At 68.1% G+C, this 56628-nt stretch carries 51 protein-coding genes (2 of these 51 only partly in view); 22 read left to right on the top strand and 29 right to left on the bottom strand.

Annotated elements, in window-relative coordinates:
• A protein-coding gene (locus C560_RS0105725; protein ID WP_026537474.1) for a nitrite/sulfite reductase crosses the window boundary here: on the bottom strand, window positions 1-777 show its 5' portion. 969 nt of this gene lie to the left of the window's left edge; the window shows 777 of its 1746 coding nt (coding positions 1-777); its start codon is at window positions 775-777; its stop codon lies beyond the left edge, outside the window.
• 131 nt (window positions 778-908) lie between these two features.
• Window positions 909-1655, bottom strand: a complete 747-nt coding sequence (locus C560_RS21335) for a sirohydrochlorin chelatase (protein ID WP_043422649.1) — start codon at window positions 1653-1655, stop codon at window positions 909-911.
• A 61-nt stretch (window positions 1656-1716) separates the two neighbouring features.
• Here C560_RS21335 and C560_RS0105715 point away from each other — a divergent pair, with 61 nt between their 5' ends.
• A complete protein-coding gene (locus C560_RS0105715; protein WP_026537473.1) occupies window positions 1717-2382 on the top strand; it encodes a trimeric intracellular cation channel family protein in 666 nt (221 codons plus the stop codon).
• Window positions 2383-2402: 20 nt separating this feature from the next.
• Window positions 2403-2831 carry a hypothetical protein gene (locus tag C560_RS0105710; RefSeq protein WP_026537472.1) on the top strand — a complete coding sequence of 143 codons (429 nt, stop codon included), beginning with the start codon at window positions 2403-2405 and terminating at the stop codon, window positions 2829-2831.
• A gap of 175 nt (window positions 2832-3006) precedes the next feature.
• Here C560_RS0105710 and C560_RS23795 read toward each other — a convergent pair whose 3' ends face one another.
• From C560_RS23795 to C560_RS0105690, 4 genes are all read right to left on the bottom strand, one after another.
• Window positions 3007-3243, bottom strand: a complete 237-nt coding sequence (locus C560_RS23795) for an endonuclease domain-containing protein (protein ID WP_026537471.1) — start codon at window positions 3241-3243, stop codon at window positions 3007-3009.
• A 768-nt stretch (window positions 3244-4011) separates the two neighbouring features.
• Entirely contained in the window at window positions 4012-5112 is a 1101-nt protein-coding gene (locus tag C560_RS0105700; protein WP_026537470.1) for a polyprenyl synthetase family protein, read from the bottom strand.
• Window positions 5113-5121: 9 nt separating this feature from the next.
• Complete coding sequence (locus C560_RS0105695; RefSeq protein WP_026537469.1) at window positions 5122-6516, bottom strand: geranylgeranyl reductase family protein; 1395 nt, start codon at window positions 6514-6516, stop codon at window positions 5122-5124.
• Between the two features lie 12 nt (window positions 6517-6528).
• Window positions 6529-7320: a demethylmenaquinone methyltransferase gene (locus C560_RS0105690; RefSeq protein WP_081801635.1), complete on the bottom strand. Its 792-nt coding sequence runs from the start codon at window positions 7318-7320 to the stop codon at window positions 6529-6531.
• 153 nt (window positions 7321-7473) lie between these two features.
• Here C560_RS0105690 and C560_RS0105685 point away from each other — a divergent pair, with 153 nt between their 5' ends.
• From C560_RS0105685 to C560_RS0105670, 4 genes are all read left to right on the top strand, one after another.
• On the top strand, window positions 7474-8922 hold the full coding sequence (locus tag C560_RS0105685) for an isochorismate synthase (protein ID WP_026537467.1): 1449 nt from the start codon (window positions 7474-7476) through the stop codon (window positions 8920-8922).
• A 273-nt stretch (window positions 8923-9195) separates the two neighbouring features.
• Window positions 9196-10149, top strand: coding sequence for an ABC transporter substrate-binding protein (locus C560_RS0105680; protein ID WP_026537466.1), 954 nt, complete (start codon window positions 9196-9198; stop codon window positions 10147-10149).
• A gap of 35 nt (window positions 10150-10184) precedes the next feature.
• Window positions 10185-11156, top strand: coding sequence for an amino acid ABC transporter permease (locus tag C560_RS0105675; RefSeq protein ID WP_026537465.1), 972 nt, complete (start codon window positions 10185-10187; stop codon window positions 11154-11156).
• Complete coding sequence (locus tag C560_RS0105670; protein WP_026537464.1) at window positions 11153-11929, top strand: amino acid ABC transporter ATP-binding protein; 777 nt, start codon at window positions 11153-11155, stop codon at window positions 11927-11929. The genes C560_RS0105675 and C560_RS0105670 overlap by 4 nt, the downstream gene beginning before the upstream one ends.
• Window positions 11930-12010: 81 nt before the next feature.
• Here C560_RS0105670 and menD read toward each other — a convergent pair whose 3' ends face one another.
• The 4 genes from menD to C560_RS0105650 form a co-directional block, all read right to left on the bottom strand.
• The gene (gene menD / locus C560_RS0105665) at window positions 12011-13744 is read right to left on the bottom strand and encodes a 2-succinyl-5-enolpyruvyl-6-hydroxy-3-cyclohexene-1-carboxylic-acid synthase (protein ID WP_051533028.1); all 1734 of its coding nucleotides are present in this window, start codon (window positions 13742-13744) and stop codon (window positions 12011-12013) included.
• On the bottom strand, window positions 13741-15552 hold the full coding sequence (argS, locus tag C560_RS0105660) for an arginine--tRNA ligase (RefSeq protein WP_026537462.1): 1812 nt from the start codon (window positions 15550-15552) through the stop codon (window positions 13741-13743). The genes menD and argS overlap by 4 nt, the downstream gene beginning before the upstream one ends.
• Window positions 15553-15699: 147 nt before the next feature.
• The gene (locus tag C560_RS0105655) at window positions 15700-17796 is read right to left on the bottom strand and encodes a PhoX family protein (RefSeq protein ID WP_026537461.1); all 2097 of its coding nucleotides are present in this window, start codon (window positions 17794-17796) and stop codon (window positions 15700-15702) included.
• A gap of 158 nt (window positions 17797-17954) precedes the next feature.
• Window positions 17955-18992: an o-succinylbenzoate synthase gene (locus tag C560_RS0105650; RefSeq protein WP_231494278.1), complete on the bottom strand. Its 1038-nt coding sequence runs from the start codon at window positions 18990-18992 to the stop codon at window positions 17955-17957.
• Between the two features lie 373 nt (window positions 18993-19365).
• Here C560_RS0105650 and C560_RS0105645 point away from each other — a divergent pair, with 373 nt between their 5' ends.
• Entirely contained in the window at window positions 19366-20439 is a 1074-nt protein-coding gene (locus C560_RS0105645) for a phosphatase PAP2 family protein (protein WP_026537459.1), read from the top strand.
• A gap of 60 nt (window positions 20440-20499) precedes the next feature.
• Here C560_RS0105645 and C560_RS0105640 read toward each other — a convergent pair whose 3' ends face one another.
• The 5 genes from C560_RS0105640 to C560_RS0105620 form a co-directional block, all read right to left on the bottom strand.
• On the bottom strand, window positions 20500-21012 hold the full coding sequence (locus C560_RS0105640; protein WP_026537458.1) for a hypothetical protein: 513 nt from the start codon (window positions 21010-21012) through the stop codon (window positions 20500-20502).
• 216 nt (window positions 21013-21228) lie between these two features.
• The gene (locus C560_RS0105635; RefSeq protein ID WP_026537457.1) at window positions 21229-22443 is read right to left on the bottom strand and encodes an MFS transporter; all 1215 of its coding nucleotides are present in this window, start codon (window positions 22441-22443) and stop codon (window positions 21229-21231) included.
• A 38-nt stretch (window positions 22444-22481) separates the two neighbouring features.
• Complete coding sequence (locus C560_RS0105630) at window positions 22482-23219, bottom strand: GAF and ANTAR domain-containing protein (protein WP_018775133.1); 738 nt, start codon at window positions 23217-23219, stop codon at window positions 22482-22484.
• Between the two features lie 36 nt (window positions 23220-23255).
• A complete protein-coding gene (locus C560_RS0105625; RefSeq protein ID WP_018775132.1) occupies window positions 23256-24542 on the bottom strand; it encodes a MinD/ParA family ATP-binding protein in 1287 nt (428 codons plus the stop codon).
• A 117-nt stretch (window positions 24543-24659) separates the two neighbouring features.
• A complete protein-coding gene (locus C560_RS0105620; protein WP_026537456.1) occupies window positions 24660-25475 on the bottom strand; it encodes an MBL fold metallo-hydrolase in 816 nt (271 codons plus the stop codon).
• A 231-nt stretch (window positions 25476-25706) separates the two neighbouring features.
• On the opposite strand from C560_RS0105620, the gene C560_RS0105615 reads away from it, so the two are divergent.
• On the top strand, window positions 25707-26333 hold the full coding sequence (locus C560_RS0105615; RefSeq protein WP_026537455.1) for a TMEM175 family protein: 627 nt from the start codon (window positions 25707-25709) through the stop codon (window positions 26331-26333).
• Window positions 26334-26381: 48 nt separating this feature from the next.
• Here the strand turns inward: C560_RS0105615 and C560_RS0105610 are convergent, their stop codons facing one another.
• Genes C560_RS0105610 through pdhA form a run of 3 tightly spaced genes read right to left on the bottom strand, consistent with a single transcriptional unit; the run spans window position 26382 to window position 30366 of the window.
• On the bottom strand, window positions 26382-28016 hold the full coding sequence (locus C560_RS0105610) for a dihydrolipoamide acetyltransferase family protein (protein ID WP_026537454.1): 1635 nt from the start codon (window positions 28014-28016) through the stop codon (window positions 26382-26384).
• Between the two features lie 2 nt (window positions 28017-28018).
• Window positions 28019-29131: an alpha-ketoacid dehydrogenase subunit beta gene (locus C560_RS0105605; protein ID WP_026537453.1), complete on the bottom strand. Its 1113-nt coding sequence runs from the start codon at window positions 29129-29131 to the stop codon at window positions 28019-28021.
• Window positions 29128-30366, bottom strand: coding sequence for a pyruvate dehydrogenase (acetyl-transferring) E1 component subunit alpha (gene pdhA / locus C560_RS0105600; RefSeq protein ID WP_018775127.1), 1239 nt, complete (start codon window positions 30364-30366; stop codon window positions 29128-29130). Before pdhA ends, C560_RS0105605 begins: the two co-directional genes overlap by 4 nt.
• Before the next feature lie 159 nt (window positions 30367-30525).
• Between pdhA and C560_RS0105595 the strand changes: the two genes are divergently transcribed.
• Window positions 30526-30990: an Lrp/AsnC family transcriptional regulator gene (locus tag C560_RS0105595; protein WP_026537452.1), complete on the top strand. Its 465-nt coding sequence runs from the start codon at window positions 30526-30528 to the stop codon at window positions 30988-30990.
• On the opposite strand, the gene galU is transcribed toward C560_RS0105595, so the two are convergent.
• The 7 genes from galU to paaA all read right to left on the bottom strand — a co-directional run bounded on the left by galU (window position 30987) and on the right by paaA (window position 36969).
• Window positions 30987-31877: a UTP--glucose-1-phosphate uridylyltransferase GalU gene (gene galU / locus C560_RS0105590; RefSeq protein WP_026537451.1), complete on the bottom strand. Its 891-nt coding sequence runs from the start codon at window positions 31875-31877 to the stop codon at window positions 30987-30989. The genes C560_RS0105595 and galU overlap by 4 nt on opposite strands.
• A 98-nt stretch (window positions 31878-31975) precedes the next feature.
• On the bottom strand, window positions 31976-32755 hold the full coding sequence (locus C560_RS0105585; RefSeq protein ID WP_026537450.1) for an enoyl-CoA hydratase/isomerase family protein: 780 nt from the start codon (window positions 32753-32755) through the stop codon (window positions 31976-31978).
• A gap of 50 nt (window positions 32756-32805) precedes the next feature.
• The gene (gene paaE / locus C560_RS0105580; protein ID WP_026537449.1) at window positions 32806-34044 is read right to left on the bottom strand and encodes a 1,2-phenylacetyl-CoA epoxidase subunit PaaE; all 1239 of its coding nucleotides are present in this window, start codon (window positions 34042-34044) and stop codon (window positions 32806-32808) included.
• 15 nt (window positions 34045-34059) lie between these two features.
• A complete protein-coding gene (gene paaD / locus C560_RS0105575; RefSeq protein WP_026537448.1) occupies window positions 34060-34644 on the bottom strand; it encodes a 1,2-phenylacetyl-CoA epoxidase subunit PaaD in 585 nt (194 codons plus the stop codon).
• Between the two features lie 11 nt (window positions 34645-34655).
• Window positions 34656-35585, bottom strand: a complete 930-nt coding sequence (paaC, locus tag C560_RS0105570) for a 1,2-phenylacetyl-CoA epoxidase subunit PaaC (protein WP_018775121.1) — start codon at window positions 35583-35585, stop codon at window positions 34656-34658.
• A complete protein-coding gene (paaB, locus tag C560_RS0105565; RefSeq protein WP_026537447.1) occupies window positions 35582-35941 on the bottom strand; it encodes a 1,2-phenylacetyl-CoA epoxidase subunit PaaB in 360 nt (119 codons plus the stop codon). Before paaB ends, paaC begins: the two co-directional genes overlap by 4 nt.
• A complete protein-coding gene (gene paaA / locus C560_RS0105560) occupies window positions 35938-36969 on the bottom strand; it encodes a 1,2-phenylacetyl-CoA epoxidase subunit PaaA (RefSeq protein ID WP_026537446.1) in 1032 nt (343 codons plus the stop codon). The genes paaB and paaA overlap by 4 nt, the downstream gene beginning before the upstream one ends.
• Before the next feature lie 104 nt (window positions 36970-37073).
• On the opposite strand from paaA, the gene arfB reads away from it, so the two are divergent.
• Both arfB and C560_RS0105550 read left to right on the top strand, forming a co-directional pair.
• Window positions 37074-37496, top strand: coding sequence for an alternative ribosome rescue aminoacyl-tRNA hydrolase ArfB (gene arfB / locus C560_RS0105555; RefSeq protein ID WP_026537445.1), 423 nt, complete (start codon window positions 37074-37076; stop codon window positions 37494-37496).
• A 107-nt stretch (window positions 37497-37603) separates the two neighbouring features.
• Window positions 37604-38227 (top strand): arsenate reductase/protein-tyrosine-phosphatase family protein, encoded by a 624-nt coding sequence (locus tag C560_RS0105550; protein WP_026537444.1) that lies wholly within the window; start codon window positions 37604-37606, stop codon window positions 38225-38227.
• Between the two features lie 82 nt (window positions 38228-38309).
• Here the strand turns inward: C560_RS0105550 and C560_RS0105545 are convergent, their stop codons facing one another.
• Window positions 38310-38561 carry a hypothetical protein gene (locus C560_RS0105545; RefSeq protein WP_018775116.1) on the bottom strand — a complete coding sequence of 84 codons (252 nt, stop codon included), beginning with the start codon at window positions 38559-38561 and terminating at the stop codon, window positions 38310-38312.
• 373 nt (window positions 38562-38934) lie between these two features.
• On the opposite strand from C560_RS0105545, the gene C560_RS0105540 reads away from it, so the two are divergent.
• The 5 genes from C560_RS0105540 to C560_RS21320 all read left to right on the top strand — a co-directional run bounded on the left by C560_RS0105540 (window position 38935) and on the right by C560_RS21320 (window position 47055).
• On the top strand, window positions 38935-39993 hold the full coding sequence (locus C560_RS0105540; protein WP_026537443.1) for an LCP family protein: 1059 nt from the start codon (window positions 38935-38937) through the stop codon (window positions 39991-39993).
• 75 nt (window positions 39994-40068) lie between these two features.
• Window positions 40069-41184 carry an LCP family protein gene (locus C560_RS21325; protein ID WP_231494277.1) on the top strand — a complete coding sequence of 372 codons (1116 nt, stop codon included), beginning with the start codon at window positions 40069-40071 and terminating at the stop codon, window positions 41182-41184.
• A 27-nt stretch (window positions 41185-41211) separates the two neighbouring features.
• On the top strand, window positions 41212-43428 hold the full coding sequence (locus tag C560_RS0105530; protein ID WP_026537442.1) for a S9 family peptidase: 2217 nt from the start codon (window positions 41212-41214) through the stop codon (window positions 43426-43428).
• A gap of 245 nt (window positions 43429-43673) precedes the next feature.
• The gene (locus tag C560_RS0105525) at window positions 43674-44447 is read left to right on the top strand and encodes a hypothetical protein (protein WP_026537441.1); all 774 of its coding nucleotides are present in this window, start codon (window positions 43674-43676) and stop codon (window positions 44445-44447) included.
• Window positions 44448-44454: 7 nt separating this feature from the next.
• A complete protein-coding gene (locus C560_RS21320) occupies window positions 44455-47055 on the top strand; it encodes a hypothetical protein (protein WP_026537440.1) in 2601 nt (866 codons plus the stop codon).
• A gap of 148 nt (window positions 47056-47203) precedes the next feature.
• Here the strand turns inward: C560_RS21320 and C560_RS0105515 are convergent, their stop codons facing one another.
• The gene (locus C560_RS0105515) at window positions 47204-47785 is read right to left on the bottom strand and encodes a GNAT family N-acetyltransferase (protein WP_026537439.1); all 582 of its coding nucleotides are present in this window, start codon (window positions 47783-47785) and stop codon (window positions 47204-47206) included.
• Between the two features lie 61 nt (window positions 47786-47846).
• Window positions 47847-49016, bottom strand: a complete 1170-nt coding sequence (locus tag C560_RS0105510) for an acetate kinase (RefSeq protein ID WP_026537438.1) — start codon at window positions 49014-49016, stop codon at window positions 47847-47849.
• 218 nt (window positions 49017-49234) lie between these two features.
• Here C560_RS0105510 and C560_RS0105505 point away from each other — a divergent pair, with 218 nt between their 5' ends.
• A complete protein-coding gene (locus tag C560_RS0105505) occupies window positions 49235-49513 on the top strand; it encodes a hypothetical protein (protein WP_026537437.1) in 279 nt (92 codons plus the stop codon).
• Window positions 49514-49559: 46 nt separating this feature from the next.
• On the opposite strand, the gene pta is transcribed toward C560_RS0105505, so the two are convergent.
• Window positions 49560-51671, bottom strand: coding sequence for a phosphate acetyltransferase (gene pta, locus C560_RS0105500; RefSeq protein WP_043422711.1), 2112 nt, complete (start codon window positions 51669-51671; stop codon window positions 49560-49562).
• A 91-nt stretch (window positions 51672-51762) separates the two neighbouring features.
• On the opposite strand from pta, the gene C560_RS0105495 reads away from it, so the two are divergent.
• From C560_RS0105495 to C560_RS0105475, 5 genes are all read left to right on the top strand, one after another.
• On the top strand, window positions 51763-52305 hold the full coding sequence (locus C560_RS0105495) for a hotdog fold thioesterase (RefSeq protein ID WP_026537435.1): 543 nt from the start codon (window positions 51763-51765) through the stop codon (window positions 52303-52305).
• 16 nt (window positions 52306-52321) lie between these two features.
• The gene (gene paaK / locus C560_RS0105490; protein ID WP_026537434.1) at window positions 52322-53650 is read left to right on the top strand and encodes a phenylacetate--CoA ligase PaaK; all 1329 of its coding nucleotides are present in this window, start codon (window positions 52322-52324) and stop codon (window positions 53648-53650) included.
• A gap of 31 nt (window positions 53651-53681) precedes the next feature.
• Window positions 53682-54290 carry a TetR/AcrR family transcriptional regulator gene (locus C560_RS0105485; protein ID WP_026537433.1) on the top strand — a complete coding sequence of 203 codons (609 nt, stop codon included), beginning with the start codon at window positions 53682-53684 and terminating at the stop codon, window positions 54288-54290.
• Between the two features lie 69 nt (window positions 54291-54359).
• Entirely contained in the window at window positions 54360-55220 is an 861-nt protein-coding gene (locus C560_RS0105480) for a DUF427 domain-containing protein (RefSeq protein ID WP_026537432.1), read from the top strand.
• A 269-nt stretch (window positions 55221-55489) separates the two neighbouring features.
• A protein-coding gene (locus C560_RS0105475) for a chloride channel protein (RefSeq protein ID WP_051533027.1) crosses the window boundary here: on the top strand, window positions 55490-56628 show its 5' portion. The gene runs 238 nt beyond the window's last position; only the first 1139 of its 1377 coding nucleotides appear in the window; it begins with the start codon at window positions 55490-55492; its stop codon lies beyond the right edge, outside the window.

Below are 56628 nucleotides of genomic sequence, written 5' to 3'. Positions count from 1 at the left end.
GTAGCCGATACCGAGTTCGGGGTGGACCAGGCCCACCAGGGCGACGTCGTTGATCTCGTGCACCACGTCCTGGCTGGGGTGTCCGGTGATGGCGGTCTTGAATTTGCGCGGCAGGTTGGCCAGTTCCGGATCGCCGATGAACCGCTCGGCGAGTTCCTGGATCAGCGGCGTGGGGTCGATGATCTCGTCCTTGGCGATGCCCGCCACCGGGGAGCCGAGGATCACGCGGGGAACGTCGCCGCAGGCTTCCGTGGTGGACAGCCCCACGCCCTCGAGCCGGCGCCAGATCTCGGGCATGTCTTCGACCCGGATCCAGTGCAGCTGGATGTTCTGGCGGTCCGTGAGGTCGGCCGAGTCGCGGGCGAAGTCCACGGAGATCTGGCCGATGACGCGCAACTGCTCGGTGCTGAGCGCACCGCCGTCGATCCTGACTCGGAGCATGAAGTATTTGTCTTCGAGCTCGTGCGGTTCAAGCGTGGCAGTCTTGCCGCCATCGATCCCGGGTTTGCGCTGGGTGTAAAGCCCCCACCAGCGGAAGCGGCCGTGCAGGTCCGTGCCGTCGATCGAGTCGAAGCCGTGTTTGGAGTAGACGGACTCGATACGCTCGCGGACGTTGAGGCCGTTGTCTTCCTGTTTCCAGGTCTCGTTGGCGTTCAGCGGCGTGGTGCCGTCCACTTTCCACTGCCCGTGCGGCTTTGCGGCCGGGCGGGAAGGGCGCTTGGTGCGGCCGGCGGCAGCCTCGTCCGTGGACGCTCCGGCTAGAGCTGTATCAGTCATGCATCGACTGTAGGGGCGGCCGTAATCCCGTCACAAAGGGTCAGAAACGGGGAGTCACCTAGGGCAACATTTCGTCACGAACCGCCGGAAACCCTTGAAGTCGACCACTGGCTGTGCATCTGCGCGGACCGTCAGGGCAGGGGTTGCGATGACCCCGCCAGCGCCGCGTCGTAGCGTTCGAGGGCAATTTCGGCGAGGACGGGCGAGGGCAGCAGCGGCGCCGTCACCAGGTCCGCGCCGGCCTTGGCCAGCTGGTCGTGGAAGAAGCCGGGCGCCAGAAGATACGAGGCGATGACCACCCGTCCGCCAAGGTCCACCGCTCCTGCCGACTCCCCCGCACCGGCACCGCCGGCGGCCTCCTCGCGGAGCATGGCGACGGCGTCGGGAACCGAGGGTTTGGCGGAGGCGCCGTAGGCGGCCACGATCCGGTTGGAACGCAGGGCGCGGAGCTGTTCCGTGAGTTCCTCGACACTCTGCGCGGCTCCGGGATCGGAGGAACCGGCGGCGGCGAGGACGACGGCGTCGTTGTCCGTTACCCCGGCCTCGCGCAACCGCGCATCCAGCAGCCCTGCGAGCCGCGGATCCGGACCCAGCGGCGCCGCGGCCAGGGAGTTGGGCCGGCTCTTCACGGCGCTGGCGATGTCCACCTTGACGTGGTACCCGACGCTGAGCAGCAGCGGAACCACGACGGCGGTCTCCCCCGCCGGGAGCCCCGCCACGACGGCCGGCAGGTCCGGGTCCTGCACGTCGACGTAGGCCTCGCGGACGTCCAGCCCGGGACGGAGCCCGGCGATGCCGTCCCGGAGCGCATTGACCTCCGCTGCCCCCTGCGGGCTCGACGTGCCGTGGGCGCAGGCGATCAGGATGGGGGTATTCATAGCCGCTAGCGTAACCTTGGAGCCGCCCTATCCGCCCCCTTGCAATCGACCGGGACGCTTCATGACCTTCTCCTTCAGCCTTGTCCTGGTCTGGCTTGACCTCGCCGGCGTGTTCTTCTTTGCGGTCTCCGGCTCGCTGCTCGCGGCGCGGAAGCAGTTCGACATCATCGGTTCGCTGCTCCTGGCCTCGGTGGTGAGCCTGGGCGGCGGCGTCATCCGCGACATCATCATCAACGCAGGTCCGCCCGCCGCGTTCACCAACCCGGCGTATCTGGCGCCGCCCCTGTTTGCCACGGTGCTGGTGTATTTCCTGTTCTCCAGCGTCCAGCGCTTCACGTCGCTGCTGGTCCTGTTCGACGCCGGCGGGCTGGCCCTGTTCTGCATCACCGGCACACTGAAGGCCCTGGCCGCGGGGATGAATCCTGTGGCTGCCGTCCTGCTGGGTGTCACGACGGCGGTAGGTGGCGGCCTGCTGCGGGATATCACCGCCAACGAGGTGCCGCAGCTCTTCGACCCCAAGGATCTGTACGCACTGCCGGCGTTCGCCGGGTCGGCGTCGACAGTGATCCTGTCCCTCACGGGGACCTTCACCGCGGTGACCGCGTGCGCCGTCGCCGGGGTTGTCTTCGCCTTCCGGGTCACGGCCTGGCGGCGCCACTGGTACGTTCCGCTGGCGGTGCGCGGCTGGCACCGGCTGGGCCTGGACACCGCGGAAAACGACCGCTGAGGATTAGCTAGGATAAGACCATGACTGACATGTTCCTCGAGAAATTCCGCGCGCTTGTCCCGAAGTATCTCGAAGACGAATGGCAGGAAGAAGATGGCCTCCCGGCCGGGGAGCTCGACGCCGCCCTCGCCGAACACCAATTCCAGGTCCCGCTGGTCCTGCGCGAGTTCTACCTGGCCGTTGGCGGCTGCGAGGACATCATGGAGGCCTACCACTACTTCTGGGACCCCGAAGAGCTCGAAGTAGATGACGAGGGTTTCCTCATGTTCCTCGAGGACGAGGAAGAGCAGTTCACCTGGGGCTTCCGCGTCGGGGACCTCAGCATCCCGGATCCCATCGTGTACCGCCGCAACAACGCCCGCGGCCAGTGGAAGAGCGAGGAAGGGACCTTCTCCGAATTCGTCTTCGACATGTTCGAGTGGGCCTTCAACGACGAGGACGAGGACTAGGCCTTCTCGGCTACCGCCCTGGCCGGGCCCTCCTGCCGCCGTCGTCCCCCGGCTCTCCTGCGGCCGGCATCGACAGCCCGGAGCGCCGATTCTCCCCTTGCTTGGAGTCCCCCACCGGAGTGTCCAGCGGAACCGCCGGCGTTCTGCGGCGTCGTAATTTCATACGTGGGGAACTTCAGCGGATGACCCTGCCGCGCAGCACCTGCCGCACCTCATCGACCACTTTCTGCGGGTTGTGAACGACGTCGTGATACCCGTACCGGAGGACGGCGTAGCCGGTCAGGGTGCTGGCGTTGTTCCGCCCCCGGTCCTTCTTGACCTGCGCGCGCTCAAGATGGGTGCTCCCGTCGATCTCCACGATCAGAAATCCTTCAAGCAGGAAGTCCACGAAGCCGATCCCCGGCAGGTACACCTGCGTCTGGGTATAGATTCCCTGGCTCCTGAAGAGCAGCCTGGCAACGACCTCGATCGCCGAGTCAGCCGTGCCTGGAACGGCGCGGCGGAGGCGCAGGTGAGCATGCCGTTCGCGAGCACGGCAGCCACGAAATCCCGCCGCGCACCGGGCAGCGCCACCACGCCATGGCGGAGGCGACGAATTTCCCCGGCAGCCACGGCAGTGCGGATCCCGTTCGGCGTAAAGCCGGCCTGCAGCAACGTAGCCGTGCGGGCAACCGAGCCGGCGAATTCCAGATAGCCCTTGACGTCCATGGAGCAAGCACACAGGCCGCATCACACCCCGGGCGGCAACAACGTCGGTCATGTGGACAACTCCGCACCATCCGCGCCGCTCATATCCCTCGCTTTTGACGGGGTCCGACGGCGTGTCCCGCCACCGGCCGGCGTGTCCCGCAGTTGTCCGGCCAAAGGCGGGGAAACTCAGCGCGACAAACGTCCGGAAAGGAATCGAAATCTTATGACGACAAATTTACAAAAAGGTCTAGACTCTATGACATAACTGTCATATGCTCTTTCTTGGGTTCACCAAATGCCTCCGGTGGATCTGATGCGAACGGAGAAATGGCCCCGGTTCGGCACAACGGACGACTCGAACGTTGTGAGGAACCGGGGCCATTCCGTTTAAGCCGGAGGCACGGCTCAGCGGCCGGCCTAAACCGGAGGCACGGCCGGGACGGCGCTGAAGGCTCAGCGGCCGGTCTGGCTATACGCGGAGGCCGGGGACTTAGCTGCTGCGGTCTACTACGGCGTGGGCAAAGCTGGTCAGCGAGGCCTTCACGACGCCTTCGGGCAGCGGGGCAAGGGCGGCAATGGCCTCATCGGCCCAGGCGCGCGCCACCACCCAGGACTGTGCGGTGACGGGGTGTTCCCGGAGTCCGGCCACGGCGGCGGCCAGGGCCTCATCCGTGCTGAGGTCGCCGTCGATCAGCGTCAGCAGTTCGACGGCGGCCTGATCGCCGTCGCGGGCCGCGTTGCGCAGCAGCAGCACGGGCAGGGTGGGGACCCCTTCGCGCAGGTCGGTCCCCGGCGACTTGCCGGACTTGACCTTAATCCCGGTGACGTCGATGACGTCGTCGGCGAGCTGGAAGGCCACGCCCACCTTCTCGCCGTACTCAACCAGGATGGGCTCGTAGGCTTCGTCGGCGCCGGAGAAGATCGCGCCAAGCTGCCCGGAGGCGGCCACGAGCGAGCCGGTCTTGTCCGCGATGACGGAGAGGTAGTGCGCCAAGGGGTCCTCGTCCGGGCGCGGTCCCACAGTCTCGTGCAGCTGGCCCAGGCAGAGCCGTTCAAAGGTGCGGGCCTGGATGCCAAGCGCCCGGGACCCAAGCTCCGAGACCAGGATGGAGGCGCGCGCAAAGATGAGGTCGCCGGTCAGGACCGCGACGGAGTTGCCCCAAACCTCGTGGGCCGTCGGCGCCCCCCGGCGGAACGGCGCGGAGTCCATGACGTCGTCGTGGTAGAGGGTGGCGAGGTGCGTCAGTTCGACGACGACGGCGGCCTGCACCACTGCGGGCAGGGAGGCGTCGCCGAGGTGGGCGCACAGCAGGGTCAGCAGCGGCCGGATGCGCTTGCCGCCGGCTTCCACGAGGTGACGCGACGTTGCGTCAGCCAGGGGATCGGAGTTGGCGATGGCTTCGCGCAGCTTCTTCTCGACGCGCGCCAGGTTGGTGGTGAGCGCGGGGCCCAGCTCGGGGTCGCCCGCAATGGCCGAGAAGCCTGCCGGCAGTTGGAGTCCGGTGGCGATCGCGGTGGTGTTGAGGCTGGGTTCAGCGCTCGGCAGGCCGTGTCCGGCGTGCGTCCAGCTTTGGTCTGCAGAGTTGGTCACGGGTTAACCCTAACTTTTTGTTGCGGAAACCGCGGAGTTGGTGCCGGAGCGCGGAACACTGTCCGTGGTGGATGCGGCCTTGTTGGACAGTGCCTTGTTGGACAGTGCCTGATTGGACGTGGCGGGAACCAGGGACTCCAGGACCCGGATGACCCGGTCCTCGAAACCCTTGGCGGCAGGATCGGTGAGGTTGGCCAGCATCCGCACCACGAAACGCATGAGCACGGGGACAGGCATGCCGGTCCGGAGGGCCAGTTTCATGACGGCCGGCTTGCCGATCAGGGCGGCGAACGCCCGGCCCAGCGTGAAGTGTGAGCCCCACTGCTGCCGCACGTAGTCGGCATACCGGGCAAGGTGCGCGTCGGCGGCCCTGGCGGCCTCCGTCCCGGACCCCCAGCCGGCGGACGCGGACCGGGCAGCGGCGTCGGCGATGAATTCGGCCGCGAAGCGGGCGGACTCCATGGCGTAGGAGATGCCCTCGCCGTTGAACGGGGAGACCATGCCGCCGGCGTCGCCGAGGAGCAGCAGACCCGGGGAATAGTGCGGGGTGCGGTTGAAGCCCATGGGCAGTGCGGCGCCGCGGATCTCGCCCACCTGGTTCTCCGGGGTGAAGCCCCAGTCGGCGGGCATGCCGGCGGTCCATTCGCGCAGCACCTGCTTGTAGTCCAGCTTGCCGAAGTCTTTCGAGGAATTCAGGATGCCCAGGCCCACGTTGGAGGTGCCGTCGCCGACGCCGAACACCCAGCCGTAGCCGGGCAGGAGTTTGCCGTCGCGGCCGGGAAGCTCGAGCCAGCCTTCCATCCAGTCGTCCTCGTGCCGCGGCGAGGTGAAGTAGGTCCGCACGGCCACGCCGAGCGGCCGGTCGTCGCGCTTGCCGATGCCCAGTGAGACGGCGGTGCGCGTCGAGTTCCCGTCGGCGGCGAGGACGACGTCGGCACTGAAGTCGCGCGTCTCGCCGGTCTTGCGCCCGGAGTTGTCCAGCAGCGCGGCGCGCACGCCGGTCACCCGGCCGTCCTCGGAGCGCAGCGCCTCGGTGACGCTGTGGCGTTCCAGCACGACGGCGCCCGCGGACTGGGCATGGCGGGCGAGCTGTTCGTCGAAGCCGAGCCGGGTCCGGATCAGCCCGTACTGCGGGAAGTCGGCCACCTCCGGCCAGGGCAGTTCGATCGTGCGGCCGCCGGCGATCAGGCGCAGGCCCTTGTTCCGCCGCCAGCCGTCGGTTTCAGGATGGGCGAGTCCCAGCTTCTGGATCTCGCGGACCGCGCGCGGGGTGAGTCCGTCGCCGCAGACCTTCTCGCGCGGAAAGCTGGTTTTCTCCAGCACCGTGACGTCAATGCCGGCTTTGGCAAGGTAGTAGGCGGCGGTGGATCCGGCCGGGCCCGCCCCGACGATCAGTACATTCACAGCAGGGATCGGCTATCGGCCGGGCCGGGTGATGTTGCGGCGCAACTTGGCCACGGGTCCGGTGTGGGCGGCCAGCGCCGCAGCGCCGGCGGCAGGGCCGGTTGAGGGGTCTGCCGGTTTCTGCGCCCGGTGCACGGCGACGATGCCGCCGCTGAGGTTGCGGTAGGTGACGGTTTCCCAGCCAGCCTCCTGCAGCCAGGCCGCGAGGTGGTCCTGGTCCGGCCAGGCCCGGATGGACTCGGCGAGGTAGACGTAGGCGTCGGGGTTGGAGGAGACCTTGACGGCGATGGCCGGCAGGGCCCGCATGAGGTATTCGGTGTACATGGTGCGCCACAGGGGCACCACCGGCTGGGAGAATTCCGCGATGACCAGCCGGCCGCCGGGCTTGGTGACCCGCAGCATCTCGGCCAGGGCCTTCTTCGGCTCGTTGACGTTGCGCAGGCCAAAGGAGATCGTGCTGGCGTCGAAGGTGTTGTCCGCGAATGGCAGGCGGGTGGCGTCCCCGGCGATGAAGTCGATGTCCGGGCGGCGGCGCTTGCCGACCTTGAGCATGCCAAGGGAGAAATCGCAGGCGATGACGTTGATGCCTGCGTCGGCGTACGGCTCGCTGGACGTGCCGGTGCCCGCGGCGAGGTCCAGGACGCGCTGGCCGACCGATACGCCCATGGCCTCGACCACCACCTTGCGCCAACGCCGCGTCTGCCCCAAGGACAGGACGTCGTTGACGACGTCGTATTTGGGGGCGACGTCGTCAAACATCGTGGCTACTTCGTCCGGACGCTTATCCAAGGATGCTCGGTTCACCCTGACATTGTCTCAAATGATCGGCGCTCCCACGAACGGAGCGTCAATTGACGCGGCTTTCACCTGCGGCAACGGCCGCGGCACGCTCGTCCGGGCCCTGCGGACTCGTGTATATCCACCCAACGGGCGATCACGGGCTAGTGTTATGCCATCATGACGAGCACGTTCCGCACCTTGACAGTCCCCCTCGATGCCGAAACTTTCCCCGGGGGCCTGCCGTCGTTTCTGGTCCGGGATGATGTCCTCTGCTGGACCCGCCGCGAGGCCGGGCTCGTGGGCTTCGGCGAGATCGCCCGGTTCACCGCCACCGGCCCCGAGCGGTTCCTGGAGGCGGACATCTGGTGGCGCCACCAGGTCCTGGAGGCAGAGATCGAGGACCGTGTGGGTTGCCCCGGCACCGGCCCGGTCGCTTTCGGCTCCTTCGCCTTCTCCAAGGCTTCCGCCCATGAATCCCGGCTGCTGGTCCCGGAAATCGCCGTGGGGCTCCGCGACGGCCAGGCCTGGCTCACCCAGCTGACGTTCGACGACGGCGAACTCACCGAAGCCGGCGCCCGCGCCGCCCTGGACCGCTGGCTTAGCAGCACGAGCACCAGCCCCGGCTCAAATCCCGGCGCCAGCGCCAATCCCGGTCCCGGCTCAAATCCCGGCGCCGCTGCCAGCGCCAATCCCGGGGCCCGAGTGACTGTGGTGGACGACCCGGTGCCTGCGGCCGCGCAGGCCGGTGGCGCCGTCGTACGTCCTTTGCCTTTGGCCGCAGGGGCCACGTTGCACACCGGCTCGCTCAGCGAGGAAGACTGGATGGCCGCCGTTGCCGCCGGGGTCGCAGAGATCCGGACCGGCGCCCTGGAGAAGTTGGTACTGGCCCGCGACGTCGTGGCCACCGTCCCCACCGGCGTCAAGGCCGCCGAGGTGCTCCGCGAGCTGTCCGCCCGGTACCGCGAATGCTGGACGTACGGGGTGGACGGGCTGGTGGGGGCCACGCCGGAGATGCTGATCCAGGTGGAGGGCCGCACCGCGCAGGCCCGGGTCCTGGCCGGCACACTGGACCGCCGCGACGCCGACGGCATGGACGGCTCCCCGCTGGAATTCGCCGAGCGCGTCCTCGCCGGCTCCGAGAAGCAGCGCCACGAACACGACATCGCGATCCAGTCCCTGACCACGCAGCTGGCCCCGTTTTCCGAGGCCATGAACGCGCACAGCGAGCCCTTCATCCTCGAACTGCCCAATGTGTGGCATCTGGCGTCGGACGTCAAGGCCGAACTGGCCGAGGTGGAAGGCCACGTCCCCACCTGCCTGGCGCTGATCAACGCACTGCATCCGACTGCGGCCGTGTGCGGCACTCCCACCACTGTGGCCGGGGCGCTCATCCGCAAGCTCGAGCATCTGGACCGCGGCCCGTACGCCGGGCCGGTCGGCTGGCTCGACGCGGCCGGCAACGGCGAGTGGGGCATCGCCCTGCGCGGCGCCGTCATCGAATCCCCGCACACGGTCCGGCTCTACGCGGGCTGTGGCGTGGTGGACGGCTCGGTTCCCGAGACCGAACTCGCCGAGACGTGGGCGAAGTTCCGCCCCATGCTGGAGTCGCTCGGCATCAGCAGCTAGCCCGTGGTGCTGGCGGCACCGGCCCTGCTGGTGAACCGGCCCCGCTGGTGAACCGGTTCCGGCGAATTGGACACACCGATCTGGCACCGCGGGAGCCGTCGAACGGACAGGAATCCGGGATCACAGACAGAGCGGGCATTGAAGATATTGCATTTGGGTCTGGTTTAGTTATCCAATAGTGAAACTTAGTTTTCTGTGACGTACATCTCTTGTTCGGCGATACACTATAAATCGGCCTCGTTATGCATCCCTCCGGCAACAAAAGGTAAGAAAATGCAGATCTCCCCTTCGCTCCTGAGCAACCCCGCACTGAAGGTCGCCACGGTGCTCGCCGTGAGCGCATTGGCCCTCACAGCCTGCACGAACGCCTCCGAGACCGGGACCGGCGGCGCGGCAACCGCTTCGGGCAGTGCCGCGGCCAGCTTTGACCCCAGCACGATCCAGAAGGACGACACTCTGGCGGCCATGTTGCCCGAGTCGATCAAGTCCAAGGGCACCCTGACTGTGGGCTCGGATACGTCCTACGCCCCCGCGGAATTCCTCGGCACCGACGGCCAGACACCGGTTGGCTACGACGTCGACATTGCCAAGGCGATCGGCGCCGCGCTCGGCCTGAAGGTCCAGGTCCAGACGGCCGAATTCACCGGCATCCTTCCGGCCCTCGGCCCGAAGTACGACCTCGGCATCTCTTCCTTCACGATCAACCCGGAACGGCTTGCCGCGGTGAACATGGTCAGCTACTACCAGGCAGGTACCGGCTGGGCCGTGCAGAAGGGCAACCCGAAGAAGATCTCCCTCGATGACCTGTGCGGCAAGTCCATCGGCGTGCAGACCGGCACCATCCAGGAAGATCCGGACCTCTCGGGCCGCAACAAGAAGTGCATCGCCGAGGGCAAGCAGCCCATCAACATCGTGACGCTCAAGACCCAGACGGACATCACTACCCGACTGGTCAACGGCAGCATCGATGCCATGGCCGCCGATTCCCCCATCATCGGCTACGCACTGACCCAGACCAACGGCCAGATCGAGAAGCTCGGCGAGGTCTACGATTCCGCTCCCCAGGGCATCGCTGTCGCCAAGTCGGACACGGCCCTGGCCGACGTCGTCCAGAAGACCATGACCAAGCTGATGGAAGACGGCTCCTACACGAAGATCCTTGAGGGCTGGGGCGTCACCGACGGTGCCATCACCAAGTCCGAGGTCAACCCGGCGGCGGCGTCTTGAGCCTTCCAACAACCGGACCCGCAACAGGGGCAGAGATGGACAGCCAGCAGGACACTGAAGCAGCTCCGGTACTGAACAATGCGGTGCCGGTGCGGCACCCCGGCCGCTGGATCAGCGCCGCCATCATCATCGCCGTCCTTATCGGCTTCCTGCAGAGCCTGTTCACCAACCCCAACTTCCGCTGGGATGTCGTCGGCACCTACATCCTGGACACCAAGGTGGTCCAGGGCGTTGTCTGGACCCTGGTCCTGACCTTTGCCTCCATGGTCCTGGCCATCGTTTTGGCCATCCTGCTGGCCTTCATGCGGCAGTCCGACAACCCGGTGTTCCGCTGGTCCAGCTGGACCTGGGTCTGGTTCTTCCGCGGCACACCGATCTACACCCAGCTGCTGTTCTGGGGGCTCGCGACTGTTCTCTATCCGACGATTGTCCTCGGCATCCCGTTTGGTCCCGCCGTTTTCACTTGGGTGACCTCGGACCCCACGCACGGCCTGATCCCGGCCATCCTGGGCCTGGGTCTGAATGAGTCCGCGTACCTCGCCGAGATCTTCCGGGCCGGCCTGAAGTCCGTGGACCAGGGCCAGAGTGAGGCCGCCGAGGCCCTCGGCATGACAAAGGGCAAGATCATGCGGCGTATCATCCTGCCGCAGGCTATGCGCGTCATCGTGCCGCCTACCGGCAACGAGACCATCGGCATGCTGAAGACCACGTCGCTGGTCCTGGCGGTGCCGTTCACGCTGGACCTGACCTTCGCGACGAACGCCCTGGCCAACCGGATTTACCTTCCCATTCCGCTGCTGATTGTCGCTGCTTTCTGGTACCTCGTCATCACCAGCATCCTGATGGTGGGCCAGCACTTCATTGAGGCGCACTACGGCAAGGGCGTGGACAACCGGGTTCCGGCAGCGATCAACCCCGCTGCCGCCAAGGCGTCCGCGGCCGTGGCCCCCAGCGCCAAGGCCGAGCCGGACCTCAAGATGGACTTCCCCGAGGAGGAGGCGAAATGACGATCACCACTGAGCAGCCGTTGGTCAAGATCGAGGGCCTTCACAAGTACTACGGAACACACCACGTGCTGCGTGGCATCGACTTGACCGTCAACCAGGGCGAGGTATCCGTTGTGATCGGCCCGTCCGGTTCGGGCAAGTCCACCATGCTGCGCTGCGTGAACCTGCTGGAGACCATCAGTGCCGGGCGTATTTCGGTGGGCGGCGACCTCATCGGCTACCGCGAGGTCAAGGGCAGGCTCCACGACCTGAAGACCAAGGAAATCGCCGCCCAGCGCCGCGAGATCGGCATGGTCTTCCAGCGCTTCAACCTGTTCCCGCACAAGACCGCGCTGCAGAACATCATGGAAGCCCCGGTCCAGGTCAAGGGCCAGTCAAAGGCCGTCGCGCGCAAACGCGCCCTGGAGCTGCTGGACCGGGTGGGGCTCGGCGACCGCGCCGGACACTACCCCTCCCAGCTCTCCGGCGGCCAGCAGCAGCGCGTGGCCATTGCCCGGGCCCTGGCCATGGACCCCGAGCTCATGCTGTTCGATGAGCCCACGTCCGCGCTCGACCCGGAACTCGTGGGCGATGTCCTGAACGTGATGAAGGACCTCGCCAAGTCGGGCATGACCATGATTGTGGTGACCCACGAGATCGGCTTTGCCCGGGAGGTCGGTGACCGCCTGACCTTCATGGACGGCGGTGTCGTCGTGGAGTCGGGCGACCCGCGGGAGGTTCTGGCCAATCCCCAGCACCCCCGCACCAAGGAGTTCCTGAGCCGGGTGCTGTAATTCCGGTATTCCGCACCGAATAAGGACAGCCGCTACGTGGATCCACGTGGCGGCTGTCCTTTTTCGTAGCGGAAACGTGCGCTACGCCTGCGGCAGGCCCGCCACGGCCGTGGCTACCGCGGCCCGGATGGCGCGGTGCAGTTCCCCGAGCCGGTGCCGGTCCGTGCGCACCTCGATGATGCTGCGGCCCTCCAGCGGGCCGGACAGCGCCTCGGCGAGTTCCGCCGTCGTGCCGACCTGGCGGTGCGGGACACCGTATGCCGCGGCCAGGGCGGCGAGGTCCACGCGCTGCGGGGTGGCGAAGAGACGTTCGACGGCGTCGCCGTAGCGCCCCGCCGCGGCGACTGTGCCGTGCTCCAGGAGCCCGAAGATGGCACCTCCGGCATCGTTGAGCACCACGATCCGCAGCTGCGGTTCGGCCTCCCCGGCCCCGAGCAGGAGTCCCCCGGCGTCGTGCAGGAACGTCACATCCCCCATGAACACGGTCGTTTCCTGGCCACCGCCAAGCGCGATCCCGGTGGCGGTGGACGTGGTGCCGTCGATCCCGGCCAGGCCCCGGTTGGCGAACATGGTGGCCTGGGGTTCCGCGGGCGGCGCCCCGGCGAGGTCGACGTCGCGGATCCCGTTCGAGGAGCCCAGTACCAGCTGACCGCGGGCGTGTTTCCAGACCTCGGCGCCCACCGACGGGCCGGTCGCGGCCGGGGATGCGGCCAGGATCAGGTCCACGGCGTGTTGGGCGGCGGCTCCCGCGAGCAGCCAGGCATCGAGCCATGCGGAAGATCCGCGGCCGGCGAAGTCCGCCAGGTCCGCCAGGGTTTCGAGCGGCAGTTCGGTGCGGCGGCCGGGTTCGTACCAGGCCACCGGAACGGGCTGGTACAGGGCCGACGGGACATCGGCCCGCTCCAGCAGCGCGCTCACCGGCCGGGAGAGCGTCGGCCGGCCGAAGAGGACCACGCGTTCGATCGGCTGTGCCGCGTCCGCGCCGAAGTGCTCGATCAGCAGCCGGTAGGGGCCCACTGCGTTGGGGCCGAAGCGGGCGTTGGAAGACGGTTCGGCCAGCAGCGGCAGGCCGTGCGCGCGGGCGAAAGCCTCGGCGACCGGGCCGGCGTCGTGCCCGGCCAGCACCACGGTGCGCCGCTCCGGCAGCGCCGTCGACGCGGCCGGAAAGTCCAGGGCCAGGGGGTTCCGGGCGGCCCGGTAGATGCCGCGTCCGGCCGCCGCGGGCAGCCCGTCGCCCACGGCCGGGACCAGCGGGTCGCGGAAGGCAAGGTTCAGCTGCACCGGCCCGGGCGGGGCGTCCTCGAAGGCTCCGGTGGCGGCGCTGAGGGCCGTTTCGACGGCGCGCTGCGGATCGCTGCCCGCGGGCACGTCGACGGCGAAGCGGACGTGGTCGCCAAAGAGGTCCAGCTGCACGGTGGTCTGATTGGCGCCGGTTCCCCTCAGTTCCTCGGGCCGGTCGGCGGAGATGACCACGAGCGGCACCGCGGCGTGGTTGGCCTCCATGACGGCCGGGAGGAGATTGCCGACGGCGGTCCCGGACGTGGTCAGGACGGCGGCGGGGGCACCGGCGGACAGGGCGAGGCCCAGGGCCGTGAAACCGGCGGACCGCTCGTCGATCCGGACCAGCAGCTCCACCCGTCCCGCGGCTTCGGCCTCGGCCAGGGCGTAGGTCATCGGCGCCGAGCGCGATCCCGGCGAGACCACCACCTGGCGCACACCGGCGGCGAGCAACGCGTCGACGGCGATGCGCGCGGCCTCCACCGCGGTCAGGCGGCCGGGGGCGGGCGAGGCGGCAGCGGAATCCGCCGGACTCACATGTTCTCCGGCGTTTCGATGCCCAGCAGCTCCAGGCCGCCGGAGAGGCGGCGCAACGCCAGCGCGCACAGGGCCAGCCGCGAGTCACGGACCGATTCCTCGGCCTTGAGCACCGGGCACTGGTCGTAGAACGTGGTGAAAAGCTGCGCGAGCTCAAAGAGGTAGCCGCAGAGCCGGTGCGGCTCCAGCGCGTCCCGCACCTTGTTGAGCGTCGCGTCGAACTCCAGCAGGTGCAGGGCCAGCGCGCGTTCTGCGGGTTCGACGACGGCGATCGCCGTGGCGGGTCCGCCGGATGCTTCGGCTGCCGGAGTGCCGGCCGCCGGCGTGCCGCCGGCGCCGGTGATCAGTTCCAGCACGCCGGCTTTGCGCAGGATGGAGCGGATCCGGGCCGCAGCGTACTGCACATAGGGTCCGGTGTTGCCGCTGAGGGCGAGCATGCGGTCGAAGTCGAAGACGTACTCGGTGTCGTGGCCGGTGGAGAGGTCGGCGTACTTGACGGCGCCGATGCCCACCTGGCGGGCGGTCACCGCGCGTTCCGCCTCGCTGAGCTCGGGCCGGCTCGCGTCAATGACGGCGCGGGCCCGGTCCACGGCCTCTTCGAGCAGGGCCATGAGCTTCATCGGGGCACCGGAGCGGGATTTGAGGATTTTTCCGTCCTCGCCGAGCACGTTGCCGATCTGCACATGCACGGCCTCGACCGTCTCCGGCAGCCAGCCGGCGTCCCGGGCGGTGGCCATGACCATGCGCAGGTGGACGTTCTGCGGGGCACCCACGACGTATAGGATCCGGTTGGCCTCCAGGTCGCGGACCCGGTAGCGGATGGTGGCGAGGTCCGTGGTGCCGTAGCCGTAGCCGCCGTCGGACTTGCGGATAATCAGCGGCAGCGGCTGCCCGTCGCGGCCGGTAAAGCCTGCCGGGAAGGTGCACAGGGCGCCGTCGCTGATCCGGGCCAGGCCGCGCTCCTCGAGTTCCTGGCACAGCTGTGCCAGATGCGCGTCGTACGAGCTTTCGCCGGCGATGTGGTCATCGGTAAGGCTGATGCCGAGGGTGGAGTAGATGGCGTTGAAGTAGCGCTTGGACTGCGCGACCAGCCGCTGCCAGACGGCGAACGTCTCCTGGTCGCCGCCCTGCAGGGCCACGACCCGGAGCCGGGCCCGGGCGGCGAAGCCGTCCTCGTCGGTGGCGGAGGCATCGAACTTGGCCCGGGCGGCCTGGTAGAAGGCGCTGGGGTCCTCCACCAGCAGCGCCGCCTCCGGGGAGTCCTCGCCGATCTCCAGCCAGTGTTCGATCAGCATCCCGAACGGGGTGCCCCAGTCACCGATGTGGTTCTGCCGGATCACGGTGTCGCCGAGGGCTTCGAGCACTTTGACGAGGCTGTCCCCCACCACGGTGGTGCGCAGGTGGCCGACGTGCATTTCCTTGGCGACGTTCGGGGAGGAATAGTCGACGACGACGCGCTGCGGTGTCGCGGCGGGCGTGACGGCCGTGGCCGGCGACGCGGCCTGGACCGACTCTGCATTGAGCAGTTCCTCGATCCAGGTGCCGTCAAAGCTCAGGTTGATGAAGCCGGGCCCGGAGATTTCCACACTGGTGCAAATGCCGTCCAGGTTCAGGGCTTCGACGATCTTGGCAGCAGCGTCCCGCGGCGGCAGGCCGGCCTTTTTGGCCAGGGCCATGGCGGCGTTGATCTGGATGTCCGCGAACTGGGAGGGCCTGACCACCGGGTCCGTCTGCCGGAACTCTTCGCCAAACGCGGTGGCAATTGCAGCCTGGACTCTGGGGACAACCAATTCGGCCGGATTATTCACAGTCCCAAATTATCAGTAGGAGCCCTCCCCCGATGCTCGCCCGCCCTCCGAAGCAACGCCCTCAGATGCAACGCGGGGTCATTTCCGGCCCATGCCGGGCGCCGACACGGGCGGGAAATGACCCCGCGTTGCTTTGGCCGGAGGCGGCTAGGCGTCGGTGCGGAACACCTGGACCACGGACGGACGCGGAGCGCGCACCTGGCCGGGCTTCGGCGTCGCCCCTGCCGCGACGTAGTCCGGGAAGTACGAGTGCTGGTCGGCGAACGTGCCTTCCTCGCCCGGGTGCTGAACGGAGACGAAGACGGTGCGCTCGTCGTCGTGGATGACCGGGCCGCAGGTTTCGGCGTCGCGCGGGACGGCGAGGAACTGCTCCACCTTCCCGCGTTCGGCGCCGTCCAGGGTCACCTTGAAGAGCCCGTCGGCGTAGCCGATGCTGGAGGGCGCGCCGTCGGTGGAGATCCAGAGGTTACCCACGGAATCGAAGGCCACGTTGTCCGGGCAGGAGATCGGTGAGACCTGGCTCGCGGGGAACCCGGCGAAGTAGGTGGCGGAGTTCTTGGCCGGATCGCCGCAGACCATCAGCAGGTTCCAGCCAAACGTTGTGGAGCTCTGGTCTCCGGTCTCGGTAATTTCGACGATGTGGCCGTCGCGGTTGAGGGTGCGGGGGTTGACCTCGGTGGCCCCTTCCTTGCCGGGTTTGCCGCGGTCCGCGTTGTTGGTGCAGACCACGTAGACCTTGCCGGTGTGCAGGCTCGGCTGGACGTCCTCGCAGCGGTCCATTTTGGTGGGGCCCACCTTGTCGGCGGCGAGGCGGGTGTACACGAGGACTTCTTCCACGGACATCCCGGGCACCTTGGACTGTCCGCCCACCACGAGGGGCAGCCAAACACCGGCGCCGTCGAAGGCGCCGTCGGCCGGAAGCTTGCCCGCGCCGTCGAACCCGTCGGCCGGGGAATTGCCGGTGAACTTCGCGACGTACAGGTCGCCTTCCGAGAGCAGCGTGAGGTTGTTCTTGCGGTCCTCCGCCGTCTTTCCGGGCCGGTACGTGCCGGCCGAGACGAACTTGTACAGGTAGTCGAAGCGCTCGTCGTCGCCCATGTAGGCCACCACGTGGCCGGACTTGGCGACGATCACGTTGGCGCCCTCATGCTTGAAGCGGCCCATCGCGGAGTGCTTGCGGGGAGTGGAGGTGGGGTCGAAGGGGTCGACTTCCACGATCCAGCCGAAGCGGTTGGCCTCGTTCTGGTACCCGGGATTGCGGGTGTCGAAGCGCGGGTCATCCAGTTCCCACTGGCGGGCGGTGGGCTTGCTGGTCAGGCCGTAGCGCTTGTCGGCGTCGGAGGTTCCGGGCGCGGCGAAGTAGCCGTTGAAGTTTTCCTCGCCGGAGAGGATGGTGCCCCACGGGGTGGTGCCGCCGGAGCAGTTGCCCAGGGTGCCCTGGATGGCCCGGCCGGAGGGATCGGCGGCGGTCTTCAGGAGGGCGGATCCGGCGGCCGGACCGTCGAGCTCGTAGGTGGTGTCGGTCAGGAAACGGCGGTTCAGGCCGGCGCCCCGGACGTAGCTCCAGGGCTTGTTCTTGTTCGTGCGTTCCAGCTCCACCACCGTGAGGCCGTGGGCTGCACGGCCGATCGCGCGGGCCTCGGCGGCGTCGAATCCGGCCGGCAGCATGATGTTCTCGTTGGTGTATTCGTGGTTGGTGAAGAGCACGGCCCGGCGGTCCTTGGATCCTTCGATCGGCAGGATGTCGGTGTAGTCGTTGTTGTAGCCGAACTGGCGGGCCTGCGCCGCGGCGCTCTGGTGCCCGATGTCGAAGGCCGGCGAGTCCTTGAACAGCGGGTCGCCCCAGCGGATGACCGGCTGCCAGGTGAACCCGGCGGGGATGGTCAGCTTGTCCACGCTGGCGTCGACGGGTGCGATGGCGGTGAACTGCAGCTTGGATTTCCCAAACCCGTCCTTGGCCGCGGCGGCGAGGCCCGGGCCGCCGTCGGCGACGGCTGTTCCGGCGGATGTCACCGCGTTGCCGAAGGCGACGGCGAGCGCGCCGGCGGCGCCGAAGCCCAGCGCGGCGCGGCGGGACATCGTGGCGGAGGCGATGTCACGGAAGTAGCTGTTGGTGCTGGTGTTGCAGACCTCGCCCGAGCAGGCGTTGTCGCACTTCAGCGCGCAGGTGACGGGGCTTCGCTTGCCTTTGGTGTGGCCAAGCATGGGGAGCAGGGAAAACGTGCGTCCGGAGGAGACAGACATGGAGAGACCTTCCATGGGGGTGAGTTGCGGTCGCGCCCACCCTTCCAGCCGCTGGCTACCGAGAGGCGTCTCCCAGATGAAGTCCCGGTGAATGCTCGCCGTGCCGCCGAACCCATCGATTGCTCCGTAAGCGCCGTTTTCGAGGTCCTAAAGGGCCGTTACGGAGCAGTCGATGCGGCCAGCACCGCGTACACCCGCCGCAGCCGGTCCAGCCACCAGTCGCGGCGTTCCGGCGGGGCGGCGTGTTCGGCCAGCAGCTCGGGTGCCGGGCGGACGTCGCGCAGGGCGATAGCGCCGTCGTCGGGAACCAGCGGATCGCGGGTGACATCGGCGGCGAGCAGGGACACCGTGCCCAGGCCGCAGGCGTACGGCAGTTCGGGCAGGGCGGCGGCCAGGGCCAGCCCGGCCCGGATCCCCACCGAGGTGTCCAGCGCCGAACTCACGACGGCGGGCAGCCCGGCCTGCGCCACGATCCGCAGGGCGCGCCGCACTCCCCCGAGCGGGGCCACCTTGACCACGATCAGGTCCGCGGCGCCGGCCCGCGCCACTTTGAGGGGGTCGTCCTCCTTGCGCACGCTCTCATCGGCGGCGATCAGCACGGGCACGCCCGCCGCCCGGAGCTGCCGCCTGACCTCGGCGAGGCCCGCGATCTCCGGCACGGGCTGTTCGGCATATTCGAGCCCGACGGCGGCGAGCCGCGTCAGTGCCGCGACGGCCTCCGGCACGTCCCAGCCGCCGTTCGCGTCCACCCGGATCGCTGCGTCCGGCAGCGCCGCCCGGACGGCCGCCACCCGGGCGGCGTCGTCGTCCAGGCTCTGGCCGCGCTCCGCGACCTTGACTTTGACCGCGTCCACCCGGCCGAAGCGGGTCAGGACCTCCGGCACCCGGTGCGCCGGCACGGCAGGGACCGTGGCGTTGACCGGGATGCTGTCCCGCAACGGCGCCGGGAACCCGGCCCAGCCGGCCTCGATCGCGGCTGTTAGCCAGCGGGAGGCCTCGGCGTCGCCATATTCGGGAAAGGGACAGAATTCGCCCCAGCCCAGCGGCCCGCGGAGCAGCAGGGCCTCCCGCTGCAGGATGCCCCGGAATTTCACGCGCATCGGCAGGCTGACAACATGGGCGCCGGCCAGGAGTTCGTCGAGGCCGGGCAGGGGCGCGGCGGGACGTGCCGGGGGGTCCATGGGGAGGGCAGGCATGGAGCCACTGTACTGGGAATGCACTGCGAGGAATGCACTGAGAGAAATGCACTGCGAAGCTATGCCTGGACACCGGCCTGGGACGCGCAGCGCGGGGAGGCAGTACGGGGATGGAGTTCCGGGAGCCGGGCGTGGGTCCTTGATTGGGCCGGCGTCGACTGGGGGTGAGTCCCTGGTCCAGGAAACTCGTCTCCGCCGGCCCCGCTCAAGGAGCGTCGTGCCGGGGACAAGCCGCGCCGGCACACGCGACTCTACAAATCCCGGTCCGGCGGCGCACGAGTAGTGGGTACTCGTTTTTTGGCAGGTTCGACCGTCCCAGCCACGCGCCGGGTCCTTCAGCTGGCGCGCAGGGTTCTGTGGGACTCTTAATGGCATGACTTTTCGGCAGGAACGCACTTCCTGGGACCCGTCTGCCCGAGTCCAGAAAACCCAGGTCCAGATGATACCGGTCCACGAAACACAGGCCGCGGAAACACAAGTCCTCCCGGCCCGTTCGCCCGAAACTCCGGGGCGCAGCGCTCGGACCCGCGCCACACCGGATCCGCAGGCCCAGCGGTCCCCCGGCAAGGCCACCGCCGCCTTGTTCGTGCTGGCCACGGTTGCCTGCGTCGCGGCGCTGGCCGCCACATACGTCTTCTTTGTCCGTACCACCACGGGCCAGTTCATTGACGAATCGGCCCTCGTGGAAGCCGTGGCGCTCAGCGGTGCCGCGGGCAAGGCCGCCACCAAGCTGTTGGACTGGCTGCCGGCGCTCTCTGTGGTGATCGCATCGGTTGTGGTCGTGTTCGTCACTATCCTGCGGCGCCGCTGGTCTGCGGCGGTGATTGCGATTGCGGCGTGCGTGGGCGCCAACCTGGCCACCCAGATCCTGAAGGACTGGCTTCCGGTCCGGCCGTACCGCGGCGTCGAGACGCTGGAGCTGAATTCGTTGCCTTCGGGCCACACCACCATGGCGGCCTCGGCCGCCGCTGCCGTGTTCCTCATGGTCTCGCCGCGCTGGCGGCCGCTGGCCGGCTATCTGGGCGGCAGCTTCGCCGTCGCCACCGGCGTGTCCACGCTGATCAACCAGTGGCACCGGCCCGCCGATGTGGTGGCGGCCTTCCTGGTGGTCGGAGCCTTCATGGTCCCGGCCGGCTGGCTGATCATTCGCCGGGGCCCGGGGTGGAATGTCTGGAACGGCTACAACGAGCACTGGGCCTCAGCCAGGGTGTGGGTGGCGCTTCCCGTTCTCACCGGTCTTGCCGCGGCCGGGGTGGCGGCCGTCGCGTTGCTGAGCATCGGGCCGGGCGGGCAGGAGGTCAGCACCATCAGCTACTTCTGGGCCGGCACGGCGCTGATCGTCATTGCCGGCTACCTCGCCACGGTGGCCGGTGTGTGGTTGTTCGGCCTGGCCGCCCGGCAGCCGGACCCACGACGGCCGGACAGGCCCCCGGGCCAGGAACGCTAGCGTGGCGCACGTAGGCCCGGGCAGCACAGCGTGCCCGGGCCTACGCGGATCCTGCGACAGCTACCTGAGACGTGCGCAGATGTCCACGGCCTTGCCCGCACTGGCGTCCACGGATTCCACGTTATTGTCAACCGGATTGTCAACGGTGAGCACCACCCGTCCGGTGTATTGGAAGACCCCGGGACCTCCGGCGTCCCCCGAGAAGAAGACAAACCCGTTGTGGCCGGTGAGGGTGAGCGTATAGGACTCTCCGCCCGGGTTCTTGACATACCTGGCCACGGAACCGGACGTTTTCACCGTGTACGTCTTCCCGTTGCTCCCAGAACCGTTGAGGCCCTGGTTGGACCAGGTGAGGACCACTCCTGTGCCCACCCTGTAAAGGTTGCCGTTGCTGAACTTGATTTCCTTGATCCCGCCGCCCGTGGCCGTGAGGCCAAGATCAAAGCCGACACACGAATCCGCGGCCGGAATGATGGCTATTTCCGGTTCAGCTGCACCCGCAGACGAAGCGGCTAGAAGCATGGCTGCCGTGGCCGCCAGAGGCGCGAACCAGCGGGACTGTTTTCCTAACATGAGCATCTCCTCATTTTTTTGCGTCGAAACGCATCACCCATCCGGGCGGAGACCATGCGCTGCAAATAATCACGGGCGGACCCTGACAACGGCACTCGTGCCGCCCCACGTAGGGCCGGCATGGAATGCACCGGCGCACTGGCCCGACCCTACTAAGCCCGCTTAGCATGCACCCGAGTAGTCGCTACCTGCTTGTCGTTCTGGGCCCGGCAGCGCTCAGCAGTTCCGGCGGTGCTTGAGCCGGGGAATGGTCACAGCGAACACAGCCGCGGCGGCCAAGCCGATCACGCCGGTCGCGGCCACGCCGGCCCCCAGGGACGCGACGGCGGTGACGGCGGAGAGTAGCACGGGCCCGCCGGTCGCTCCGGCGTCGGCCATGAAGCGCCAGATGCCCAGGAACTGGCCCCGGCCGTTGTCCGGCGAAAAATCGGCCCCGAGCGTCATGTTCAGGCCCGAGCTGATCCCGTTGCCGAACCCGATCAGGAGCGCCGCCAGCATGAGCGAAACGAAGCCCGTGCTGAGCGGAATCAGCACCATGGCCGACCCCATGATCAGCGTGGACGGCACGGCCACCCATTGCCGGCCCTTGCGGTCCATCAGCTTTCCGGCCGGATAGAACACCAGCATGTCGATCGCCCCGGAGATCCCGTAAATCAGCGAGGCCTGGGTGGGGTCCAGGCCCAGGTGATCGGCCCACAGCGGGATGACCACCTGGCGCGAGGCGCGCAGCCCGCTCAGCAGCAGGACTCCGATCCCCACGCTCAGGAAGACGCCGGCGTGGGACACCGCGATCCCGCGCAAGGTGGGCTGTTGCGCCGGAACGCCGCCGGCCGGCAGCGGCTTCGCCTCGAGGTCGGGGATGGTGACGGACACGGCTGCCGCGGCGGCCATCGCGACGACGCCGGCCCAGTAGGCCCCGCTGATGCCGGCAAACTGCATCACGGCGGCGCCAACGAACGGGCCGATGAAGATCCCGATCCGGTTGACGCCGCCGAGGGTGGACAGGGCCCGGGCCCGGAGCATGACCGGCACGGCCTCGGTCAGGTATTTCTGCCGGGCCAGGCTGAATACGCTGGCGGCCATGCCGACCACCACCATCGCCGCCGCCAGCACCCAAAGGCCGCCGGAAAACAGCGGAGCGACGGCCGCCGCGGCGAGGGCTAACGCGCTGGCGGCCGCGGCCCCCACGATCGCCCAGCGTTCCCCGAATTTCAGGGTGATCAGCGACGCCGGAAGGTTGAAGAACCACGATCCGAGGCCGATCAGCGTAACAATCAGCGCGGCACCGGGCACGGAGGCGCCAAGATCGCGGGCGGACAGGGCGACCACGGGGAGGATCGCGCCCTCGCCCAGGCTGAACATGAGGGCCGGCCCGAACGCGGGAACGGCGATGCTGCGGAGGCTGAAGGGCGCGAGGCGTGTGGTGGTCATCCCCTTCATCCTAGGCATCCACCGCGGCCGTCCCTGCCCTACGCGTCGAAGTGGGTGCGGACTTCCTCGCTGGTGAGGTGCCGGAGCACGTCCGCGGCGACTTCCCGGAGCTTTTGGTTCCGGTTGCTGGAGACCTTGGTGAGGATGGCCATGGCCTGGTCCTGGGAGCAGCGGTTCTGGGCCATGATCACACCGCAGGCGAGATCGATGGAAGTGCGGTGTTCCATGGCCGACTGGAGATCTTCGGCCCGGGACTGGAAGGTTCCGAGCCGCACCGCCAGCCGGAGGGCGCGGCCGGCGAGGTCGGCGAATCCGGCCGCCTCCGCAATGATATCGTCCGTGAACAGCCCGGTGTCCGCCCCGAAGAAGTTCAGGGCCGCGGCGGCGTCGTCGCCAATTTCCAGCGGAACGCCCAGGGTGCTGCGGCACCCGTTGGCAGCAAGTTGCCGCTGGTAGTCGGGCCAGCGGGGATCGGCGTCGACATCCGCCAGCAGGACCACGGACCTGGTCCGCAGCGCCTCGATGCAGGGGCCGTCACCGAGGGTCTGTTCGATGCGGTCCAGGGTGACTGCCCGCGGACTGCTGCCCGCGACCGTCATGGTCCGCTTGCGGCGCTGCAAGGTCACGCCGCACTCAATCTCGGCGCCGGTCGTACGGCTCAGGGTGGCGGCCGAGAACTCCGCAAGGCGCCCCAGGAAGTCCTCGACGTTGTCGGTTCCCAGAAGCAGGTCCTGGAGGTGGCGGGCGGCGTCGACCCCGAGTGAGTTGTTGGCCATGCTCAAATGTACCGCGGAGGTCGGCACGGGTCGCGCTTAGACGTATCCGTCGACGATTGCCGCGGCGATCTCCCGGTATGCGCGCCGCGTTTCGGGGCGAAGCACATCAAGGGTGACGAGGTCGCCGTCGGCCACCCCGCGGTCGTGCGGAACCGCGATCAGCTGGCGGCAGATGCCGGACAGGTGTTCTTCGATGGCGTCCTTGTCCACCCGGGTGGACACCTCGTCCTTGTCGGTGATGACCACGACGGCGTTGCGGGCCAGGTCTTCGTAGCCGTGGCTGGCCAGCCAGTGAAGCGTGCTGCGGGCCCGCTTGGCTCCGCTGACGGCATAGCCGGCCGCGATGATCAGGTTGTCCGCCGACTGCAGGATGCCGCTCATGGCATTGTGCGTCACGCCCGTGCCGCAGTCGATCAGCGCCACTGAGTAGTAGGCGGAGATGAGCTTGCGGATCCGCAGGTATTCCTCGGCCGTCAGCGAATCGGAAACCTCGGGGTCCTGTTCGCCGGCAATGAGGTGGAGCCTGCCGGCGTGGTGCATGTAGCGGGCCAGGGCCGTGAGGGAATCGACTGACTCGATGTTCTTGAGCAGGTCCGTGATGGTGCGCGGGCTCTGCTGCTGGTAGATCCCTTCGCCGAGGGCGCGCTCGACGAGGTCGCCGGAATCGGGGTTGGCGTCGATGGCGCACGGAGGATCTCCCCGGAACTCGGCCAGGGTCAGTCCGACGCCGACCGTAGTGGAGGTCTTCCCGATGCCGCCTTTGAGGCTCAGGACGGCCGTGTTGTAGCTGCCCTGGAGCTGGCGGGAGATGCGCCGGGCCAGCTCGTCTTCCTCACGCTGCCGGGCACTCGGGCCCAGGTTCAGCCCGCCGCCGGTCAGGTTGTAGAGGGCGCCGCGGAACCCGCCGACGGGCCGGGGCTTCTGCTCGCGGACAAAAAGACCCGGGGAGCTGATGAAGTCGGGCAGCGGGGCGTCGGCCAGGGCCGCGGCCCTGCTGGCCGAACGGGTGGAACGGGTGGGCTGGGCGGGCACGGCAGGAGCGGCCTCGGGGGCAGGCGGCTTCAGCACGGGATCCTTGGACGGTTTGGCAGGCTGCGGGCGCGCTGGCGCATCGGCGGCAGCGGCGGCCTCCGCCCAGGAACTGCTGGGGGCTGAAGGGCGCTGTTCGGCCTGGTTGCTCGAAATGATGGGCATGGTTCCTGTCCAGGCGTCAGAGTCGTCGCCGCGGCGGCGGTCTCTCCGACGCGGAAGTTGGGCCTGCTCTTCAGCTGCTTCAGCTTCAGCGAGGGCGTTGGCGGTCTTGTTTTCGACCGGTTCTGGCATGTTCGTTCCCCCCAGGGATCACAGCGCAGACCGCTGCAGTGCTCGATTGACATCGTTCAAGGAACAAGTCTAGGGGCAGTAATGAGCACGCTTACCATCACCGCCATTTATCTGGACTTAGCGGTGGGCCCGCGTGTCCTGCAGGCGCTTGATGAACCAGCGCGACTGTTCGGGGCCGTAGGGCAGGATCGGGATGGCCTTGGTTGCATCGTCCGGGGTTTCCCGGGTGGCCTGGATCGCCTGCCGGACCGCGGTGGTCATGGTGTTGGCCATGGTCTTGACGAACTGGTCCGAACACGGTTCGCCGTGGCCGGGAATCAGGAATTCGTAGCGGTGCCGCAGCGCCGAGAGGTGACGGAGGGCGTCGGCCCAGTCTTCCGGGAATGAGTCCTCGAAGGATGGGTGGGAACCCTGTTCAACGAGGTCGCCGGCGAAGAGGGTGCTTGCCGTGCCGACCAGGAGGTCGCCGTCGGTGTGGCCGCGGCCCAGATAGAACAAGGTGGCGGTCTGTCCGCCAAGATCCACGAGGACCGGCTGGTCCTTCACGATGGCGTTCGGAACCACCAGCTCAGCGTCGGAGCCCTGACCGGCCGCCATCTCGGGTTCCGCGGAGGCCACAAGGCGGCGCTGCTCGTCGCCGTTCTCCTCGATTTCCGCGGCGCAGTTCTCGTGCGCCCAGAATTCCGTGACGCCGTCACTGGCGAAGACGGCGTTGCCGAAGAAGTGGTCGTAGTGGGCGTGCGTGTTGACGACGACGAGCGGCAGCCCGGTCATTTCCCGCACGGCGGCCAGGATCTCGCGGCCCTGCCGGGGGCCGCCGCCGGTGTCAATCACCATGGCGCGCTCGGTGCCGACCACCAGACCCGTGTTGAGCAGGGAACCTTGGGTTGTCAGTACGTAGTTGTCCGGACCGACTTCGAGCCATCGTGACATTGAATCTCCGTATTTCCGACGCTTTTCCGGCATTGTTGGTCCGGCGTTGTTGGTGCTGTACAGGCCTCGATTCTACCCGCGCTGGCTGGAAATTCCCGTCAGGGCGTGCCCGTCCCGTCCCCGCGGCGGGTATGCCCGGACCCCTCGTCGTGGCCTGCGCGGCGGTGTAGCCTGTGGGCTACTTCCCTCGAGCAGCCAGGTGCTCCACCGAACGAATGGGGGTGGCTCCCGTTGAAATCCGGCACGTCCCTGGAGCGGATGGTGTTCTTCAGCGATGCCGTCTTCGCGATCGCCCTGACGCTCCTGGCCCTGGACCTGAAACTGCCCGAGGGCATTCCCGCGGAGCAGGTGGACGACGCCTTGGTTGCTGCCCTGCCGCAGCTGCTGGCGTACGCCTTGTCCTTTGTCATCATCGCCAAGACGTGGATGTCCCACCACTCCGACTTTGCCCTCATCCGCCGTTTCAATGCGAACCTGGCCTGGCTGAACCTGGCCCTTTTGTTCTTCATCGCCATGCTGCCCGGTCCGACGGCGGTCCTCAGTGACTACGGGGACGATCCCACCCCGTGGCCGAGCGTCCTGTACGCCGCCAACATTGCCGCGGTCTATCTGATGCTGGCGGCCATCTGGGGCTATGCGGAGCACGCGGGGCTCATGGACCGCGAGATGGCCGCCCACGTCCACCGCCGCATCTTTTATGCGCGGATTGCCGTGGCGCTGGTCTTCCTGCTCTCCATCCCGGCGGCGTTCGTCCTGAACGCCTACACGCCGTTCGTGTGGCTGCTGCTCCTGCCCGCATCGTGGCTGGCACGGTGGCTTGCGGCCCGGCCGGAGAGCACGGGGACCGCACCAGACTGACTGTGCGGTCCCCGTCCCTTCATCCGGGATGCGGATCCCGGTTACGCCTTACATGTCCGCGAGCGCCGACCCCGGGTTCTCGATCGCGTCCGCGACGTAGCGCAGGAAGCCGCCGGCCGCGCCGCCGTCGCACACCCGGTGGTCGAACGTGAGCGTCAGTTCGGTGACCTTGCGGACCGCGAGCTCGCCGTTGACCACCCAGGGCTTGTCGATGATCCGCCCGACGCCGAGGATCCCCACCTCGGGGTGGTTGATGATCGCGGCGGAACCGTCAACCCCGAACACGCCGTAGTTGTTCAGCGTGAACGTGCCGCTGCCCAGTTCCGCCGGGGTCGCTTTACCCTCGCGCACGACGGCGGTGAGGCGGCGGATCTCGGCGTCCAGTTCGCGGGCGCTGAGCTTGTCCGCGTTCCGCACCGACGGCACCATCAGTCCGCGGTCGGTCTGCGCCGCGAACCCGAGGTTGACGCCGTCGAAGGCCACAATCTCCTGCATCGCGCCGCCCGCGGCATCCTCGGTGGTCACGATCCGGGTGTTCAGCTCCGGGAATTTCTTGAGCCCGGCAGTAACAAACCGGGCGATGAAGGCCAGCAGCCCCGGGGTGCTGTGCGGGTCCGCCTTCTTCAGCGCGGCACGCATCTCCACCAGCGCAGTGGCGTCCACGTCCACCCACACGGTGGCTTCCGGGATCTCGGAGCGGCTGCGCGTCATGTTCGCCGCGACCGCCTTGCGCACGCCCCGGACCGCTGTGCGTCCGGAAATGCCCAGCCCGGTGCGCGCGTCGGTGTCTCCGGATGCCGCGGCCGGCGCAGCAGGAGCAGCAGCCTCCGCAATCGGGCGCTCAACCACCGGCGACGGCTTGATGACGGCCTCGACATCGCGCCGCATGATGAGCCCGCTGGCCCCTGACCCCTGGAGTTCCCCCAAATCAACCCCATGATCGCGCGCCATCCGGCGAACCAGCGGAGAAATAACGGCCCCCAGTTTCCCGGGAACCCGAGTGCGCATCAGCACCAGGTCATCGGCAGCCTTCTCGGCAGCAGAGACCCCGCTGACAGCCTCAGCCACCGCGGCCCGCTTAGGAGCCCGAGTCCGCCGGGCAACCCCATGCCCGCCCGGAGTCCCATACCCAATCAGGACATTGCCGGACCCGGCCTTCTCCTCCTCGCGGTAAGCCTCAGCCGCAACAGCAGCAGGTGAGCCAGCAGCGAAACCGGCCGGCGCGGATGATGCCGCCCCGGGAGTGGCATCGGGCCTGTCGGAGCCGGACGGCATGCTGCTTGCAGCAATGCCGTCCGGCGAAGGGGCGGGGGCGGCAACATCCGTGCCGGCCCCACCGGGGGCGGCATTGCCTGTGGCGCCGCCACCAGCACCACCGGGGGCGGCATCGCCTGTGGCGGCGCCACCAGCACCACCAGAAACGGAAGAAGCAGCAGCACCAACAGGCATCACAGAGATCAGCGGCTTGCCGACGTCGAGCGTCTGGCCGGGCTCGCCGTGCAGCACGGCCACGGTGCCGGCGTATGGCGAGGGCACCTCCACCATGGACTTGGCCGTCTCGACCTCGGCGATCGGCTGGTCCACGCGGATCTCGTCGCCCACGGACACGAGCCAGTTCACGAGTTCGGCTTCGGTGAGGCCTTCGCCCAGGTCCGGCAGGAGGAATACTTTCGGTTCGCTCATGGTCAGTCTTCCCACTGGAGGTCGTCAACGGCGTCGAGGATGCGGTCCACGCCGGGCAGGTAGTAGTGCTCGAGCTTCGGCGCCGGGTAGGGCACGTCGAAGCCGGTGACGCGGCGGATCGGTGCGGCCAGGTGGTGGAAGCAGCGTTCCTGGACCCGGGCGACGATTTCCGAGGCCACGGACGCGAAGCCGTGGGCCTCGGCGATGACCACGGCGCGGCCGGTCTTGCGGACCGAGGCGCAGACGGTCTCGTCGTCGAACGGCACGATCGAGCGGACGTCGATCACTTCCAGCGAGCGGCCTTCCTCGGCGGCGGCGGCCGCGGCGGCGAGCGCCGTCGGGACGGACGGGCCGTAGGCGATCAGGGTGGCGTCGGTGCCGGGGCGGGCGACGGCGGCGCGGCCCTCGGAGGACGTGCCGTGCTCGGTGTTCGCGGCGTGTTCGGCGCGCAGCGCATCGAGGTCCACCTGGTCTTTGGACCAGTACAGCTTCTTGGGCTCCATGAACATGACGGGGTCGTCGGAGTCGATGGCTTCCCGGAGCATCCGGTAGCCGTCGGCCACGGTGGCCGGGGTGAAGACCTTCAGGCCGGCGGTGTGCGCGTAGTAGGCCTCGGACGAGTCGCAGTGGTGCTCCACTCCCCCGATGCCGCCGGCGTACGGAACCCGGATGACCATGGGCAGCTTCACGGCGCCCTTGGTGCGGTTGTGCATCTTGGCGACGTGGCTCACGATCTGTTCGAAGGCCGGGTACGCGAACGCGTCGAACTGCATCTCGATGACCGGGCGCATGCCGTTCATAGCCATGCCGACGGCCATGCCGACGATGCCGGATTCGGCCAGCGGGGTGTCGAAGCAGCGGCTCGTGCCGAAGGTCTTCGTGAGCCCGTCCGTGATGCGGAAGACGCCGCCGAGCATGCCGACGTCCTCGCCGAAGACCAGGACCGAGGGATCCGCGTGCATGGCGTCCGCCATCGCGGTGTTCAGGGCCTTGGCCAGGGTGATGGTCTGCGGGCCGGCCTGCTCGGCCGCAACAGCAGCCTTGGCGGCGGCGCGCGCAGTCGCGGCGCTGACGTTGCCGTTCGCCTCGGAGGATGTGGTGATGGTGGGGCTCATTTCCCGGCCCCCTTCGAAGCAGATGCGGTTGCGGTGGATGCGGCGTCGCGGGCCAGTTCGTCGGCGAGCATGGCGGACTGTTCCTTCAGCTGTGGTGTGGGGGTGGAGAAGACGTACTTGAAGAGATCCTGCGGTTCCACCGGGACCTCTTCGCTGAGGCCCTCGCGCAGCTGCGTGGCCACAGCCTCTGCCTTTTCGGCGATCCTGGCGGCGCGGTCGTCGTCCAGCAGGCCGCGGTCCGTCAGGTAGGTCTGCATCCGGCTCAGCGGGTCCTTCGCCACCCATTCGGCGACTTCGCTGTCCTGCCGGTAGCGGGTGGCGTCATCGGCGTTGGTGTGCGCCTGCATCCGGTAGGTGTGCGCCTCCACGAGCAGCGGGCCGGAACCTTCCCGGGCGAGCTTGACGGCCCGGCCGAGGACGGCGAGCAGGGCCACGATGTCGTTGCCGTCCACGCGTTCGCCCGCCATGCCGTAGCCCACGGCCTTGTGGGCGAGCGAGGGCGCAACGGACTGGTGCGCCAGCGGCACGGAGATCGCGTACTGGTTGTTCTGGACGAAGAAGACCACGGGCAGGTGAAAGACGGCGGCGAAGTTCAGGGCCTCGTGGAAATCGCCTTCGCTCGTGGCGCCGTCGCCGCACATGGCCAGGACCACGGTGTCCTCGCCGCGCAGTTTGGCGGCGTGGGCAACGCCGACGCCGTGCAGCAGCTGGGTGGTCAGCGGGGTGCACTGGATGCCGACCTTGTTCTTGGCGGGGTCGTAGCCGCCGTGCCAGTCGCCGCGGAAGAGCGTCATCGTCTGGACCGGATCCACGCCGCGGGCCATGACGGCCACGGAGTCGCGGTAGGTGGGGAAAAGCCAGTCCCCCTCGGCAAGGCACAGCGCGGCGGCAACCTGGCACGCCTCCTGGCCGTGGCTCGAGGGGTAGACGGCCATGCGGCCCTGCCGGACCAGCGCGGAGTTCTGGTCATTGACGCGGCGGCCAACGACGAGCTGCTCGTAAGCGGCCATCAGTTCGGCTTCGCTGGGCAGGCTGTACTCGTGCCCCGGCTGGGTGCCCTGCTCCGTGTGGGGATTCAGGGTTCCGTCCGGGCCCACCATCTGGATCTGGTGGCGGGCGGGCAGCATGTAGTCCTCAACGGTGATGCCGAACTTGCTCACGGCCTCACCGGCTGGATCTTGTTGCGCGGCCTGCTGCGCAGCTGGCTGCGCAGCGTGGTCTGCGGAGATCGTCATTGGTCCGTCCTTCTGTAGCCACTAATCTTTCCCAGTATGCCTCCAGCCGATGTTTCGTATCCACCTCTCCGGGGAATCGTGGAGATGTCCAAGAATTTGCCCTAGTCTGGAAGACAAATCGTAAGTGTGAGCTGGATTACCGGCGGGGGTTGTAGACGAATGGCAGAGCTCGAATCAGAGCAGGTGGCGGTGCCGCTGGACGATGTGGACCGGAACATCATTGCGGAGCTGACCCGGGACGGCCGGATGTCGGTGACACAGGTGGCCGAGAACGTCCATATTTCCCGCGCCCACGCCTACACCAGGATCGCCCGGCTCACCGGCGAGGGCGTCCTGACCAAGTTCACCGCCCTGGTGGATCCCATCAAGGCCGGCCTGAAGTCTTCTGCCTACGTCACGCTGAAGGTGCGCCAGCATTCCTGGCGCGAGCTGCGCGAACTCCTGCGCGCCATCCCGGAGGTCCACCACATCGCGCTGGTGGGCGGGGACTTCGATGTGATCCTGCTGGTGCGCGCCGTGGACAACATCGACCTGCGCCGGGTGATCTTCGACCAGCTGCAGTCCATGCCCGGGGTGCTGGACACCCAGACGTTCCTGGTGTTCGAGGACCTGGACACCCGCTAGCTGACGAACGCCTTCATCCAGGCCCGGAGCTCTTCGCCGAACTCCACCCGGTCGGCAGCGATCGAGATGACCGCCTTGAGGTAGCTCAGTTTGTCTCCGGTGTCATACCTGCGGCCCCGGAAGACCACCCCGTAGACGCCTCCGCCCTCGCAGTCGGACACGGCCAGGGTCTGCAGCGCGTCGGTGAGCTGGATTTCACCGCCGCGGCCGGGCGGGGTGTCCTCCAGGACATCGAAAATCTCCGGATGCAGGATGTACCGGCCGATCACGGCCAGGTTGGACGGGGCCTCGGCTGCGGCAGGCTTCTCAACGAGCCGGTTGACCCGCACATGGTCCTGGCCCGGCACCGCTGAAACGTCGGCGCAGCCGTAGGCACTGATTTCCGCCGGATCCACTTCGATCAGGGCCACGACGGAGCCGCCCGTGCGGGCCTGGACCTCCATCATGGCGGTCAGCAGCTCGTCCCGCTCGTCGATCAGGTCATCGCCCAGCAGGACGGCGAACGGTTCGTACCCGACGTGCTGGCGGGCGCAGAGGACCGCATGGCCGAGGCCTTTGGGATCGCCCTGGCGCACGTAGTGCAGCGGGCCCAGGCGGGAAGCGTGGCGGACGGCCTCCAGCCGGTCGAAATCACCCTTGAGTTCGAGGGCGTGCTCCAGCGAGGGTTCGCGGTCAAAGTGGTCCTCCAGCGCCCGCTTCTGGCGCCCGGTCACCATGAGCAGATCCGTCAGCCCGGCCCGGACGGCTTCTTCTACCACGTACTGGATGGCCGGCTGGTCGACCACGGGCAGCATTTCCTTGGGCATCGCCTTGGTTGCCGGCAGGAACCGCGTTCCCAGTCCCGCCGCAGGTATGACAGCCTTGTTTACAGATTTCCCCAGAGTCATAACCGAACATTACAAGCGGGTTCCGGAAATGAAAATGCTTCGAAGCAAAGACGAGTACCCCGAAAGCACGTTTCCGGGACGCCCGGCCGGGCCGGCCCTCAGCCCTTGAAAACCGGGCTGCGCTTCTCCTGGAAGGCGCGGAAACCCTCGGCGTAGTCCTCGCTCTTGCACAGCCGTGCCTGTTCTGCGTTTTCCTCCTCCATGGCCTCCCACAGCCCCAGCCGCTGGTCCCGGATGTGCGCGACGAGCTCCTTGCTGGCCCGGAACGCACCCGTGGCGCCGGTGGCAACGTTGGCCACGATGGCGCGGGTATTCTCCAGCAGTTCCGCCGCGGGCATGGCCCGGCTGAACAGGCCCTGCGCCACGGCGTCGGCGCCGCTCATGAGCTCGGCGGTGTAGATCAGGTCCAGGGTCCGGTGCATGCCCAGGCGCTCGGTGAAATACCAGTGCCCGCCCGAGTCGAGGGTGGCGCCGAGCTTGGCGAACGGTGAGCCGACCTTGGCATTCTCTGCCACGTAGACCACGTCTGTGGCCAGCAGCAGCCCCAGCCCCACGCCGAGGCAGGCGCCCTGGGCAGCGGCGAACGTGGGCGCGGGGAAGGCGCTCATCTTCTTCAGCAGCGGCTGGACGAGCCCGCCCAGGTAGGCCTGCGCGTCGTCGCTCTCCGGGGTCACGCCGGCGATGTCACGGCCGGCGCAGAAGGCGCGGCCCTCGCCGCGGAGCAGCAGCGCCCGGACTTCACCGCGCGCGGCGGCGTCAGCGGCGTCGTCGTACGCCCGGGACAAATCCGCGAGCGCCTGCTCGTCGAGGGAGTTCAGCTTGTGCGGGGCGTCGAGGACGACCTCGGCGACGCCGTCGGCAATGGAAAGGGAAATCATGGGGCTCCTTGGATTCGAAAAAACCTGGATTCGGAAAACCTCGAAAAACCTTAGACGTCGAAGTCGACCGTGACTTCCGGGGTGGTGGGGTGCGACTGGCAGGTCAGGACGTAGCCCTTGTCGAGCTCATCCTGCTCCAGGGCGTAGTTCTCGTCCATGGTGACGTTGCCGCTGACCACCTTGGCCCGGCAGGTGCCGCAGACGCCGCCGGCGCAGGCGAACGGCACATCGGGGCGGACCCGGAGGGCGGCGTTGAGGATGGACTCGCGGGCATGGGTGGGGCTGGCCACTTCGCCCTGCAGCCCGTCCAGCTTGAACGTGATCTTGTAGGTTTCCTTGGATTCGTCCGTGACCACGGGCCGGCCAACGTTGCCCTCGGGGCGTTCCGGCTTGCCCGAGGTGAACAGTTCGAAGCGGACGTGCTCCGGGGCGACGCCGCGCGCGGCGAGCGTGTCCCGGCAGAGCTGGACGAGTTCGAAGGGGCCGCAAAGGAACCATTCGTCAACGTCGTCGGCGTGGATCGCGGTGCCCAGCAGGGCCTGCAGCTTCTCGGCGTCGATCCTGCCGCTGAGCAGCGGCGCGATCCGCTGTTCACGCGAAAGGACGTGGTGCAATGCCAGCCGGGCGGGGTATCTGTCCTTCAGGTCCGCGAGTTCTTCCAGGAACATCACGTCCATGGCGGCCTTGTTGGCGTAGATGAGGTCGAAGCGGGTCTGCGGGTGGGCCGCCAGCAGGGTGCGGGCGATGGCGATCACCGGGGTGATGCCGGAGCCGGCGGCGATCGCCACGAAGGAGCCGGGCTCACCCGCCAGTTCCGTTGCCATGTCCTGCGGATGGTTCATCGAGTTCATGATGTTCTGTTCCACAGATTTGCCGTCGCGGCCGTGCTTGGAGACAAAGGCACCCATGGGGCTCATGACGTCCAGGGCGTCGCCGGCCTTGAGCTCGGCATTGGCCCACGTGGAGAACAGGCCCCCGAGGTCTTTCTTGATGGCGACGCGGATTTCGCTGCTGCCGTCCGCGAAACTGCGCGGTTCGGCGCAGATCGAGTAGCTGCGGCGGATCTCGTGCGGCTGGCCGTCGGCGTCGGGCAGCGTGGTGCGCAGCGCGACGTACTGGCCCGGCAGGTAGTCGAACTGCCCGGCGAGCTCGGCCGGGACCCCGAACGTCACCTCGATGGCGTCGTCGGTGAGCCGGCGGACCTCGTCCACCGTCAGCGTGTGGAAGGACGCACGACGGCGGCCGGTGGCTGCGGCCGACTCCGCGGCGGTCTGGCGGACAACCTTCATGGAGGCACCTGTTCCTTACAAGACTTTGAAGTAGTCGAACGGTTCCTTGCAGTCCTGGCACACGTAGAGGGCCTTGCAGGAAGTGGAACCGAAGCGGGTGAGTTCTTTGGTGTTGAGGGATGAGCACTGGGGGCACTTGACGGCAAGCGCGAGCCGGACCGGGCCGGCGTGCCGGACTGCTTTTCCGTCAACAGCTGTGTGGCCGGACGGTGGGGCTATCCCGTACTGCTCCAGCTTGGCCTTGCCTTCCGCACTCATCCAGTCAGTGGTCCAGGCCGGCGAGAGGACCAGTTCGATCCGGACGCTCGGGTACCCCGCGCGGTGGAAAGCCGCGGTGAGGTCATCCCGGATGGCGTCCATGGCGGGGCAGCCGGAGTACGTCGGGGTGATGGTGACCTGGACGGCGGGAACCATCCCGCCGTCGTCAGTGCTTGGTTCCGTCGAGACCTGGACATCGCGGAGGATGCCGAGGTCCGCGATGGTGAGGACCGGGATTTCGGGGTCGCACACTGTGGCAGCCACCGCCCAGGCCTTTTCCTTGGCGGTGTTGCCCTTGGCGGCATTGCGGCGCTCGGCGGTTTCCGGATCAGAGACAAACATTTCCATGGTGTCTACCAGCTGGCCCCGGGGTGCTCGCGGGCGAGCACCTGCATCTCGGCGAGGATGTAGCCGAGGTGTTCGGAGTGCAGGCCGCGGCGGCCCCCGCCCGGTGTTGGCTGGACGTTGGGGACCTCAAGCTCCGCTTCGGCCAGAACCTCGCCGGTGAGCCGGTCGAAGTCCTCGCGCAGGCTCGACGGCTGGGGCGCGGCGCCGGCTTCGCTGAGGCGTCCGGTGAGTTCGTCATCGTGGAACAGCTCATCAACGAAGGGCCAGACGACTTTGAACGCGTGGATCATCCGCTGGCGCGATTCGTCCGTGCCGAGGGCCAGACGCAGCACCCACTGGGCGCTGTGGTCCCGGTGGTAGTCCACTTCCTTGACCGCCTTGGCGGCGATGCCGGCCAGGGTGGAGTCGGTGGAGGACATCAGCCGGCGGTAGAGCTCGAACTGGTAGTAGCTGACCACGAACTGCCGGGCGATGGTGACTGCGAAGTCCCCGTTCGGCTGCTCGAAGAGCGCCGCGGAGCGGAACTCATGCTCGCTGCGGAAGTAGGCGAGATCGTCTTCGCTGCGCCCGTCCAGCCCGCCGGCGTAGCTGAGGAAGGACCGGGCATGGCCCAGTTCGTCCAGGGCGATGTTGCCGAGGGCGACGTCCTCTTCGAGCTCCGGGGCCCTTGAGATCCAGTGGCCCAGCCGCTGGGCCAGGATCAGGGCGTCGTCACCCAGGCGCAGCGCGAACTCGGCAGCGTCTTCGCTCGGCTTCGCGGAGCCGCGGCTGACGGCGAGGGCAATGTCCTCCGGACGGAGGGCGTTGCCGGGCGTGATGCGGGTGGCGCTGGCCGTGGCCTCGCCGCTACCGCTGGCTCCGGTGACGCCGACGTTGATGTCGCCATGGCCGGCCGTTTCTTCTGCCGGCAGGGCAGTTTCGGGAGTGGTGCTCACAGGTGCTTCACGCCCTCACTCTTGGTGTAGTAGGTGGCGTGGCGGTAGTCCTTGCCCTGGGGGGATTCGAAGAAGGAACCCTTGGAATCGGGGTCGCTGGAGGCGATGGCCTCGGCCGGGACCACCCAGATGGACACCCCTTCGTTGCGGCGGGTGTAGAGGTCCCGCGCGTTGCGCAGGGCCATGGCCGCGTCGGGCGCGTGCAGCGATCCTGCATGGACGTGGGACAGGCCGCGGCTGGAGCGGACAAACACTTCCCAGATGGGCCAGACGTTTCCTGCTTGGGGTTCGGCGGGGGCCACGGCGACAGGGGTCCCCGGCCGAGCCTGCGAGGTTGGGGTGTTGTTGGGGATCATGCTGCGGATACCTTTTCTGCTTGCTTCTTTGCCTGCTTTTCCGCGTAGGCGGCGGCGGCTTCGCGCACCCAGGCGCCGTTCTGGTGTGCCTCGCGGCGCCGTTCCAGGCGCTGGGCGTTGCAGGGGCCGCGGCCGGCCAGGACTTCATGGAATTCAGCCCAGTCCAGCGGCCCGTGCTCCCACTTCTTGGTTTCCTCGTTGAACCGGATGTCCTCGTCCGGAAGCGTCAGGCCGAGGACCTTGACCTGCTCCATCATCATGCCGACAAACCGGTTGCGGAGTTCGTCATTGCTGAACCGCTTGATGTTCCAGGCCATGGACTGCTTGGAGTTGGGCGAATCGTCGTCCGGCGGGCCGAACATCATCAGGGCAGGGGCGTACCAGCGGTTTACCGCTTCCTGCGCCATCTGCTTCTGTTCCGGGGTGCCGCTGGAGAGTTCCAGCAGGATCTCAAAGCCCTGGCGCTGGTGGAAGGACTCTTCCTTGCAGACCCGCACCATGGCCCGGCCGTAGGGGCCGAAGGAGGCGCGGCAGAGCGGCACCTGGTTGGCGATCGCGGCGCCGTCGACCATCCAGCCGATGGCACCCATGTCGGCCCAGGTGCGGGCGGGGTAGTTGAAGATGGAGGAGTACTTGGCCTTGCCGTCCATCAGGTCCTGCATCATCTGATCGCGCGGCTGGCCGAGGGTTTCGGCAGCGGAATACAAGTAGAGTCCGTGGCCGGCCTCGTCCTGGACCTTGGCCATGAGGATGGCCTTACGCTTCAGGCTCGGGGCGCGGGAGATCCAGTTGGCTTCGGGCTGCATGCCAATGATCTCCGAGTGCGCGTGCTGCGAGATCTGGCGCAGGAGCGTTTTGCGGTAGGCCGGGGGCATCCAGTCACGCGGCTCGATCCGGGAATCTTCCGCCATGACCTTGTCGAAGTACGCCTGGCCCTCGGCGTCGCGCCGGGCCGCGTCCTCGGGGCTCGGTTCATGCCGTGCCGGCGATGGCTCGGCGGGCACTGACTGCAGGGTCTGCGATGCCATGGTTGCTCCTAATGATTTCCGATAAATAATTACCGACCGTTCGTTCAGGATATGCGGAAGGCCGGAGATGCGTCAAGGACAGGAATCCGTGCAACGCTGGTTCTATGGATCTGGAGGTGTCGGCCGCGCTCACCATTCCCGCGTCGGAACTCCGCTGGCGGTTCTCGCGGTCATCCGGGCCCGGCGGCCAGCACGTCAACACCTCGGACAGCCGCGTCGAACTCTCGTGGAACGTCGCGGCCTCGACGGCGCTTTCGGATGGCCAACGGCTGATGCTGGCCACGCGCCTTGAACGGCGCCTCATCGCCGGCGTTATCACCGTGACCGCCGCCGAGCAGCGCTCTCAGCTGCGCAACCGCGAGACCGCCCTGGCCAAGCTCGCCGGCCTCGTGGCAGAGGGTCTTGCCCCCGAGGCTGCCCGCCGGCGGGCGACCAAACCCACCCGCGGCTCGAACCGTCGGCGCCTCGCCGCCAAGGAACAGCGGGCTGCAACGAAACAGCAACGACGGCGGCCGTCCGCCGAATAGCGCCCTCCAGGCATCCTTTCAGCGGGCAAACGCACGCCGGTGCCCGGGGAAGGATAAGCTCGAACATCACGTCGCCGCTAAGCATCACGACCCGGAAAAAGGAAGCCTTGGAGTCGTCCACACCCATTCGGATCCTGACCATCTGCACAGGAAACATCTGCCGTTCCCCCGTCGCAGAGCGCCTGCTCCAGGCAGGACTTGACCGGATGAAACCCGGCGCCTTCCAGGTGGAGAGTGCCGGCACGCGTGCCATGGTGGGCGAGCCCGTCCAGCCCAGCTCAGCGGATATCATCCGGGCCTATGGCGGAACACCGGAAGGCTTTGCCGCCCGGCAGTTGACGCCGAAGATCCTGCGCGACACCGATCTGGTCCTGACCATGGCCGCACATCACCGCGGCGAAGCGCTGCAGCTGGATGCCTCCGCGCTCCGGCGCACGTTTACCGTCCGTGAGTTCGCGCGCATGCTGAGCGTCCTGGAAGAGCGGGGCAGCACGCAGCGGGATGGCACGGCGGATCCGGCCGTGGACCTGGGAAGCTTTTGGCGCGAGGTGCCCGCCCGGGCCGCTGCGGTCCGGCACTTGACTCTTGCCCAGGACGCTTCAGAGGACGACGTCGTGGATCCCTACGGACGCGGCGAGGGAATGTACCGGCAGATGGAGTACGAGCTTGCGCCCGCGCTCTTCACCATCCTGCGTTTCGCGCGCACCGCGACTGAGCGGCACAACGGCTGAGCGGCACAGCGGCTGACTGGCAACGGCTGAGCGGCCGTAATAGCCGCGCACTCCCGGAGGAGTGTCGTTCGACGGGCCGGAGCTATGCCGCCAACATCCTGGCCCGGGGTACCGCCGTCGTTTCCACCGGCGCCACGATGCTGAGCTGGCATTCGGACTGAAGCGGATCAATGGCGGCGGGCAGGTGATGGGAGGCTGAGCACTCCCGCAGCTGCTCAAGGGCCGCCGGCTCCACCACGGCGTGGCTGACATCCAACACCAGGTGGAGTCCTTCCCTCAGGTGGTTCGCCCGCTTGACCACCACGTACAGGGCCTGGAGGCTTCTTGCCGTCACATGTCCCTGCGCTGCTACTTCTGCCTGACCGCAATCGAGGTCAAGCCTGACAAGAACCCGGAGTTTGTGGTTCAAACGATTCCCCTGTTCGTGCATTTACTGCTTTGGCCGCGACGCTGCGACCGGTTTGGCCGCGACGCTGCGACCGCCCCCAGCCTAGGCAGGGAGTGTGACGCAGGCAACAGTGCGCTTCATATCCGGGAAACCCCGCGTTATCTGGCGCCTTCTTGGGCCAGAAGTATTGTTGCCGTGCCCGGTGTACTGTAAAGAAGGCCGCCACCGCGCCCACTTTCCGGCGGCTGGCCCCGTCGCAGCCAGCCTGAGTACGGCCAGATAGATTCCGGGCACCGTCCCGACTGACCAAGAGGAACACATGACGCACCCCTTCGACAGCGCTGACCAAGTCCCCGCGGCCGGATCCAGGGAACGGCGGCCCCTGAAGAAACACCGAGGCCGCAAGGTGCTGATCGCCGTCGCCGTGGTGGTGGCGCTCGTCGCGGTGGTGGCTGGCGGCTACCTCTTCAACCTGGCACGGACCTTCGACTCCGGTACGAGCAAGATTGAGCAGGCCTTCCCCGACGAATCCACGCGGCCGCAGAAGACAAACTCCGCGATGAATATCCTGGTGAATGGCAGCGACAGCCGCGGCGCCGCCGAGGCTGATGCGGCGGGCGGAACGCCCACGAACCAGCGCGCGGACACGCTGATGCTCATGCACATCCCGGCGGACCGCAAGAACATCTACACCATGTCCATCATGCGCGACCTCTGGGTGGACATCCCCGGGCACGGCGAGGCGAAAATCAACTCGGCGCTGGCCCTTGGCGGTACGCCGCTGATGGTCCAGACCATCGAGTCGATCTTCCAGCAGCGCATCGATCACGTGGCGATGATCGACTTTGAAGGCTTCAAGGGACTCACCGACGCGTTGGGCGGGGTAAGCGTGAACATCAAGGTGCCGTTCACCTCGACCGCACTGCCTGGCCAGTCCTTCGCCCCGGGCCAGCACACCTTCGACGGAACCCAAGCCCTGGCCTTCGTGCGCGAACGCCATGCCTACGCCGACGGCGACTACCAGCGGGTCCGCAACCAGCAGGAGTTCCTGCGGGCCATCATCAAGAAATCGATCGCCGGCCAGACGCTGAGCAACCCGATCACCATCAACAACATGGTCAGTGCCGTCTCGCCGTTCGTCACGGTCGACAAGACCTTCGATTCGGGCGCCGTGGCAGGGCTGGGGCTCGAACTCAAGGACATCCGGGCGCAGAACACCGTCATGTTCACCCTGCCGACCGGGGGCATCGGAACGTCCACGGACGGCCAGTCGATCGTGCTGGCCGACCCGGACGCCATCCAGAAAATCTCCGCGGCGATGGCCTCTGACACCCTGGGCGAATACGTCGCGGCGAACAAGTTCGAGAACGGCAACTAACCCCGGCCGGGTGAGGCGCCCAGAGAGGCCCTTGGACCCATAGTCCGCGGCCGGGCGCAGTGGTAGCGTCCGCTTATGGGGAACGCTCCGGAGCCAGCAGCAGCGGCATCCGCGGCGTCCCCGCCCCCTCCCCCGCCCGCCGCGGCAGGCGCCCGCCGCCGGACGATGCTGCTGCTGGGAGTACTTCTCGCGGTCGCCGCCGCGGTGGCCGTCGCGGTCGCGGCGTACGTTCTCCCCGGGACCCGGCCCGGCAGCCCCGGACCGGCCGGAACCACGGCACCGGCCGCAGCCCCGGCGGCCGCGACCGCGACGCCGGCCAGCCCCACGCCGGCGCCCAGCCCCACGCCCACCCCGGAACCACCCGCCGTCGCCCTCAACATCCTGCTGATCGGGAGCGACAGCCGGGTGAATGAACGGGCGGCGGCGGCCGGCGGCACCACCTCCGACCAGCGCGGCGACGCCCTTGTGCTGATCCACCTCCCGGCGGACCGGAAGACCGTCTACGGCATCTCGATCATGCGCGACCTCTGGGTAGACATCCCCGGCCACGGGGCCGCGAAGGTGAATGCCGCCCTGGAACTGGGCGGAGTGCCGCTGATGACGCGGACGGTGGAGGTGCTGCTGGGTGCCCGCATCGACCACACGGTGATGCTGGATTTTCAAGGGTTCGCGGCCATGACGGACGCGCTCGGCGGCGTCGACGTCACCATCAAACAGCCATTCACCGCCACCGCAGATGACAAGGTGCATTTTCCGGCGGGCGTGAACCACCTTAACGGGCTGCAGGCCCTGGCCTTTGTCCGCGAACGCCATGCCTTCGCCGACGGCGATTACCAGCGGGTCCGGAACCAGCAGACTTTCCTGAAAGCCATGATGGCCAAGATGGCTTCCGAAGGCGGCCTGGCGGACCGCGGCACCGTCCGCAAACTCATCAAAACGGTGCTGCCGCACGTGACTTTGGACGCAAGCTTCACCCTGAAGCCGCTGGAAAACCTCGCCTTCAGCCTGCGGAACACCCCGCCGGGGCGTGCCGTGTTCTTCACCCTGCCGACCGCCGGCACCGGGACCAGCCGGGACGGCCAGTCGATTGTCCTGAAAGACCCTGCCGCGACCGCCGCGGTCTCCGCCGCACTGCGCTCGGGAACGCTCGCCGGCTACGTCGCGGCCAACAACCTGCAGAACGGCAATTGAGGCGCCGCTCTTCGGTAGATTGGGTCCATGACCCAGACTCCCGCCCAGCCGTCCCCGCAGCCTCCCGTCGCCCGGAAAGTTCCCTCGGTGCGCACCCACCACGGCGACGCATTCGAGGACAACTACGAGTGGCTCCGGGACAAGGAGTCCGCAGAGGTCGTGGACCTGCTCAAAGCGGAAAACTCCTACCAGGAGTCCGTAACCGCGCACCAGGAGCCGCTGCGCGAAGCGATCTTCCAGGAAATCAAGGGCCGCACCCAGGAAACTGACCTTTCCGTCCCGAACCGCAAGGACGGCTGGTGGTACTTCACCCGCTCCGTCGAGGGCAAGGAGTACGGCATCCACTGCCGTGTGCGCGGCCAGGACACCGGGGACCGCGTCGCGGACTGGACTCCCCCGGCCGTGGAGGCCGGCGTCGTCATCCCCGGCGAGGAAGTCCTCCTCGATGGCAACCTCGAGGCCGAGGGCAAGCCGTTCTTCGCCGTGGGCGGGGCCGCCACGACCATCGACGGCACCCTCTATGCCTATGCCGTGGACAACGCCGGCGACGAGCGCTTCACGCTGCGGATCAAGGACCTCCGCACCGGCGAGCTGCTGCCGGACGTGATCGAGAACGTCTTCTACGGCATCTCCTTCTCCCCCGACGGCAGCCGGATCTTCTACACCGTGGTCGACGACTCGTGGCGGCCGTACCAGGTCAAGTCCCACGTGCTCGGCACACCTGTCGGGGAGGACACGGTCATCTACCAGGAGGACGACGTCGCCATGTGGCTCGGCTTCGAGCTCTCGGCCGACCGGCGCCACCTGGTGCTCAGCATCGGCTGCTCCGAGTTCAGCGAGACACGCCTGCTGCGCTTTGACGACCTCGACGCCGGCCTGCGCACCGTGATCTCCCGCGACGAGCGCATCCTCTACGAGGCCGAGCCGTTCCTGCTGACGGACGCCTCGGGCCGGGGCCAGGAGCGGATCCTGCTCACCCACGACAAGGACGCCATCAATTCCATGGTCTCGCTGGTGGACCCGGCCGAGCTCGCCAAGCCGCTCGCCGAGCAGCACTGGGACACCGTCGTCGCCCATTCCGACCAGGTCCGGGTCAACGGCGCCGGCGTCACGTCGACCCACGCGGTGGTCTCCGTGCGCAAGGACACCATTGAACGGGTCCAGGTCCTGCCCCTGGCCGGGCTGGGCACACCGGAGCAGGGCGCCGCGGTGGAACCTGCGTTTGCCGAGGAGCTGTATACGGCCGGCGTCGCGGGCTCCGACTACGAGGCGCCCGTGATCCGGATGGGCTATACCTCGTACTTCACCCCGTCGCGGGTCTACGACTTCGTGCTGCCCACTCCGGAGCTCCCAGCCGGTGAACTGCTGCTGCGCAAGGAGAGCCCGGTGCTCGGCGGCTACTCGCCGTCGGACTACGTCGCCACCCGGGAATGGGCGGTGGCCTCCGACGGGACCCGGATTCCGCTCTCGGTCCTCCGCCACGCCTCCGTCCGGCAGGATTCGACGGCGGCCGGCCTGGTGTACGGCTACGGCTCCTACGAAATGAGCATGGATCCGGGCTTCGGGATCCCCCGGCTGTCCCTGCTGGACCGGGGCATCGTGTTCGTGATCGCCCACATCCGCGGCGGCGGCGAGCTGGGCCGGCACTGGTACGACGACGGGAAGAAGCTGCACAAGAAAAACACGTTCACCGACTTCATTGCGGCCACGGACTGGCTTGCCGGTTCCGGCTGGGTGGACCCGGCCCGGATCGCGGCGATGGGCGGCTCCGCGGGCGGCCTGCTGATGGGCGCCGTCGCCAACCTGGCGCCGGAAAAGTACGCGGCGATTGTTGCCGCCGTCCCGTTCGTGGACGCGTTGACCACCATCCTGGACCCGGAGCTTCCGCTCTCGGCGCTGGAGTGGGAGGAGTGGGGCAACCCGATCACCGACCCGGACGTGTACGCGTACATGAAGTCGTACACGCCCTACGAGAACGTCCGCGCCGTGGCGTACCCGAAGATCGCCGCGGTCACCAGCTTCAACGACACCCGCGTGCTCTACGTGGAGCCGGCCAAATGGGTGCAGCGGCTGCGCGAGGTGAACACCGGCAGCGAACCGGTCGTCCTGAAAATCGAGATGGAGGGCGGCCACGGCGGCGCCTCGGGCCGGTACGTGCAGTGGCGCGAACGGGCCTGGGACTACGCGTTCGTCGCCGATTCCCTCGGCGCCACCGAACTGCTGCCCGGAGCCGGATTGAAGTAAGAACCCCGTCGGTTGCTCCGTAGCCGCCCTTTTGGACCTCCATTAGGGCAGCTACGGAGCAACCGATGCGTTTTCCGGCCGGTCAGCCGTCCTTACGGGAATAATCCGGGAGCCCGCTACCGCCTATTTGGTCATCATGCTTACTATTTACTGGCATGATGGGCCTTCGACGTGGAACCCGTCCGCTGGGGGCGGGGCGTCGAAGGGCTTTGACCGGGCACTGGGTGCCGGAGATGGAGTTTGTTATGAGCGTTGAGCAGGGAATGACCCCGTTGACTGATGATGAGCTGATGGCGCAGGGCGGCACGGCTCTTCCGGACAAGGAAGTCGCCTCCGTCCTGGACCTGAACGCCGACCTGAACCTGGGGATCAGCGCAGCGGCGCCGATCGACCTCGGCATCGCGGCCAACGCCAACGTGGCCGCCCCGATTGACGCGGCCGCCTCGGCTAACGTGCTCTCAGTCGGGTCCGAATCCCAGGCCCTCGCCGACCAGGGCACCATCATCAACCAGGGCGTCACAGGCGATGCCACGGCAGACTCCACCCAGGACAGTGTCATCGAGCAGGGCACCGGCGCGGATGCCGGCACCGGTACCGATGCCGCCCCTGCGCCCGCGCCTGCCGCCACGGATCCGGCCGCGTCTGCTACCACGGCCGACCTCGGCGGCGCCGTACCCGCCGATGCCACCGGCGTCCTGCCGGATGGCACGGCCCCGGACCTGGGCGGCGCGCTGCCGACGGACGTGGGAGCCGCCGCCGGCGCCGCGGGCGCCCTCAGCGGCAACCTGCTCAACGTCGACGTGAACCTGGACGCCAACGCGGGCATCGCGGCACCGATCAATGGTGCGGTGGCCGCCAACGCCAACGTGGCCGCGCCGATCGACGCTGCCGTCGGCGCCAACATCGGCTCAATCGACAGCAACGCGTTCGCCGTCGCCCAGCAGGATGCCATCATCAACCAGGACATCCATGGCGACGCTACGGCGTCGGCTGACCAGCAGTCCGACCTGAAGCAGTAGCACCTAGATGAGCACAGTGCACGGAGGGCCGTCCGGGCAGGACGGCCCTCCCGCCGCGCCTGCCGCCGTCGGCGCCACAGCCGACGCCCCATCGCCCGTCGCCGACTCCGGCGCTGGCGCTGGCGCCCCATCGCCCGTCGCCGGCGCCGACTCCGGCGCTGGCGCTGGCGCGCGCGGCGCCGCCGGGCCGGCGTCGTCCGTGGCGGTCGCCCTGCAGCCGGTTCCGGCGCGGGCCGCCGGCGTCCAGCTGATCGGCGAGGCGAAAGGGTCCGGTTACAAGGAAGCCCCGTCCCTGGTGCGCCGTGCCGATGGCCAGACCATCCAGCTCACCCGCCTGCTGTACCTGGTGCTCGAGGCGATCGACGGCCAGCGGGGCATCGAAGAAATCGCCGGGCACGCCAGCGACAGTTTCGGACGGCTCGTCAGTGCCGAGAACGTCCGCACGCTGATCACCTCCCAGCTGCTCCCCCTCGGGCTCCTGCAACTGGCGGACGGTTCCGAGCCCGCGGTGAAGAAATCGAATCCGCTGCTGGGCATGCGGTTCCGGTACTCGGTGACCGATCCGGACCGCACCCGGAAGATCACGGCGCCGTTCGCCACGCTGTTCAACCCCTTGATCGTGGTGGCCGTGACTGCTGCCTTCCTGGCCACGTGCTGGTGGGTGCTGATGGTCAAGGGGCTGGCGTCAGCCACGCATGAGGCCTTCGCCAACCCCGGCCTGGTGCTGCTGATCCTGGTGGTCACGGTGCTCTCGGCCGGTTTCCATGAGTTCGGCCACGCCGCCGCCGCCCGCCGCGGCGGGGCCACCCCCGGAGCCATGGGGACGGGCCTGTACCTGATGTGGCCGGCCTTCTATACCGACGTCACGGATTCCTACCGGCTGGGGCGCGGCGGCCGGCTGCGCACGGACCTCGGCGGACTGTACTTCAACGCCATCGTGGCCGTCGCGATCATGGGCATCTGGTGGGCCACCGGCTTCGATGCGCTGCTGCTTGTGGTGGTCACCCAGATCCTGCAGATGGTCCGGCAGCTGATGCCACTGGTCCGCTTTGACGGCTACCACATCCTGGCCGACGCTACTGGCGTCCCGGACCTGTTCCAGCGGATCAAACCCACGCTGCTGGCCCTGGTGCCGTGGCGGAAGACTGATCCCGAAGCCGGGCTCCTGAAGCCCTGGGCGCGGGCCGTGGTCACCATCTGGGTGTTGGTCACGGTCCCCCTGCTTCTGTTCAGCATGGCCACCATGGTGCTCACCCTGCCGCGCGTCCTGGGCACCGCCTGGGACAACGGCCTGAAGCAGCAGGCCATGCTTTCCCACAGCGTCGCCACCGGGGACGTCGCCGACGCCGCCGTCCGGGTGATCGCGATCGCCTGCCTCGCGCTGCCGGTGCTGGGCATCTTGTACATCCTGCTGCGCCTGGTCCGCCAGCTGGCCACCGGGTTGTGGCGCAAGACCCGCGGCAAGGCCCTCCAACGTGCCACCGCCATCGTTGCGATCGCGGCGGTGGCGGCGGGCCTCGCCTGGGCCTGGTGGCCCGGCGCTGACACCTACCGCCCGGTCCAGCCCTACGAGCGCGGCACCCTGGCCGACGCCACCACCGCCGTCTTCCCGGCCGCCACCGCGGCCCGGATGGCCGAGGGCCAGTCAGGAACGACCGTTGCCCTGTGGCCGGAGGGCGCCCGGCGGCCCACACGCGAGGACCCGCAGCTGAGCATGGTCCTGGTACCCCGGCAGTCCGGCACCTCCACCACGGCCGGCCCCGCGGCGGCGCCCGCTGCCCCTTCCTGGGTGTTCCCCTTCGACAAGCCGGCCGCGCCGGAGGACGACGGCAACCAGTCGCTCGCGGTCAACACCACTGACGGTTCCGTGGTCTACGACGTCGCCTTCGCCCTGGTCTGGGCCGAGGACGGTGACACCGTGGACACCCGGAATGAGGCCTACGCCTTTGCCAGCTGCGCGGACTGCGCCGCCGTGGCGGTGGGCTTCCAGGTGGTCCTGATTGTGGGCCAGACCGACGTGATCGTTCCGGAAAACCTCTCGGCGTCAGCGAACTACAACTGCGTCCGGTGCCTGACCTACGCCCTGGCCAGCCAGCTTGTCTTGACCCTCGACGGGCCCCTGAGCAGCGACGGCATGGCCAGGCTCAACGCGCTGTGGCAGGAGATCGCCGCTTACGGCAAGGACCTGCGGAACCAGCCGCTCTCGGAGATCCAGGGCCGGCTCAGCGCCTATAAGGAACAGATCATGGCGGTCATCAAGGCCGATCCGAACGCCACCCCGGCCGGGTCCGCCGGCACGGCCTCGACGCCGGGGGCCACTCCCGGTGCCACCTCCGGCGCCACGCCTGCCGCCACCACGGGAGCCAGCACCGGCAGCACGCCTGGTGCGACTCCCGGCGCCACTGCGGGAGCCACCCCCGGCAGCACGCAGGCCCCGGCCCCGGGACCCACGGGAGCGGCGGCGCCGACTGGCGGTACGACGTCGTCCGGGGCCACCCCGGGTTCCTCTGCCACGGTGCCGGCAGGACAGCAACTGACGCAACCCGCGGCACCCGAACCGGGCACGGTTTCACCGGCGCCCGCGTCGACCGCGCCGCCGGCGCCCTAAGCCGGGAACCCGAATCGGGTTCAAATCGGGTTTAAATCGGGTTCGAATTGACGCAGATGGCCGGAATGGGGACTTCATTCCGGCCATCTGCGTCAGACCGGTGTCCCGTTAGGTCGTTGGTCCGTGGTTTTGGGGCTTCCCGGCGCCGTCAGTCGCCGGATACCTGCTGCCGGGCCTTCCACTCGTCTGCGAGGATGGCGTACACCACCTCCGTGGCCCATTCGCCCTTGTAGTGCCATTTGTCCACCTGCCGTGATTCCAGGCGCATGCCGAGCCGTTCACAGAGCGCCGCCGAGGCCGTGTTCAGGGCATCGAGCTTGGCGTCGATGCGGTGGAAGCCCAGATCCTCAAAGCCGAGCTTGAGCAGCGCCCGGGCGGCCTCACTCGCGATGCCCCGGCCCCGCGCCTCCGGGGCCAGGCTCCAGCCGATCTCGGCCTGCCCGCACCCGTCCAGCCATTTCAGCACCACCTCGCCGAGGAGTCCGGGCGAATCCTGGGCCTCGATGGCCAGGGCCACCCAGTCGCCCTCCTTCTCGAACTCGAAGTTGGCGTACCGTCCCACCGTTTCCATCGACTGGGTGTAACTCTTGGCCTCCCGGGGCAGGAACCGGGCGGTTTCCGGGAGCGAGTGGTAGGCGTGGAAGGCATCGAGGTCGGCGGCGGCAAAGCGACGCAGCACCAGCCGTTCAGTGCGGATGGGCAGCGGAGGCAGGGGCTTGGGTTCGGTCACATCTCCAACGCTACCCAATCAACTGCTCCGTAAGCGCCGTTTTGAGCCGCCACAAGGGCGGCTACGGAGCAACGGATGCCCGGGCGACGACGGCGGCCGTTGCCTCTGCGATCGCCCGCTCCTCGTCGGTGGGCACCACGAGGACCGGCAGGGCCGACGTCGGGGTGGAAATGACGCGCGGTTCCCTGGACCGCTCCCGGTTCAGCCCGGCGTCGAGCTCGACGCCGAGGGCACCGAGCCGCTGCGCCACCAGGTTGCGGAACTGGTGTGAGTTCTCGCCGATCCCGGCCGTGAACACGAGGGCCTTCGCGCCGCCAACGGCCACGTGGTAGCCGCCGATGTACTTCGCGAGCCGGTAGGACGCAACCGCCAGGGCCATGGCTGCCTTGGCGTCGCCGGCCTCCGCGGCCTCCACCACGGAGCGCATGTCGTTGTTTCCGGCCAGGCCCTTGAGCCCGGACTGCCGGTTCAGCATCGAATCCAGGTCCTCGGGGGACCAGCCGTTCCGGCCCAGGAAGACCAGGATGGACGGATCGAGGTCGCCGGAGCGGGTGCCCATGACCAGGCCTTCAAGGGGCGTGAATCCCATGGAGGTGTCGATCGACTGGCCGCCTCGGATGGCCGTGACCGAGGCGCCGTTCCCCAGGTGGGCGATCACGGCGTCGAACTCCTCGACCGGAACATCCAGCAGCGCCGCCGCCCGGTGCGCAACGTATTCGTGCGAGGTGCCGTGGAACCCGTAGCGGCGGATCCCGTGGTTGGTGTAGAGCTCGTCCGGCACCGCATAGCGCCAGGCGTGCTCGGGCAGGGTGCGGTGGAAGGCGGTGTCAAACACGGCCACCTGCGGCAGTTCGGGCCACTTCTTCGAGATCGCGCGGATGCCAAGGACGTTGGCCGGGTTGTGCAGCGGTGCGAGCGGGTTCAGCCGTTCAATGGCCCGGGTGATCTCGTTGTTGACCAGCACCGGTTCGGCGAAGCGCTCACCGCCGTGCACCACGCGGTGGCCCACGGCATCCAGCACTCGGTCCCCCAAGGCTTCGTGGATGGCCGCGTCCACCTGTTCCAGCGCCTCGGCGTGGTCGCGCGGGCCCTCGATCTGGCCGTCGCCCTCGCCGCCGGCACCCATGCCGATCTTCTCGACCAGACCTTCGGTGAGCACGTTGCCGGCCTCGACGTCGCGCACCTGGTACTTGAGCGAGGACGAGCCGGAGTTGATGACGAGCACGAGCATGGGGCCTCCTAAAGCCTTGGCTTCGACGCTACCCTAGGGTGCGCCGTAACTGGCATCACGCCGGAGCCTGGCCGAGCGCTCCGTGGGATCCACTATAAATTGCCGGACGGAACTGCCGGACCAAAATGCCGGAACGCCAGGGCGCCAATCCGTTGCGAAAGCCGGGCCGGGCGCCTAGAGTCGGCGGACCAACTGGACAACTCACGAAAGGGATTTCCATGACTGACGACCCGACCCAGCCGGACAGCACGGGACCGGACAGCACCGAGCCAGAGGGCACCGAACCGGCCAGCGGTTCCGGTAAACCGGATCCCACCGGCGTCGTGGGCGCGAACCCGGCCCTGGACGACACAGGAAACCTCAAGGCCGCCGAGGTCGGGGAAGCACCCGAGGCCCCCGAGAATCTGGAGGACCTGGATCTCACCCCGGCGGGCCTGGCCGATGAGCCTGCCAAGCAGGAAGATCCCGACAGCCCGGCAAAGCCGGAAAACAGCTGACCGGGAAACAGCTGAGCCGGAAACAGCTGAGCCGGAAAACAGCTGACTATGCGCTGGCGGCCGCGGGTGCCGGCTCGGCAGCGGGCTCCACGGACTGGGCCTGGATGGCCGTGATGGCCACGGTGTTGACGATGTCCTCCACCGTGCAGCCGCGCGAGAGGTCGTTGACCGGCTTGCGCAGGCCCTGCAGGACCGGCCCGACGGCGACCGCACCCGAGGACTGCTGCACAGCCTTGTAGGTGTTGTTGCCGGTGTTCAGGTCCGGGAAGATGAACACGGTTGCCTGTCCGGCCACGGACGAGCCCGGCATCTTGGACGCGGCGATGGCGGCGTCCACGGCGGCGTCGTACTGGATGGGCCCCTCCACCGCGAGGTCCGGGCGCCGGCTGCGCACCAGTTCGGTGGCCTCCCGGACCAGGTCCACGGCCCCGCCCGAGCCGGAGCCGCCCGTGGAATAGGAGAGCATCGCGACCCGCGGCTCGACGCCGAACTGCACCGCCGTTTCCGCTGACGCCAGCGCAATGTCCGCGAGCTGCTCCACGTTGGGTTCAGGATTCACGGCACAGTCGCCGTACACCAGGACCCGGTCCGGCATGAGCATGAGGAACACGGAGGAGACGATCTTGACGCCGGGCCGGGTCTTCACGAATTCCAGTGCCGGGCGGATGGTGTGCGCCGTGGTGTGGGCGGCGCCGGAGACCATCCCGTCCACCACGCCGAGCTGGACCATCATGGTGCCGAAGTAGCTTTCGTCCTGCATGACCTCCAGGGCCTTGGCCAGGTCCACGCCCTTGTGCGCGCGCAGTTCCGCGTACTTGCGGGCGAAGTCGCCCCGGAGCTCGGACGAGGCCGGATCCACGATGTTGATGCCGGTGAGATCGACGCCATGGGTGGCTGCGACCTCGCGGACGTCGGCCTCGCGTCCGAGCACCGTGAGTTCGCAGACGTCGCGGCGGTGCAGGATCTCGGCGGCGCGCAGGATCCGCAGTTCCTTGCCCTCGGGCAGGACGATGTGGCGGCGCTGGGATCTGGCCCGCCCGATCAGCTCATGCAGGAACCGCAGCGGGGTCATCCGTTCCGGCCGGGGCAGGTGAAGGCGCTCCAGGAGCTCGGCCTCGTCCACCCGCCGGGCCCAGAGACCCAGGGCGGAGGCGATCTTGCGGCGGTGCCCGGACCAGATTTCGCTCCGGACCTCGGAGACGCGTTTGGCGGTGACGTAGGTGTCGTCGGGAGCAGCGAAGATCGGGAACGGCGCCTGCGCCAGCAGTGAGTAGATGGTCGGGTCCGGGGCCAGGCCGCCGGTGAGGATCAGGGCCGACGGCACCGGGAACTCCGGCGAGAACGAGGACGCCAGGCAGGCCACGAGCACGTCCGCCCGGTCGCCGGGGACGATCACCAGCGCGCCGTCGTTGAGCACGTGCAGGAAGTTGGCGACGTTCATCGCCGCGACCTTGATGGAACGGACATCGCGTTCCAGGTCCGGAAGGCCGGCCACCTGGCCGAGGCCCAGGGCCGAGGCGACCTCCCCGGTGGTGGGCCGGGCGATGTCATCCAATTCCGGGAAGACGTAGACAGGCCGGCCGGACGCGCCAGGCTTCACGGCGGCGGCAATGGCGTCGAGGTCTTCCGGGTCGGCACGGTTGACCATGATCGCCAGGAGCTCGCAGCGCTCCGCGAGGAGTTCCTTGCGCGCCACCTCGACGGCGTCCGCGGCCTCCGGCGCGGTGAGGCCGCGTGCGCCCACCACCGCCACCACGGGGGCGGCGAGGTTGTTGGCCAGCCGGGCGTTGAGGTCGAACTCGACGGCGGCGTCCTGCCCGGTCAGATCCGTTCCCTCGACGATCACGACGTCGCAGTGCTGGGACAAGTCGGCGAAGATTTCGACGCACCGGGAGTTGATTTCCTCGCGCTTTCCTTCGGCCAGGAGGCTGCGGACCTCGGCGAAGGTCAGGCCGCCGCGGCAGCGGTCGTCGTCCAGGCCGAAGCGGGACTTCATGACGGCCACCATGGGGTCCGAGGCGGCGTCGGGGCCGTTGACCACGGGCTTGAAGAAGCCGATCCGGTCCGCGTGCCGGTGGAGGGTGTCCGCCAGGCCCAGCGCTACGAGGGACTTGCCGGAGCCCGGGGTGGTCGCGCTGACATAGATTCCTTTGGCCATGCGTCCCAGCATACTTACACCCCTTGACAGCGGGCACCCACATGGGATTACCTAATGAACATTCGGTAAATAAAGCTGGAGGCAATGAGGCATGGCTGAACTGACGATTTCCGGTGACACTCACCCAATCCTGAAGGACGACTATGCCTCCGAATGGATGGGCATCGAAGTTCTCGCACTGGACGACGGACATGCCACGATCCGGATGAGGCTCCGGCAGGAAATGCTCAATGGCTTCGGCATGGCCCACGGCGGAATGATCTTCGCCTTCGGCGACACAGCCTTTGCACTGGCCTGCAACCCGGCCAGCGCGAAACCCGGCGAAGCCGGGATCGACAGCGGCACCATCACCGTGGCCTCCGGCGTCGACATCAACTTCCTCAAGCCGGCATTCCGCGGCCAGGTCCTGACCGCCGTCGCCAACCGCCGCGCCAGCACCGGGCGCAGCGGCCTCTACGACGTCCAGATCTACGCCGCCGATCCCGGCGCCGGCGCGGGCACTCCGCAGCCGGCACCCACCGGCTCGGTTCCCACCGCCACGGTCCCGGGCGAACTCCCCGCGGACCCCGCCACCCCTGCGGGCGAACTCATCGCCGAGTTCCGCGGCCGCAGCCGCACCATCTCCAAGAAATAGAAACAGGGACCCACAGATGACCCAAGAAACTGCCGCCGCCACAACTGACGCCGTCCTGGACCGCGAGGAGACCATCTCCCGCGACGAGCTCGAGGCGCTTCAGCTCAGCCGCCTGCAGCACACGGTGGCCTACGCCTATGACCGCGTCCCCCTGTACAAGCGCAAGTTCGACGCCGCCGGCGTCCACCCGGCGGACCTGCGTGAGCTCTCCGACCTCGCCAAGTTCCCCTTCACCACCAAGGAGGACCTCCGCCTCGAGTACCCCTTCGGCATGTTCGCCGTGCCCCAGCACGAGGTCGCGCGGATCCACGCCAGCTCCGGCACCACGGGCCGCGCCACCGTGGTGGGCTACACGAAGAAGGACCTCGCCGACTGGGCCAAGCTTGTGGCCCGCTCGCTGCGCGCCTCCGGCGTCCGGCCCGGCATGAAGGTCCACAACGCCTACGGCTACGGGTTGTTCACCGGCGGCATGGGCGCCCACGCCGGCGCCGAGGCCCTCGGCTGCACCGTCATCCCGATCTCCGGCGGCCAGACCGAGCGCCAGATCACGCTCATCCAGGACTTCAAGCCCGACGCCATCCTGGCCACCCCCACGTACCTGCTGACGATTGCCGACGCCATGATCAAGCAGGGCATCGACCCGGCCTCCACGTCCCTGAAGTACGCGGTCCTGGGCGCCGAGCCGTGGACCGAGGAAATGCGGCACGAGCTCGAGACCACCATGAACCTCAAGGCCTGCGACATCTACGGCCTCTCCGAGGTCATGGGCCCGGGCGTCGCCGGCGAAGCCGTGGAAACGCAGGACGGCAGCCACATCTGGGAGGACCACTTCCGGCCCGAGATCATCGACGCCTTCGACCCCACGGTGGTGCTGGGCGACGGCGAACCGGGCGAGCTCGTTTTCACCTCGCTCACCAAGGAAGCGCTGCCGATCATCCGGTACCGCACCAAGGACCTCACCCGGCTGCTGCCGGGCACCGCGCGTCCGGCACACCGCCGCATGGGCCGCATCACCGGCCGCAGCGACGACATGATCATCCTGCGCGGGGTGAACCTGTTCCCGTCCCAGATCGAGGAGATCGCCCTGCGCATCCCCGAGCTCAGCCCGCACTTCCAGCTGGAGCTGACCCGGCCCGAGGGACAGCGCATGGACCAGCTGACCGTGAAGATCGAGCGCCGCGACGCCGTCACGGTCAAGGGCGCCACGGACGCCGCCAAGGTCCTGCAGCAGCAGATCAAGATCCACGTCGGCTCCTCCTGCACAGTCGACGTCGTCGAACCCGGCTCCCTGGAGCGGTCCAACGGCAAGCTGCGGCGGATCTACGACCTGCGTCCCAAGGCCTGAATGAGCAGCCGATCGTGAGAAACTAGCCACTATGCCCAGCACAGCAACCACCACCACCAAGCGCGGCCGCCCCGGCTATGACCAGCAGTCCGTGCTGGTCATCGCCGTAGACGTATTCAACCGCCACGGCTACGACGCCACCTCGATGGGTATCCTCGCCGAGAATCTGGGCATCTCCAAGTCCGCGATCTATCACCACGTACCGTCCAAGGGCGACCTGCTGAAGCTCGCCCTGGACCACGCCCTGGGCGGGCTCGAGGCGATCCTGGACCAGCCCGGGGCAACCTCGGGTTCGGCCGATGCCCGGCTGGAGTTCGTGGTCCGCCAGACCATCTCGGTGCTGGTGGAGCGGCTGCCGTTCGTGACGCTGCTGCTGCGCCTGCGCGGGAACACGGAGATCGAGCGGGATGCGCTGGAGCGGCGCCGCACCTTCGACCACAAGGTCGCCGCACTGATTTCCGAGGCCCGGGATGAGGGCTCGCTCCGCCAGGACATTGACCCCCGCACCGTCACCCGGCTGCTGTTCGGCACCATCAACTCGATCGTCGAGTGGTACAAGCCGGGCGGTTCGCTGTCCCCGGAGAAGCTGGCCGACGACGTCATCACCATGGCGTTCCACGGCCTTCACGTCCCCCGCTGACCGCCTGCCGGCCGGCGGGTGGCCCGGCGAGTCGTTGACGGCAGGATAACGGACGCCCACCCTGTTGTCATGGCCACGAAGATCTCTGATGTCCTCTTCAGCACGTTCCCTGATTTGCGGTATCAGCCCACCGCGAAAAGGGTCCGTGCCCTGGCGGGCGGGCGGGCCGTCGTCGACACCCTGGGCGCGCTCCTGGTGTGGGAGCCGAAACGCGTCACCCCCCTCTACGCTGTTTCCGAAGGTGAGCTCCGGGCCGAGCTCGCGCCGCCGGGGCAGCAGGCGGGCGACGTCCCGGAGCACGGCTTCAGGATGGGCCGGGAGGGGCCGCCGGCACTGGATCCGCGCACGGCGTTCGGCAGGCACACGGCGGCCGGTGAGGAGCTCGACGTCGTCACCTCCCATGCGAGGCTGCCGCGCGCTGCCTTCCGGCCGGCGGACCCCGACCTCGCCGGCTATGTGGTGCTGGATTTCACCGCTTTCGACTGGCTCGAGGACGATGAGGAGATCATCGGCCACCCCCGTGATCCGTTCCACCGCGTGGACATCCGGGCGTCCTCGCTCACCGTTGAGGTGGGGATCGACGGCGTAACGCTCGCCGCGACGAACGGCGCGCAGCTGCTCTACGAAACCATGCTGCCGGTGCGCTACTACATTCCGCCGTCGGATGTGCGGCTGGATCTGATGGAGGAAAGCCCCAAACGGACTATCTGCCCGTACAAAGGCCAGGCGAGCTACTGGAGCTACCCGGGTTCCGCGCAGGGCAGGAATGTCGCGTGGAGCTATGACCGGCGGTTCCTCGACGCCGCCCAGATCCACGGACTTGTCAGTTTCTTCAATGAAAGAGTGGACATCACCGTGGACGGCGTCCGGCAGGAGCGCCCCGTCACGCCGTGGTCCCGCCCGGGCGGACCCGGGGCACCGGAGGCGTGAACCGCAGCGCTTTAGTGCTCTTTCACCCGCATTGGGTGACGACTGCTCCCGGCTGGAAGCGCTAGCTTGGAGAACATCTGAAGGACCACCTCTATCGCTTGTGAGACCTCACTCAAGGCTCCCCGCCGTCTGGCGGAAGGAGGAGGGATGATGTTCTGCCCGTTGATCACCGGTGACCCGCGGTGTTGCCGGCCGGGCACGCCGCCCCGAGCTGGAAGAAGGACATTCGGGGTCACCCGGATCGTCACAGTCGCGCCGGGTCGCCGAAAATGAGCGGGCCTGCAGCGTCGCCGCCGAGTTTCGATCCGGCCGTCGTCATTCGTTCCAGGGCGTACATTTCTGCGCTTGTGCTGGCAGCGGTCCTGGGCGTTCCCATCTCGGTCATTGCGTACGGCTTTCTCGCTTTGGTCGCGGCGGTCCAGCAGTACGTCTTCGTCGGGCTGCCGGAACAAGTCTTCGGGGGACCTGCTCCTGCCTGGTGGCCGGTTCCGTGGTTGGTGCTGTGTGGGCTGTTGACGGCGTCCACCATCCGGTATCTGCCGGGAACCGGGGGCCACTCACCGGCTTTCGGCTTCAAGACGGGCGGCGGTCCGCCCAGCGGCCGGGAGCTGGTGGGCATCGTTCTCGCGGCGCTGACCACGCTCAGCCTCGGTGCGGTGCTCGGGCCGGAGGGTCCGCTGATCGCGATCGGTGGCGGCCTCGGGGCGTTGGCGGTGCACCTGGCGAAGAAGGACGCCCCGCCGATGGCCCTGACGATCATGGCGTCGGCTGGCAGTTTCGCAGCGATCAGTACCCTGCTCGGATCCCCCGTGCTCGGTGCATTCCTGATCATGGAGGCCGCCGGAATCGGGGGAATGACGCTGAGCCTGATGGCCCTGCCCGGACTGCTGGCATCCGGCGTCGGGGCGCTGGTGTTCGTCGGCCTGGACGGCTGGACCGGGTTGGGCAGCTTCTCGCTGGCGCTGCCCGTCGTGCCGCCTGCGGTGCCGCCGACCCTGGCGACGCTGGGCTGGGCGGTGATCATGGGCGTCGTCGGCGCGCTGTTGGGATGGTTGATCCGCTGGGTCGGGCTCTCGCTTCGTCCGCTCGTGCACCTGAACCGGGTGTTGGTGACCTCTGGGCTCGGCCTGCTGATCGGTCTTGCCGCGATGGCCTACCAGTTGATCTCCGGGAAGAGCTTCACGCAGGTCTTGTTCTCGGGGCAGGACGCCCTTCCGGATCTGGTCGAACACGCCACGGACTACTCGCTTGCTGTGCTTCTTCTGCTGATCGCCTGTAAGGCCTTGGCCTACGGGCTCTCGCTGAGCGCTTTTCGTGGCGGGCCCGTGTTCCCTTCGATGTTCATCGGTGCGGCGCTGGGCATTGCCGCGAGCGGGTTGCCCGGAATGAATCTCGCGGCAGGGCTCGG

This window comes from Arthrobacter sp. 9MFCol3.1, assembly GCF_000620385.1.
In the GTDB taxonomy this organism is placed as follows: Bacteria; Actinomycetota; Actinomycetes; order Actinomycetales; family Micrococcaceae; genus Arthrobacter.
Note: the sequence above shows the minus strand (reverse complement) of the source record. Positions and strands in the feature narration are given on the sequence as shown.

What these genes read in the sequence shown, in the direction of transcription:
- C560_RS21335 (WP_043422649.1), bottom strand. Translation starts at nt 1,655, where the DNA reads ATGAATACCCCCATCCTGATCGCCTGCGCCCACGGCACGTCGAGCCCG.
- C560_RS0105715 (WP_026537473.1), top strand. Translation starts at nt 1,717, where the DNA reads ATGACCTTCTCCTTCAGCCTTGTCCTGGTCTGGCTTGACCTCGCCGGC.
- C560_RS0105710 (WP_026537472.1), top strand. Translation starts at nt 2,403, where the DNA reads ATGACTGACATGTTCCTCGAGAAATTCCGCGCGCTTGTCCCGAAGTAT.
- C560_RS0105685 (WP_026537467.1), top strand. Translation starts at nt 7,474, where the DNA reads ATGACGAGCACGTTCCGCACCTTGACAGTCCCCCTCGATGCCGAAACT.
- C560_RS0105680 (WP_026537466.1), top strand. Translation starts at nt 9,196, where the DNA reads ATGCAGATCTCCCCTTCGCTCCTGAGCAACCCCGCACTGAAGGTCGCC.
- C560_RS0105675 (WP_026537465.1), top strand. Translation starts at nt 10,185, where the DNA reads ATGGACAGCCAGCAGGACACTGAAGCAGCTCCGGTACTGAACAATGCG.
- C560_RS0105670 (WP_026537464.1), top strand. Translation starts at nt 11,153, where the DNA reads ATGACGATCACCACTGAGCAGCCGTTGGTCAAGATCGAGGGCCTTCAC.
- C560_RS0105655 (WP_026537461.1), bottom strand. Translation starts at nt 17,796, where the DNA reads ATGTCTGTCTCCTCCGGACGCACGTTTTCCCTGCTCCCCATGCTTGGC.
- C560_RS0105650 (WP_231494278.1), bottom strand. Translation starts at nt 18,992, where the DNA reads ATGCCTGCCCTCCCCATGGACCCCCCGGCACGTCCCGCCGCGCCCCTG.
- C560_RS0105645 (WP_026537459.1), top strand. Translation starts at nt 19,366, where the DNA reads ATGACTTTTCGGCAGGAACGCACTTCCTGGGACCCGTCTGCCCGAGTC.
- C560_RS0105640 (WP_026537458.1), bottom strand. Translation starts at nt 21,012, where the DNA reads ATGTTAGGAAAACAGTCCCGCTGGTTCGCGCCTCTGGCGGCCACGGCA.
- C560_RS0105635 (WP_026537457.1), bottom strand. Translation starts at nt 22,443, where the DNA reads ATGACCACCACACGCCTCGCGCCCTTCAGCCTCCGCAGCATCGCCGTT.
- C560_RS0105630 (WP_018775133.1), bottom strand. Translation starts at nt 23,219, where the DNA reads ATGGCCAACAACTCACTCGGGGTCGACGCCGCCCGCCACCTCCAGGAC.
- C560_RS0105625 (WP_018775132.1), bottom strand. Translation starts at nt 24,542, where the DNA reads ATGCCAGAACCGGTCGAAAACAAGACCGCCAACGCCCTCGCTGAAGCT.
- C560_RS0105620 (WP_026537456.1), bottom strand. Translation starts at nt 25,475, where the DNA reads ATGTCACGATGGCTCGAAGTCGGTCCGGACAACTACGTACTGACAACC.
- C560_RS0105610 (WP_026537454.1), bottom strand. Translation starts at nt 28,016, where the DNA reads ATGAGCGAACCGAAAGTATTCCTCCTGCCGGACCTGGGCGAAGGCCTC.
- C560_RS0105605 (WP_026537453.1), bottom strand. Translation starts at nt 29,131, where the DNA reads ATGAGCCCCACCATCACCACATCCTCCGAGGCGAACGGCAACGTCAGC.
- pdhA (WP_018775127.1), bottom strand. Translation starts at nt 30,366, where the DNA reads ATGACGATCTCCGCAGACCACGCTGCGCAGCCAGCTGCGCAGCAGGCC.
- C560_RS0105595 (WP_026537452.1), top strand. Translation starts at nt 30,526, where the DNA reads ATGGCAGAGCTCGAATCAGAGCAGGTGGCGGTGCCGCTGGACGATGTG.
- galU (WP_026537451.1), bottom strand. Translation starts at nt 31,877, where the DNA reads ATGACTCTGGGGAAATCTGTAAACAAGGCTGTCATACCTGCGGCGGGA.
- C560_RS0105585 (WP_026537450.1), bottom strand. Translation starts at nt 32,755, where the DNA reads ATGATTTCCCTTTCCATTGCCGACGGCGTCGCCGAGGTCGTCCTCGAC.
- paaE (WP_026537449.1), bottom strand. Translation starts at nt 34,044, where the DNA reads ATGAAGGTTGTCCGCCAGACCGCCGCGGAGTCGGCCGCAGCCACCGGC.
- paaD (WP_026537448.1), bottom strand. Translation starts at nt 34,644, where the DNA reads ATGTTTGTCTCTGATCCGGAAACCGCCGAGCGCCGCAATGCCGCCAAG.
- paaB (WP_026537447.1), bottom strand. Translation starts at nt 35,941, where the DNA reads ATGATCCCCAACAACACCCCAACCTCGCAGGCTCGGCCGGGGACCCCT.
- paaA (WP_026537446.1), bottom strand. Translation starts at nt 36,969, where the DNA reads ATGGCATCGCAGACCCTGCAGTCAGTGCCCGCCGAGCCATCGCCGGCA.
- arfB (WP_026537445.1), top strand. Translation starts at nt 37,074, where the DNA reads ATGGATCTGGAGGTGTCGGCCGCGCTCACCATTCCCGCGTCGGAACTC.
- C560_RS0105540 (WP_026537443.1), top strand. Translation starts at nt 38,935, where the DNA reads ATGACGCACCCCTTCGACAGCGCTGACCAAGTCCCCGCGGCCGGATCC.
- C560_RS21325 (WP_231494277.1), top strand. Translation starts at nt 40,069, where the DNA reads ATGGGGAACGCTCCGGAGCCAGCAGCAGCGGCATCCGCGGCGTCCCCG.
- C560_RS0105530 (WP_026537442.1), top strand. Translation starts at nt 41,212, where the DNA reads ATGACCCAGACTCCCGCCCAGCCGTCCCCGCAGCCTCCCGTCGCCCGG.
- C560_RS0105525 (WP_026537441.1), top strand. Translation starts at nt 43,674, where the DNA reads ATGAGCGTTGAGCAGGGAATGACCCCGTTGACTGATGATGAGCTGATG.
- C560_RS21320 (WP_026537440.1), top strand. Translation starts at nt 44,455, where the DNA reads ATGAGCACAGTGCACGGAGGGCCGTCCGGGCAGGACGGCCCTCCCGCC.
- C560_RS0105510 (WP_026537438.1), bottom strand. Translation starts at nt 49,016, where the DNA reads ATGCTCGTGCTCGTCATCAACTCCGGCTCGTCCTCGCTCAAGTACCAG.
- C560_RS0105505 (WP_026537437.1), top strand. Translation starts at nt 49,235, where the DNA reads ATGACTGACGACCCGACCCAGCCGGACAGCACGGGACCGGACAGCACC.
- pta (WP_043422711.1), bottom strand. Translation starts at nt 51,671, where the DNA reads ATGGCCAAAGGAATCTATGTCAGCGCGACCACCCCGGGCTCCGGCAAG.
- C560_RS0105495 (WP_026537435.1), top strand. Translation starts at nt 51,763, where the DNA reads ATGGCTGAACTGACGATTTCCGGTGACACTCACCCAATCCTGAAGGAC.
- paaK (WP_026537434.1), top strand. Translation starts at nt 52,322, where the DNA reads ATGACCCAAGAAACTGCCGCCGCCACAACTGACGCCGTCCTGGACCGC.
- C560_RS0105485 (WP_026537433.1), top strand. Translation starts at nt 53,682, where the DNA reads ATGCCCAGCACAGCAACCACCACCACCAAGCGCGGCCGCCCCGGCTAT.
- C560_RS0105480 (WP_026537432.1), top strand. Translation starts at nt 54,360, where the DNA reads ATGGCCACGAAGATCTCTGATGTCCTCTTCAGCACGTTCCCTGATTTG.